The following is a 57,671-nucleotide window of genomic DNA, read 5'->3' as shown; positions in this document are numbered from 1 at the left end:
ACGGGAGGCAGCAGTGGGGAATATTGGACAATGGGGGCAACCCTGATCCAGCAATTCTGTGTGCACGATGAAGGTTTTCGGATTGTAAAGTGCTTTCAGCAGGGAAGAAAAAAATGACGGTACCTGCAGAAGAAGCGACGGCTAAATACGTGCCAGCAGCCGCGGTAATACGTATGTCGCAAGCGTTATCCGGAATTATTGGGCATAAAGGGCATCTAGGCGGCCAGATAAGTCTGGGGTGAAAACTTGCGGCTCAACCGCAAGCCTGCCCTGGAAACTATGTGGCTAGAGTACTGGAGAGGTGGACGGAACTGCACGAGTAGAGGTGAAATTCGTAGATATGTGCAGGAATGCCGATGATGAAGATAGTTCACTGGACGGTAACTGACGCTGAAGTGCGAAAGCTAGGGGAGCAAACAGGATTAGATACCCTGGTAGTCCTAGCTGTAAACGATGATTACTGGGTGTGGGCATGAAGAGTGTCCGTGCCGAAGCTAATGCGATAAGTAATCCGCCTGGGGAGTACGGCCGCAAGGCTGAAACTCAAAGGAATTGACGGGGACCCGCACAAGCGGTGGAGCATGTGGTTTAATTCGACGCAACGCGAGGAACCTTACCAGATCTTGACATCCTGCGAAGGCCTGCGAGAGCAGGCTGTGCCTCCGGGAACGCAGAGACAGGTGGTGCATGGCTGTCGACAGCTCGTGTCGTGAGATGTTGGGTTAAGTCCCGCAACGAGCGCAACCCCTATTGCTAGTTGCCATCATTAGGTTGGGAACTCTAGCAAGACTGCCTGCGAAGAGCAGGAGGAAGGCGGGGATGACGTCAAGTCATCATGCCCCTTATGATCTGGGCTACACACGTGCTACAATGGCCGGTACAGAGAGCCGCAAGGCGGCAACGCCAAGCCAATCTTTAAAGCCGGTCCAAGTTCGGATTGAAGTCTGCAACTCGACTTCATGAAGCTGGAATCGCTAGTAATCGCAGATCAGCAATGCTGCGGTGAATACGTTCTCGGGTCTTGTACACACCGCCCGTCACACCACGAGAGTTGTCTGCACCTGAAGCTGCCGGTCCAACCGCAAGGAGGAAAGCATCTAAGGTGTGGATAGTGATTGGGGTGAAGTCGTAACAAGGTATCCGTACCGGAAGGTGCGGATGGATCACCTCCTTTCTAAGGAGAAACAGGCACTGCTTCTTTATATATCTTTATAACTGTTAGGACAATGGGAAATGAATAGTAGGTAAAAGATTATAACTAAACTAGAGTAAAAAGTTATTCTGGATATAAAAGCTAATAAGGGCACACGGAGGATGCCTAGGCAGCAACAGCCGACGAAGGACGTGATAAGCTGCGATAAGCCGGGAGAAGATGCACATAATCATTGATCCCCGGATTTCCGAATGGGTAAACCTGCATGCCTGGAGGGCATGCGTGAAAACGGCAAGCCTGCGAACTGAAACATCTAAGTAGCAGGAGGAAAAGAAAGTAAAAACGATTCCCCAAGTAGCGGCGAGCGAACAGGGAAAAGCCTAAACCGTGCCAGTGTCAAGCGGACAGCGTTGCTGGCACGGGGTTGCGGGACTTCCATTAACGGATTGTCATAATGTTTAATCTGCATATGTGTAAGTGGAACCAGTTGGGAAGCTGGACCGAAGAAGGTGAAAGTCCTGTAGAACATAAAGCATATGTGGAGACTGGAAGCACCCGAGTAGCGTCAGGCACGAGGAATCTGGCGTGAATCAGCGTGGACCAAATCACGTAAGGCTAAATACTGTTGTTGACCGATAGTGAAGAGTACCGTGAGGGAAAGGTGAAAAGAACCCTGAGCAAGGGAGTGAAATAGAATTTGAAACCGTGTGCTTACAAACGGTAGGAGCACGTTATGTGTGACTGCGTGGATTTTGGTTAATCATCCTGCGAGTTATGGCTGGTGGCAAGGTTAATAGACGGAGCCGAAGGGAAACCAAGTCTTAATAGGGCGTCAAGTCGCCAGTCATAGACGCGAAACCTAGTGATCTAGGCCTGTCCAGGCTGAAGCTGAGGTAAGACTCAGTGGAGGGCCGAACTCACCGCCGTTGAAAAGTTGGGAGATGAGATAGGTCTAGGGGTGAAAAGCCAATCGAACTAGGAGATAGCTCGTTCTCTCCGAAATGCATTTAGGTGCAGCCTTGAACTGAGATATGTGGGGGTAGAGCTCTGTATGATCTAGGGGGCGTACTGCTTACCGAAATCAAGCAAACTTCGAATACCATATATTATGTTCAGGAGTGAGTCCGTGGATGACAAGGTCCTCGGACGAGAGGGGAACAGCCCAGACCGCCAGCTAAGGTCCCTAATTATGTCTAAGTGGGAAAGGAGGTGGACATTCATAGACAACCAGGAGGTTGGCTTAGAAGCAGCCATGCCTTGAAAGAGTGCGTAATAGCTCACTGGTCGAGAGTGCCTGCGCCGAAGATGTAACGGGGCTAAGACATAAACCGAAGCTGCGGAAGATACACTGTATCTTGGTAGGAGAGCGTTCTGTAGGCCGTCGAAGGGATGCCGTAAGGCCGTCCTGGAGGTATCAGAAGCGAGAATGCAGGAATGAGTAGCGAGAAGGCGGGCGAGAATCCCGCCGGCCGGAAGTCCAAGGTTTCCAGGGGAAGGCTTGTCCGCCCTGGGGAAGTCGGGACCTAAGCATAAGCAAAATTGTGATGGCGAATGGAAAACAGGTTAATATTCCTGTACCGCTGTTATCGCTTGAGAGACGGAGTGACGCAGGAAGGTATGCGAGAAGGCTGACGGTTTAGCCTTTCTAAGGGCCCAGCGTGGGCGTGCAGGTAAATCCGCACGCCTAAACGTGAGACCTGACGGGGAAGTGCATTTGCATAAGTCGCAGATCCTACACTGCCAAGAAAAACTTCTATCGATGAGAAGCAGCGCCCGTACTGTAAACCGACACAGGTGGACAGAGTGAGAAACTTAAGGCCGACAGGATAACTCTAGCTAAGGAACTCTGCAAAATAGCCCCGTAACTTCGGGAGAAGGGGTGCCTGACATACCTGAAGGAGAGAAGCGCTCCCAGGGAAACAGGCCGCAGTGAAGAGTCTCAAGCAACTGTTTACCAAAAACACAGGTCTATGCTAAGCTGAAAGGCGACGTATATGGGCTGACACCTGCCCAGTGCCGGAAGGTTAAGAGGAGGAGTGAGAGCTCCGATTTGAAGCCCGGTGAACGGCGGCCGTAACTATAACGGTCCTAAGGTAGCGAAATTCCTTGTCGGGTAAGTTCCGACCTGCACGAATGGTGAAATGATTTGAGAGCTGTCTTGGCTGGAGACCTGGTGAAGTTGTAATGCCGGTGAAGATACCGGCTACCTGCAGTAGGACGGAAAGACCCCGTGGAGCTTTACTGTAGCTTGGCATTGGGTTCTGGCAATGTGTGTATAGGATAGTTGGGAGACTGTGATGCAATGGCGTCAGCCATTGCTGAGTCGCTGTTGGAATACCAACCATATGCTGTCGGAATTCTAATCTGGCAACGGAGACAGTGCTAGGTGGGCAGTTTGACTGGGGCGGTCGCCTCCCAAAGAGTAACGGAGGCGTTCAAAGGTTCCCTCAGGCTGGATGGAAATCAGCCTAAGAGTGCAAACGCATAAGGGAGCTTGACTGCAAGACTGACGGGTCGAGCAGGTACGAAAGTAGGAGTTAGTGATCCGGCGGTTCCGTATGGAAGGACCGTCGCTCAACGGATAAAAGCTACCCCGGGGATAACAGGCTGATACTTCCCAAGAGTCCATATCGACGGAAGTGTTTGGCACCTCGATGTCGGCTCGTCTCATCCTGGGGCTGGAGAAGGTCCCAAGGGTTGGGCTGTTCGCCCATTAAAGAGGCACGCGAGCTGGGTTCAGAACGTCGTGAGACAGTTCGGTCCCTATCCACTGCAGGCGCTTGAATATTGAAAAGATCTGACCTTAGTACGAGAGGACCGGGTTGGACAGACCTCTGATGTATCAGTTGTCACGCCAGTGGCATGGCTGAGTAGTCACGTCTGGTACGGATAACCGCTGAAAGCATCTAAGCGGGAAGCCGGCTTTGAGATGAATATTCGTAGTATCCATAGAGAACATATGGTCGATAGGCTAGGGGTGCAAGTGCAGCAATGCATTTAGCTGACTAGTACTAATATTACATCTGCTTTTAAGATAATCTTTTGCTGCTGCTATTTATTTCTCATTGTCTTAATGGACAGTATATATATCTAGTTTGGTGATGATAACGACAGGGATACACCCGGAAACATTTCGAACCTGGCAGTTAAGTCTGTTAGTGCCTAAAATACTTGGATTCGTCCTGGGAAGATAGGTAGTTGCCAAACTTTTTTAAATATGTGTGTCTCCGTAGCTCAGCCGGTTAGAGCATCTGACTGTTAATCAGAGGGTCGTTGGTTCGAGTCCAACCGGGGACGCCATTTTTTTATTTGCAGAATTGAATTTATTTTTGTCATGTCATATTCTCCTTAGCGGAGTTTTTTTTATTTATAGTAAACTGTTTTAAAATTGAACTCAAAAGTTATGACTATTTTGAATCTATATGATTTTTAATAGTTTAATTTTAAATAGGTCTGAGTATAATAATAAAAATGGAGTTTAACAATATTGTTTTACTCCATTTTTTTGTATAAATTTGATTTTTTATAATTAATAAGATTTAGCTAATTCATAAAGTTTTTCATATTCTTTTGCAGATCTATCCCAAGAAAAATCTAAATCCATATTTCTTTTAACTAATTTTTCCCAAATATCAGGTCTATCATAATAAATTCCTTCTGCAACTTTTATTGTAAATAACATATCATCTGCATTAAAGTTTGTGAATGAGAAGCCATTTCCTTCATCTGTAAAGATATTATAAGGTTTGACAGAATCTTTTAATCCACCAGTTTCCCTTACGATTGGGATAGTTCCAAATCTCATTGCAATCATTTGACTAAGTCCACAAGGTTCATATCTTGAAGGCATTAAAAACATGTCACTTCCAGCATAAATTTCATTTGCAAGCTGTCCATTATAACCAAGATAAACTTTGAATTTATCAGGATACTTCCAAGCTAGATGGTTATAATAGTCTTCGTAAAATTTATCTCCACTTCCTAAAATTACAATTTGGACTGCATCATATTGCAGTAGATTTTCAAGAGCTGCAGATACTAGATCCAATCCCTTTCCTTCAACAAGTCTTGAAATTATTGAAATTAGAGCAACATCTGATTTTGGAAGTCCTAATTTTTCTTGTAATAAATATTTATTTTCTCGTTTTTTATCCAAAGATTCTTTATTAAAGTGAATTATCCCTTTTGTTGTTTCAGGGTTAAACACATCTGTATCTATTCCATTTAAAATACCATGAATATATTTTCTATTTGTAATCCATTCAAGCCCTTCACCAAAATATGCATATTTTATTTCTTCAGCATAAGTCGGACTTACTGTATTTACTACATCACCATATCCTATTCCAATTTCCATAAAGTTTAGATCATTTCTATCATCCATATAATATCCCATTCTTTCAAATGAATATTTAGAGAATCTACCTTGATACATTAGATTGTGAATTGAATAAACAGTTCTCATGTCCCAGTAAAACGGATCATAATTATATCTGACATTTAAAAAATATGGAACTGGACCAGTTTGCCAGTCATTACAGTGTAAAATATCAGCCTGTAAATTAATTTCCTTTAAGAATCTGAGTGCCAATTCTGAAAACATCGCATATTGAACATCTTGGTCAAAATCTCCATAAACATGTCCTCTTTCATATAATGCTTTATTTTCAATAAAATAATAATTTATTTTGTCATCAGGATATCTTACCAAATTAAATACATCTCCGTGACTCTCAAGTCTTGCAACCCATTCTAGTTTTTCAAGATACTTTAATGGTATTATGTCATATTTAGGCATTATTATAGAAACTTCATGTCCCAATTCCTGCATTTTTTTAGGCAATGCACCAAGAACATCGGCTAATCCACCAGATTTATAAAACGGAGCCACTTCAGATGCCAAATATACAATTTTCAAATTAATCACTCCTTATTAAAAAAATTTCTTATATTAAACAATTAGATTACCATTTAATAGTTTCTCCTGGTTCTATTAATCTATTGTCATCATGTACTTTTACTCCAGCAAAAATTCTTACATTTTTACCAACAATTGATCCATCAGGTATAACTACACCTTTTCCAATAACTGTAATTCCTGAAGATAATAAATCTGGACGTTCCTTATTTGGAATATTTGCATTTCCATTTCCTATAAATGAATTTTTACCAATATATGTCTTTTTATCGGCAATAATAGTATCTAAGTGAGAATTTTCATCTACATAAGTTCCAGAAAAAATTATACTATTTCTAACAGTTGCCCCTTTTCTAACAGTAACACCTGGTCCTAATACTGAATTTTCAACACTTCCTTCAATTTTACATCCATTACAGATTAATGAATTTTGAACACTTCCTGTAACTCCAATTCTTACTGGCGCTAAGTCTTCACTTCTTGTATAAATTTTCCATCCTTGGTCGTACAAGTTAATTCCAACTTCTTCAGATTTTTTGATTAAGTCTAAATTTGCTTCCAAGTATGAATCATAAGTTCCTACATCTTTCCAATAACTGTCATAAGTGTGAACATAAACTTTTCTATCTTCTTGAATCATTGAAGGAATAACATGTTTTCCAAAATCTAAATCGCTATTTTCTAATTTTTCAAGATATTCTAATAAAGAATCAGTGTTGAAAATATAAATTCCCATTGAAGCTAAATTACTTTTTGGTTCTGCAGGTTTTTCTTCAAAGTTTAATATTTTTTTATCTTTATCAACTTCAAAAATACCAAATCTGCTTGCTTCTTCAATAGGTACAGGTTGTACAGCTATTGTCAATTCAGCATCATTTTCTTCATGTTCCTTTAACATCCATCTGTAATCCATTTTGTAAATATGATCTCCAGATAAAATTAATACATATTTAGGATTTTTATTTTTAATAAAGTCAATATTTTGTCTAATCGCATCGGCAGTTCCTTGATACCAAGAATTGCCACCAAGTTTTTCATGTGGCTGTAACATTGTAATGCTAGAATCTCTTCTGTCAAAATCCCAAGGTTTTCCAGAACCAATATGTTCATTTAATGATAATGGCAAATATTGAGTAAGTAATGCAACATCGTAAATACCTGAATTTGAACAGTTACTAAGTGCAAAATCTATTATTCTAAATTTTCCAGCAAAAGGAACACTTGGTTTAACTCTTTTTTCTGATAGAATGTCAAGTCTTGAACCTCTTCCACCAGCTAAAATCATAGCTAAAACTTTCATATAAATACCTCCATTTTTATTCTTTACAATTAAAGTATACCCCTATTTTTAAAAAAATCAAATTATTTTTAAAAAAATTTTTATATCTGATTTTTACAAGATAAAATCTATCAAAACTGGAGATTATTTAAATAAAAATGATGTACTATGTTATTTTAAAATATTAAATTTCATAAAAAAATAAAAATTATATTTTATTTATTCTCTCACAAAAAATATTAAATACTTAAAAATGAGAGTGTAAATTTTTTGTGAAATTGTAGTAGTAAATCTACAGTTCTTGATAAATAAGAATTTCAAGAAATTTTATTTCTTTAATATTTTTTTACACTCTCAAAAAATAAATTTATTATATTTTATAAGTTTAACTCTTTTATTTTAATAACTCCCAAAATTTTCTCAATAAGTTCTTCAAAAATAATATTTTTTTCTTTTTCATTATTATGTAAAATTAGAAAATATAAATCAGTATAAAATTCCTTTTTTACTCCATTTATAGAAAAATGCCCGCATTTTATTTTCTTTTTATTTTTTAAAACAAGTATTCTTCCTTTATTATCATCAGCTTTAGAAAAATAAATTCCAAATGTCAGATTATCAAATTGAACTTTTTTAATATTCTTGTCTTTAATTTCTTCCTTTTTCAAATAAAAATTTTTACACATCTCATTGTTCAATTTTTCAATATTTTCATTATCTGTAAAATAAATAAAATCCTTCAATATTTTTTCCATAATTTAATCCCTCCATTTTTTAATTCTTTTTTATTAATTTAAATATTCAATTTTGAATCAATATTCAGTATTTCTCAGATCACCTCTCTTTTCTATAAATACCTAAATATTTTCTCAAATAATCTTAATTAAACAGATAAATTAATTTAAAGTATTGTATCATAATATATCAAAAAATATTAGAGTATATTTTATTTTTTATTAAATCCTGTTTAAAGCACTAATGACAAAGGATTCTTAACAACAATTAATATTAAAATAAAATTAAAGAAAAACTTAAAAAGTGGATTGAAGTCTTTAAACAAAGGAAATAATTGATCTTATATTATTAAAAAAACATAAAATTAATTTTTGATTAATTGTTTTAAAAAAATAAAACAATATAGTATCAATAGTGTATTGATAGTAATATAATAAGGAAAAAATGGGATTCAAAACTTGTATAACTAATATAATGCAAGAATAAAATTGAGAAAATTTGAAAAAAATTTCAAAAAAGTAGTTGACAAACATTTTCTTTTATGATAATATATATCTTGTCGATACGAAAATGTATCAACGGACAATAGAGATATTAATAACATAAAGAAGCAATTAAGTGTATAATCAATAAAGTCAAGTATCTTGAAAAAGATAACGTCAAGACTAATTAGGTGAAATTTAAATATATGTCTATATATTGAATGAAGAGTTTGATCCTGGCTCAGGATGAACGCTGACAGAATGCTTAACACATGCAAGTCTTTGGCGAAGCTGTGCTTGCACAGCCTAGCCAAGGCGGACGGGTGAGTAACGCGTAAGGAACTTGCCCTGCAGTCAGGGATAACAGACGGAAACGACTGATAAGACCTGGTAAAGTCAGGCGGACTCATGTCCAGCCTGATGAAAAGAGATGCTGCAGGAGAGCCTTGCGTCCTATTAGCTTGTTGGTGGGGTAACGGCCCACCAAGGCGATGATAGGTAGCCGGCCTGAGAGGGTGGACGGCCACAAGGGGACTGAGATACGGCCCTTACTCCTACGGGAGGCAGCAGTGGGGAATATTGGACAATGGGGGCAACCCTGATCCAGCAATTCTGTGTGCACGATGAAGGTTTTCGGATTGTAAAGTGCTTTCAGCAGGGAAGAAAAAAATGACGGTACCTGCAGAAGAAGCGACGGCTAAATACGTGCCAGCAGCCGCGGTAATACGTATGTCGCAAGCGTTATCCGGAATTATTGGGCATAAAGGGCATCTAGGCGGCCAGATAAGTCTGGGGTGAAAACTTGCGGCTCAACCGCAAGCCTGCCCTGGAAACTATGTGGCTAGAGTACTGGAGAGGTGGACGGAACTGCACGAGTAGAGGTGAAATTCGTAGATATGTGCAGGAATGCCGATGATGAAGATAGTTCACTGGACGGTAACTGACGCTGAAGTGCGAAAGCTAGGGGAGCAAACAGGATTAGATACCCTGGTAGTCCTAGCTGTAAACGATGATTACTGGGTGTGGGCATGAAGAGTGTCCGTGCCGAAGCTAATGCGATAAGTAATCCGCCTGGGGAGTACGGCCGCAAGGCTGAAACTCAAAGGAATTGACGGGGACCCGCACAAGCGGTGGAGCATGTGGTTTAATTCGACGCAACGCGAGGAACCTTACCAGATCTTGACATCCTGCGAAGGCCTGCGAGAGCAGGCTGTGCCTCCGGGAACGCAGAGACAGGTGGTGCATGGCTGTCGACAGCTCGTGTCGTGAGATGTTGGGTTAAGTCCCGCAACGAGCGCAACCCCTATTGCTAGTTGCCATCATTAGGTTGGGAACTCTAGCAAGACTGCCTGCGAAGAGTAGGAGGAAGGCGGGGATGACGTCAAGTCATCATGCCCCTTATGATCTGGGCTACACACGTGCTACAATGGCCGGTACAGAGAGCCGCAAGGCGGCAACGCCAAGCCAATCTTTAAAGCCGGTCCAAGTTCGGATTGAAGTCTGCAACTCGACTTCATGAAGCTGGAATCGCTAGTAATCGCAGATCAGCAATGCTGCGGTGAATACGTTCTCGGGTCTTGTACACACCGCCCGTCACACCACGAGAGTTGTCTGCACCTGAAGCTGCCGGTCCAACCGCAAGGAGGAAAGCATCTAAGGTGTGGATAGTGATTGGGGTGAAGTCGTAACAAGGTATCCGTACCGGAAGGTGCGGATGGATCACCTCCTTTCTAAGGAGAAACAAGCACTGCTTCTTTATATATCTTTATAACTGTTAGGACAATGGGAAATGAATAGTAGGTAAAAGATTATAACTAAACTAGAGTAAAAGTTATTCTGGATATAAAGCTAATAAGGGCACACGGAGGATGCCTAGGCAGCAACAGCCGACGAAGGACGTGATAAGCTGCGATAAGCCGGGAGAAGATGCACATAATCATTGATCCCCGGATTTCCGAATGGTAAACCTGCATGCCTGGAGGGCATGCGTGAAAACGGCAAGCCTGCGAACTGAAACATCTAAGTAGCAGGAGGAAAAGAAAGTAAAACGATTCCCCAAGTAGCGGCGAGCGAACAGGGAAAAGCCTAAACCGTGCCAGTGTCAAGCGGACAGCGTTGCTGGCACGGGGTTGCGGGACTTCCATTAACGGATTGTCATAATGTTTAATCTGCATATGTGTAAGTGGAACCAGTTGGGAAGCTGGACCGAAGAAGGTGAAAGTCCTGTAGAACATAAAGCATATGTGGAGACTGGAAGCACCCGAGTAGCGTCAGGCACGAGGAATCTGGCGTGAATCAGCGTGGACCAAATCACGTAAGGCTAAATACTGTTGTTGACCGATAGTGAAGAGTACCGTGAGGGAAAGGTGAAAAGAACCCTGAGCAAGGGAGTGAAACAGAATTTGAAACCGTGTGCTTACAAACGGTAGGAGCACATTATGTGTGACTGCGTGGATTTTGGTTAATCATCCTGCGAGTTATGGCTGGTGGCAAGGTTAATAGACGGAGCCGAAGGGAAACCAAGTCTTAATAGGGCGTCAAGTCGCCAGTCATAGACGCGAAACCTAGTGATCTAGGCCTGTCCAGGCTGAAGCTGAGGTAAGACTCAGTGGAGGGCCGAACTCACCGCCGTTGAAAAGTTGGGAGATGAGACAGGTCTAGGGGTGAAAAGCCAATCGAACTAGGAGATAGCTCGTTCTCTCCGAAATGCATTTAGGTGCAGCCTTGAACTGAGATATGTGGGGGTAGAGCTCTGTATGATCTAGGGGGCGTACTGCTTACCGAAATCAAGCAAACTGCGAATACCATATATTATGTTCAGGAGTGAGTCCGTGGATGACAAGGTCCTCGGACGAGAGGGGAACAGCCCAGACCGCCAGCTAAGGTCCCTAATTATGTCTAAGTGGGAAAGGAGGTGGACATTCATAGACAACCAGGAGGTTGGCTTAGAAGCAGCCATGCCTTGAAAGAGTGCGTAATAGCTCACTGGTCGAGAGTGCCTGCGCCGAAGATGTAACGGGGCTAAGACATAAACCGAAGCTGCGGAAGATACACCGTATCTTGGTAGGAGAGCGTTCTGTAGGCCGTCGAAGGGATGCCGCAAGGCCGTCCTGGAGGTATCAGAAGCGAGAATGCAGGAATGAGTAGCGAGAAGGCGGGCGAGAATCCCGCCGGCCGGAAGTCCAAGGTTTCCAGGGGAAGGCTTGTCCGCCCTGGGGAAGTCGGGACCTAAGCATAAGCAAAATTGTGATGGCGAATGGAAAACAGGTTAATATTCCTGTACCGCTGTTATCGCTTGAGAGACGGAGTGACGCAGGAAGGTATGCGAGAAGGCTGACGGTTTAGCCTTTCTAAGGGCTCAGCGTGGGCGTGCAGGTAAATCCGCACGCCTAAACGTGAGACCTGACGGGGAAGTGCATTTGCATAAGTCGCAGATCCTACACTGCCAAGAAAAACTTCTATCGATGAGAAGCAGCGCCCGTACTGTAAACCGACACAGGTGGACAGAGTGAGAAACTTAAGGCCGACAGGATAACTCTAGCTAAGGAACTCTGCAAAATAGCCCCGTAACTTCGGGAGAAGGGGTGCCTGACATACCTGAAGGAGAGAAGCGCTCCCAGGGGAAACAGGCCGCAGTGAAGAGTCTCAAGCAACTGTTTACCAAAAACACAGGTCTATGCTAAGCTGAAAGGCGACGTATATGGGCTGACACCTGCCCAGTGCCGGAAGGTTAAGAGGAGGAGTGAGAGCTCCGATTTGAAGCCCCGGTGAACGGCGGCCGTAACTATAACGGTCCTAAGGTAGCGAAATTCCTTGTCGGGTAAGTTCCGACCTGCACGAATGGTGAAATGATTTGAGAGCTGTCTTGGCTGGAGACCTGGTGAAGTTGTAATGCCGGTGAAGATACCGGCTACCTGCAGTAGGACGGAAAGACCCCGTGGAGCTTTACTGTAGCTTGGCATTGGGTTCTGGCAATGTGTGTATAGGATAGTTGGGAGACTGTGATGTGATGGCGTCAGCCATTGCTGAGTCGCTGTTGGAATACCAACCATATGCTGTCGGAATTCTAATCTGGCAACGGAGACAGTGCTAGGTGGGCAGTTTGACTGGGGCGGTCGCCTCCCAAAGAGTAACGGAGGCGTTCAAAGGTTCCCTCAGGCTGGATGGAAATCAGCCTAAGAGTGCAAACGCATAAGGGAGCTTGACTGCAAGACTGACGGGTCGAGCAGGTACGAAAGTAGGAGTTAGTGATCCGGCGGTTCCGCATGGAAGGACCGTCGCTCAACGGATAAAAGCTACCCCGGGGATAACAGGCTGATACTTCCCAAGAGTCCATATCGACGGAAGTGTTTGGCACCTCGATGTCGGCTCGTCTCATCCTGGGGCTGGAGAAGGTCCCAAGGGTTGGGCTGTTCGCCCATTAAAGAGGCACGCGAGCTGGGTTCAGAACGTCGTGAGACAGTTCGGTCCCTATCCACTGCAGGCGCCTGAATATTGAAAAGATCTGACCTTAGTACGAGAGGACCGGGTTGGACAGACCTCTGATGTATCAGTTGTCACGCCAGTGGCATGGCTGAGTAGTCACGTCTGGTACGGATAACCGCTGAAAGCATCTAAGCGGGAAGCCGGCTTTGAGATGAATATTCGTAGTATCCATAGAGAACATATGGTCGATAGGCTAGGGGTGTAAGTGCAGCAATGCATTTAGCTGACTAGTACTAATATTACGTCTGCTTTTAAGATAATCTTTTGCTGCTGCTATTTATTTCTCATTGTCTTAATGGACAGTATATATATCTAGTTTGGTGATGATAACGACAGGGATACACCCGGAAACATTTCGAACCCGGCAGTTAAGTCTGTTAGTGCCTAAAATACTTGGATTCGTCCTGGGAAGATAGGTAGTTGCCAAACTTTTTTAAATATGTGTGTCTCCGTAGCTCAGCCGGTTAGAGCATCTGACTGTTAATCAGAGGGTCGTTGGTTCGAGTCCAACCGGGGACGCCATTTTTTTATTTGCAGAATTGAATTTATTTTTGTCATGTCGTATTCTCCTTAGCGGAGTTTTTTTTATCTATTATTATATTTTTTTGTGTATTTTTTTGATTGAAGATAAAATAAAATATTTTTTTTATTATACTCGAATCCATTTAAAATTAATACTAAACCCCATTTGAATAACGAATATTTTATAAATCTTTTTAGCAGATTAAACCTGATATTTATTTTCAAATAATTAAAATAAATATTCGCTTTTTAAACGGAGAATAGTATAAACTATAGATCTAGGTTTTAAGCAAATAGTCATAATCATAGTTTTTGAGTTCGGTTTTAAGATAGTTTTACTATATATTTAAATTTATGAAATTAATTATTATATTTTATAGAAAGTTAAATTATTTAAAAATATAATTTTTTTAATCATTCTCCAAAATTTTTACTCTTTCCTAAAGGAAAAAAATTAGATTTATTTAAAAAATTATGATATTATAAATAATATTGATATGGTGAGGTTAATACTATTTTTTATTTAGATAGTTAATTTGTTATAAATTTTTTACAAAAGATTGAAAGAAAAATAAATAGAATGTAATTTTTGGCTTTTAAATGGGGATGAATATAATAGTTAAATAAAAAAAGTGGTTAATATTGAATTGTTGATAAGTTATTTCAAAAAAATGGAGTTGTCGAGAACATTTGTTAAAGGGATTTGAATATATAGTAAAATTGTCTTAAAACTGAACTTAAAAACTGTGACTATTTTAGTTAACTCTTAAATTCATATAATTTTTAGCAGTTTAATTTAAAATAAATTTGAATATAAAATAAAAAAATTTAAAAAGAGGGAAATTATAAATGACTGGGAAAGAAAAGGAAGTAAAAGAAAATAGGATTCAGGAATTGCTTGTGAAAAGGGAAGAGTATTTGAATAGCGGGGAAATTGAGAAAGAAATTGAGGTTTTGAGGGAATTGAGGGTATTGTTTAGAAGAATTTTTGGGCAGGAGAGTGAAGAAAATGCGAAAATTTTGACGGAATTGGGGAATGCGTTGAAATATGTGGGGAAATTTGATGAGTCGGTAAGATTATTGACGAAGGCGGAAAATATTATTTTGGAGATTTATGGTGAAAACAGTCTTCCGTATGTGACTTGTAATGCTAATCTTGCTGAGGTTTACAGAGTTATGAAGAATTATGAAAAAGTTGAGGAAAAATATCATAAGGCGATAAAAATTTATAAAAAGAATAATTTTCAAAATGGATATATATTTGCTGGAATTTGTAATAATTTGGGGCTTTTTTATGAGGAAAATGGTCGGTATCAGGATTCGGTGAAATGGCAAAAAAAAAGTTTGATAATATTGCAGGATCTGGAAGATAGTGAAATTCAGGGAGCAATTATATTGAGCAATATGGTAAAGCCTTATTTGAAACTTGATGAAAAAAAAATGGCAGAAAATATAGTAGATGAAGTGTTGAAAATATTAAAGAGACGAGTTGGAGAAGGCAGTAATCTCTATTTAAATATTTTGAATAATTTTATAAATGCTTATTTTGAAAATAAAAGTTATAAAAAGACGTTGGAATTGCTAGAAAAATGTGAAAAAATTTCTAAGGATGTTTTTGGAATTGAAAATGAAAATTATAAAGCAATTTTAGAAAAAATAAAAATTGTGAAAAATAAAATTGATAAAAATAAAATGGAAAAGTATGTATGGAAAAAACAAATTGTAAAAAAAGTAAAAAAATAAAGGGAGTTTGAAAATATATGGATAAATTAGATGATTTTTTAAAATATTCTGTATTATTTTCCTATTATAGCGAACTTTTTCCAAAGAAAAAGAGAGAATATTTAGAACTTTATCTGGAGGAAAACAGTTCTCTTTCAGAAATTGCAGAACAATGTGGAGTTACAAGACAAGCAGTTTTTGACAATATAAAAAAAGGAGTTCAGAAACTGGATGAATATGAAAATAAACTTGGAATATTTAAAAAGGAAAAGGAACTGAAGAGAAAATTGGAATATTTGAAAAAAAATTTTACTATGGGGAATCTGGAAAAAATAATAGAAGATTTTGATTATGCAGAATAAAGATATACTACAGATTTTAAAGTTAGAAGTATTAGTGAACTACTCCCGCTTTTAGAAGCGGGAGCTTCTTGGGAAGTATCTGCTTTTGCTAGCCAAATATATTTACCAAGCTCTTCGGGCAGTTCCTACCCTGTTTTTTTATTTCCTAATATTTCAACATTTCTTTTCCAATATCTTTTATATTCAGTGCCGCATTATAATCCCTATCAATCTCAATTCCACAGCACTCACATTTATAACTTCTTTCTGATAATTTCAGTTTCTCTTTAACGTTTCCACATCTACTACAAGTTTTCGATGACGGAAACCACTTATCTATCTTCAAAAATTGTTTCCCTAAAAACATCAGTTTATACTCAACCATCCTCAAAAACATTCCCCACCCATTATCTCCTATACTTTTCCCAAAATTTAATGCCTGGCTCATCCCTTTCATATTCAAATCCTCAACAACCACGGCATTGTATTCTTCAGACAATTTTTTCGATAATTTATGCAAAAAATCCTTTCGGCAATTTTTGATATACTCATGCAATCTTGATATTTTCATTTTTTGTTTATACCAATTTTTAGAAAATTTCACTTTTCTTGATAACGATTTCTGTAATTTCTTCAATTTTTTCTCCAACATCCTAAAATATCTTGGATAATCAGCCCTTTGGTTTTCAGAACTGACAAATAATTCAGACATCGAAAAATCAAGTCCAATCACTTTATCATTACTTGACATTTTTTGAATTTCTTTTTCAAATTCTGTCAAAACAGAAACATAGTAATTTCCATTGCTATTTGTCAATGTTACTGACTTTATCTTGTAATCCTTCGGTATTTCTCTATGATATTTTAATTTAACTTTTTTCAATTTTGGCAAAACCAAATATTTGTTTTCCTCAATTCGTATTGAATTATTCACACAATTTGTCGTGTAACTTTTAATACTATTCTTTTTAGATTTGAACTTTGGAAACTTCGCTCTCTTTTGAAAAAAATTCGTAAACGATCGTTTTACATTCAATTGAGCATTTGAAAGTGCTAGACTGTCTACTTCTTTTAGAAATTGATTTTCACTTTTCAAACTGGCAGGTGTGATTATTTTATTTTTTCCAGTTTCTCCATAAAATTTATTCGCAGCATACAAAATCGTATTGTAAACAAAACGAACACATCCAAAAGTCTTATTTATCAACAATTCTTGTTCCTTATTTGGATAAATCCTGTATTTGAATGCTAAATTATATTTCATAAAATTACACCTCCTTTTGATTTTTAATATATTTTTTAATTATTTCTCTTCGATATTTTATACAAAAATTGTATCATGGATGTATCCTTTTTTCAATTTTTTTTACAAAAAAAGCAATTCATTTCCCACTTGTAGAAGTTGGAGACTTCTTGCTATCTTTTTGTTAAAATTTTTTCTTTATGGAAATCCTTAATTTATGAAGTAAAATAAATAAATTGATAAAAATTTTTGATATTAATTTGAGTCTTTTAAAAAATCAGTTTTTTAGATTTTTCAAGTTTTTTGTGATTGTTCTGTTTTACGAATATAATAAATTTTAGGAAATAAATTTGTAAAAAATAGATAAATATAAAAACTAAATTTCTATTGACAAATGAAAAAGTTAGGGTATAATTACTATGTAAAGAATATGTGAAATTATAAACTTGTAAATTTTAGATTATTGCTATTTGGATTAGACAAAACTGAAATGGCGGGGAATGGCTCTTAATGAATATTTTCCCCTTTTAGTTTTGTTTTTTTGTTTATTTTATAGTTTTTATTTTAAGATTAATTATATACTGGAGATATTTCTAATTTTGCTTTTGATTTTAAATAACTAAAAATATGAAAATTATTAAGGAGGAAATAGAGATGGGATTTAGAAAAGACTTTTTGTGGGGTGGAGCTACTGCTGCAAATCAGCTTGAAGGTGCTTATGATGTGGATGGAAGAGGACTTGCCAATGTGGATTTGTCACCAGTTGGGGAAGATAGGCTTGCTGTGATTACTGGGAAGCGAAAAATGCTGGAATTTGATGATGAACATTTTTATCCTGCTAAAGGAGCGATTGATTTTTATCATAGATATAAGGAAGATATTGCATTGTTTGCTGAGATGGGATTTAAGACTTATAGAATGTCGATTGCGTGGACTCGGATTTTTCCGAATGGAGATGAAGAAACTCCGAATGAAAAAGGTCTTGAATTTTATGAAAATGTATTTAAGGAATGTAGAAAATATGGGATTGAACCATTAGTTACAATAACTCACTTTGATTTTCCAATTCATTTAATCAAGGAATACGGTGGATGGAGAAACAGAAAAGTTATTGATTTTTACAAGAGATTGTGTACTGTAATTTTCACTAGATATAAAGGACTTGTAAAATACTGGCTTACATTTAATGAAATTAATATTTTGTTGCACGCACCGTTTATGGGAGCTGGAATTGTATTTGAAGAAGGGGAAAATAAAAATCAAGTTTTATACACAGCGGCACACAATGAATTGGTGGCAAGTGCTTGGGCTACAAAAATTGGGCATGAAATTGATCCTGAAAATAAAATTGGATGTATGCTTGCGGCTGGAAAATTTTATCCATTAACTTCTAAGCCTGAAGATGTCTGGGTTGCGCTTGAAAAAGACAGGGAAAACTATTTCTTTATTGATGTTCAGGCTCGTGGATATTATCCTGATTATGCTAAGAAATTTTTTGAAAGAGAAAATATAAATGTTGGAATTACAAGTGAAGATGAAGAAATTTTAAGGGAAAATACAGTTGATTTTGTAAGTTTTTCATATTATACAACTCGTTGTATTTCTGCCGAAGCTGATAAGCTTGGAGAAGGAAACTTGTTAAAAACAATGAGAAATCCGTACATTGAAGTGACAGATTGGGGATGGGGATTAGATCCGTTAGGATTTAGAACAACAATAAATGAAATTTATGACAGATACCAAAAGCCGCTGTTTGTTGTGGAAAATGGACTTGGAGCTGTTGATGTTCCAGATGAAAATGGGTATGTGGAAGATGACTACAGAATAGATTATTTAAGAGATCATATAAAGGCAATGAAGGAAGCAGTTGAACTGGATGGAGTGGAACTTCTAGGATATACAACTTGGGGACCTATCGACTTGGTAAGTGCGGGAACTGGAGAAATGAAAAAACGTTACGGATTTATCTATGTAGATAGAGATAACGATGGAAATGGAACGTTAAAGAGAAGCAAGAAAAAATCATTTGACTGGTATAAAAAAGTTATTGCAAGCAATGGAGAAGATTTGGATTAGTGTTCAAAATTAAAATTTTTACAAGTAATTTAGATATAAAAGTTAAGTAATAATAAAAATATTTATTTACAAATGTATAAAAAATTACAAGTATGAAAAATGTTTTGTAAAAAGATAAAAAAATGCTTCGATCTTAATTGATTGGGGTATATTTTTTTATTCAATTAAAGAAAATGATTTGGGAAATAAAAGAAAAGCGTGATAAAATGAGAGTAGAAATAGAAAAAAGATAGAAAGTTCAGGAAGGGAGAGCAGATGACAGAAAAAGAAAAAATGATAGCAGGAATGATTTATGATGCTAAGTAAAGTTGTAAAAAAAATAACAGATTAAAAAAATAAGAAATTTTATTATTTGTAAATTTTTAAAAATTATAATTATTTAAAAAGGGAGGTAAGTAAAATTGTGATTGAAAATTTAAAATTAAAAAAAGTAAATGCTCCAAAAGATTTACCATTATTAGCAAGTTTATCAATGGCAGTACCGATATTAATTGGATTATTGTCAAATAATTTAAAATTAGGAATGACAGCTTCATTAGCAGCAATTTTAGTTGTATATTTTCCGTTAAAAGGTTCGTTTTCTGAAAAAATCTTAATGCTAATGGGGTGTTCATTTGGATTCATATCAGTTTATACGATTGGATTAGTTTTTAGCTTTAACACGGTAGTTTCAGTTATAGTATTTGGAATAACAGCAGGAATTATTCACTGGATGGTTTCACATTTTAAATTAAAACCTCCAAAAGATTTCTTTTTTGTAATGATATGCTCAAATGCTATTTCAATTCCACATCAACCGATTCAAAAAATTGCAGAAAATATAGGTTATATGACTTTTGGAACATTGTCAACATGTTTAGTAGTATTTTTGTATTGTTTCATAGTGAAAAAAAAATTAAATCTAGAAAAAACATTGAATATTCCTCATACTCCGCAAGAAATAAGAAAAAGTATTATTGAAGCAATCATATTTGGAATATTTTTGAGTATAGCTTTAGGAGTGGGATATTTTTTAAATTTGACAAATCCGTATTGGGTAGCAGTAGCTTGTATCGCCGTAATGCAAGGAAATTCAACTCAACATGTTTTTAAAAGAAGTGTTCAAAGAATAGTTGGGACTTTAATAGGAGTTGTTTTTTGCTGGGGAATACTTTTATTTGCAAAAAATCCATGGGAAATATGTATGCTAATAATAATCCTCCAATTTATTGTCGAATATTTAGTTCCAAGAAATTATGGAATAGCAATGATTTTTATAACACCACTTACAATTTTTTTGTCAGAAGCAGGTACATTATTTACAAAAAGTCCTTTTTTATTTGCCGAAGGGAGACTTTTTAACACGATAATAGGTTCTTTAATAGGGATTATAGGTGGATATGTCGTATATCATGAAAAATTTAGAGAATAATTTAATTTTTTCTAAAAAATATCTTAAAATAATTAATTCTATAAATTTGGATATAATAAAAAATACTCTAATCTTAATTGATAGGAGTATTTTTTTGTTATAATACTGTGAGATTTTACCGCCTCACAATTTAAAATATGAAAGGAAGACACCAAATTATGATTAACAGGGACTTTCTAGTATTTATTATTCTAGTTGTAATTTTAACTTTCTGGTTTAATAGAGCTAAATAGAAGCTGTTAATTCCTCCTTGAATATTTCAGCCTCACAAGTTAGTGCTGTTTTTTTATATAAGGGAAAAAATTGGGAAATAAAGATAAATGTGGTAAAATTATGATAGAAATAAATATTTGTAAATAATGGACTTTTCAATAAATTGGTATAAATAATAATAAAAAAATTATTAGGAGGATTGTAAAAAAATGAAAAATTATAAAGAGTTAGAAAAAATATTATTTTCAATGGATGGAAAAAGTTATTCAGCGTATAAGTCCCTAAAGGGAGAATATAAATTTCTAAAGTATGTTCTTGCAATTGACCATGTCCAATCAGATCCTTACGCTCCACCTTCAAGAATGCGAATTATAATGGATAGAAAAATTTCAGGAATTCCTTATGAATTAACAGATACAAAGGAGAAAAATATTGCAGTTTCAGATTTTCTTACAAGAAATTTTTACAAGGAAATTCAGAAAAATGGAAATGATAGTTCAGGAACAGGAGGAAGTGGAAGAATTTTTATTGATAGATGTGGACAAGAAATTTTAGAAAGAACATCAGTTTTGATAAAGGAAAATAAAATAGAAGTTAGATTTGAAATGGGAATGCCAGCAAGAGGTAGACGAATAATGGGAAAAGCTGCACAAAAAATTATTTTTGAACAGTTACCTAAAATTGTTGAGAAATCTATTATATATGATAATTTGAACAAAGAAGCCTTAAAAGAGCAAATAATTTTAGTATTAGACCAAGAATATATACGAAAAGTATTGAAAGAAAAAGAATTAGTCGCATTTGTAGCTAACGATTCAATACTTCCACGTGAAAACGGAATTTCAGATAAACCAATGAAAAATGCGGTCAAATTCAAAAGTCCAGAAAAATTTGAAATTACGTTAAATCTTCCAAGTGGAAAAGAAGTATCTGGAATGGGGATTCCAAAAGGAATTACACTAATTGTAGGGGGAGGTTATCACGGAAAATCAACTTTACTAGCATCTCTTGAACGAGGAATTTACAATCACGTTGCTCAAGATGGACGTGAATTCATAATTTCTGAAACAGATGCAGTAAAAATACGTGCAGAAGATGGAAGAAATGTAGAAAAAGTAAATATCAGTGGATTTATCAACAATTTGCCAGGAAATAAAGACACCAGAATTTTTTCAACTGAAAATGCAAGTGGAAGCACTTCACAAGCAGCAAATGTAGCCGAAGCCCTAGAATATGGAACATCTTTACTTTTAATAGATGAAGACACCTCTGCCACAAATTTCATGATTCGTGATGGAAGAATGCAAAAACTTGTTGCAAAGGAAAAAGAGCCTATAACACCATTTATTGACAGAGTAAAAGAACTTTATGATAATTTTGGAGTTTCCACTATACTAATTATCGGTGGTTCTGGAGATTATTTTGATGTAGCAAATCATGTTATAATGATGGATGAGTATGTACCAAAAGATGTAACGAAAAAGGCAAAGGAGATTGCAAAATCAGATGAAAATAAGCGAGAATTTTCTTCAAATGATAAATTTCAAGGAATTACACAGCGAATTCCACTCAAAAAAAGTTTTTCGCAATCTGGAAAACTAGATAAAACAAAAGCCAAAGGGAAATACAGCATTCTATATGGAAAGGAATTAATCGACATTTCTGGGCTGGAGCAGCTTGTGGATGACAGCCAGACAAACTGCATTGCTGTAATGGTTGACTATTTTAAAAATAAAGTGCTGGATGAAAAACTCACGCTTTCGCAAGCGGCTGACAGGATCTATGAAAAAATTGAAAAGGAAGGGCTTGACTCGATTTCTTTATACACAGGGCATCCAGGAAATTTGGCATTGCCTAGAAAGCAGGAATTTTGTGCGGCAGTGAATAGATATAGAAAATTGAAAATAAAATAGTAATTAAATTTGAAATAAAAAAATATTGTAAAAGAAGTGGTTGGTATGAAAACTAAAGTATTGGTGTTTGTAGGTTTGTTTTTGGTGAGTGTGTTGGGAATTTCTAGTGAATTACCCTTTCCAACTATTCCAATTATTTCGTATTCGTTAAATGCGAAAGTATTTGATTATGGGCAGAATATTGTTTCCATTGAGATTGATACAAAAGGGCAAGGGAAAAATATTCAAAATAAACAAATTGATAAAGATACATTTAAAGTTTTTGCTAAAGGAACTTTGCCAAAAGATGCTGGAATTGTGCTAGATGATAAGACTAAATCATTGGGGACATTTGAAGTTGAGAGGGAAATTGAGAATATTTATGTGAATGACAAGGGAAATATTGTTATTAATTTGAAATATGGAAAAGATGTGGTTGGAGCAAATACTTTGAGTTATGTTACAGGGGATGTTTCTCGAAATGTATTGATGGATTTAGAGTATGGAGTGGATCAAAAAAAGAAAATAAAGGATTATAAAACAGGATTTCATATACAAGGGAAAATTGTTGATGAGGAAGCTGATAAGTTTGTAGCGGCGAAGTCTAAAAGTGGAGTGAATTATCAATATTTTAAACCTGTTAATAAAGATGATGGGAAGAAACATCCGCTTATAATCTGGTTTCATGGGAATGGTGAAGGCGGATACAAGGATTATCGGAATAATGTTTCACAAAAATTGGCAAATCGTGGGGCAGTGGCTTTTGCAGAAGATAAAGCACAAAAGATATTTGGCGGGGCTTATGTTGTGGCACCGCAGGCTGATGACACTTGGTATAACAATTATAGTAAAGGATACATAAAATCAGTAAAGGCTATGATTGATGAATTTGCTTCTGAAAATAATGTTGATAAAAATAGAATTTATATTTTTGGAGCTTCTGCTGGTGGATATATGTCATTTAGAATGATAATCGAGTATCCAGATTATTTTGCGGCATTTAGTACAAGTGCGGCTGCTCTTGATAAAGCGGCTATTTCTGGCGGAGTTGCAACTACTGCACAGGATTTGATGAAAATAAGAAATAAACCGCTTTGGATGGTTCACGCACAAAATGATCCGACTATTTCCTACGAAAATACAAGTAAAAGAGTTTATGACGTTCTTTCAAAATATGGAGCAATACTTTCCTCTTATCCAAATGTAAAAATTGGTGAAACTGAGTACAATGGACACTGGAGCTGGATTTACAGCCTTAGAAATATGCCTGTGAATGATAAAGGTGAGCATTTATTTGAATGGATGGCAAGACAGAATTTGAAAACTAGATATTATTAGTTTAAAATGAAAACAGAAAAAAGGCTTGCTTATAATAGTAAATTTTAAGTTTAGTTTTTTTTGTTCATATATTCTAATCCATTTAAAATTGAACTGTTAAAAATCATATAAACTTAAGATTTGAAAAAAATAATTATAGTTTTTGCCAGCTTAGTTTTAAATCAGGTAGAACATAAGGTAAATTCTTTTAGAAAAATTTGGAAAAAAAATAAAAATATATTGAAAAAATGCTTTCTAAATGATATAATTTTATAATGTGAACTATTATAAAAAAAGTATTAAAATAGATAGGATTTGGAGAAATTTTATGAATAAAAGTGAAGTATTTCAAAGGCTTTTTAACAAAGAAAAAACATTAGATCTTGAAATAAAAAATGTTTCAATCAATTCAAGGGAGCTTGAAAAAAATGATGTTTTTGTTGCCATTAGAGGCGGGAATAATTTTGTTAATGAAGCATTGGAAAAGGGAGCTGTTGCTGTTTACGATAGCGAAGCTGTGAAAATTGATGAAAAATATGCTGATCGTGCATTTTTTGTAAAGGATAGTGTTGAATTTTTGCAAAATTTTGCTAGGGAATGGCGAAAAAATTTAGATATAAAAGTAATTGGAATTACAGGGAGCAATGGGAAAACGACTGTAAAGGACATGATTTACCATTTGCTTTCACAAAAATATAAAGGGAAAAAGACTGAAGGGAATTACAATAATCATATTGGACTGCCCTTCACTTTGTTGCGTGCTGAAAAGGATGATGAGTTTATCATTTTGGAAATGGGAATGAGCGGCTTTGGAGAAATCGATTTGCTGGGGCAAATTGCATTGCCTGATATTAATGTAATTACAAATATTGGGGAGTCGCATCTGGAATTTTTGAAAACGAAGGAAAATGTATTTTTGGCAAAAACGGAAATTATTCCATACATTAAAGACATGCTTGTAATTAATGGCGATGATGAGTATTTAAAAAATGTGAAGGCTGAAAATATTGAAGTTGTAAGGGCTTTAAGTTTGGAAAATAATAAGTTCAAGGAGAAAACATCTGATTTTTATTATGGAGATGTTCATTTTAACGAAAGTGGAACTGAATTTTTTCTGAAATATTTTGGGAAAATTTGTCAAAGTACAGTTGAAAGAAATTATAAGACGAATGTTCTGGGAGAACATAACGTGCTAAATTTAGTTATGGCGATTGCTGTGGCTAAGCAATTCGGGATGGAAGATAAAATAATCGGTGAAGCTGTAAAAAATATTGGCTTGACTGGAATGCGGTTTCAAATAATTGAAAACGGCAACACAACATATATTAATGATGCCTATAATGCAAGTCCAATGTCTATGGAGAAATCACTTGAAACATTTTCCCAAATATATAATGATAGATTAAAAGTTGTAGTTTTGGGGGATATGCTGGAACTAGGGGAAAATGAACTGGAGCTTCATAGCAATCTTTTTAATACAATAAAAAATACAAAATTTGATAAACTTTATTTATTTGGAAATAGAATGAAAAGTTTATTTGAAAAAATAAAAGAAAATGTTGAAAATAAAAATATGGACAATGGGAATTTTGAAATCAATGAAGCCTTGAAAAATGGAGAATTTGAGCATTTTGATGAAAAGGAAAAAATAAAAGAAAAAATAAGACAGATTTCAGCGGAAAAGGTAGTGCTGTTAAAGGCATCACGAGGAATGAAACTGGAAGAAATCATAGAAAAATAAATATTTAAAATTGGAAAGGAGAAGAATTTTTTTATTAAAATAAGAAGATTCTATAAAAGATAATGTTATATTTATTACAAGATTTATTTATAAACAGCTGGGGAGTTTTACGTATTTTTAAATCAATAATGTTAAGAGCCTCTGTAGCATTTATGATAGCATTTTTATTTATGCTGATTTTTGGAAAACCGTTTATTGCTTGGCTGAAAAAGAAAAAATATGGAGATACAGCGAGAGAAGAAGGGCCTAAATCGCATTTTGACAAGTCTGGAACACCTACAATGGGAGGAATTTTAATAATCGGAGCAATTTTATTTGCAACTGCCATTGCTGGAAATTTTAAAAATAAATTTATTGTGTTTTTGTTTATAATTACAATTTTATTTACGACAATAGGATTTTACGATGATTATTTAAAATTAACAAGACATAAGAATGGGCTTTCTGGAAAGAAAAAAATATTGGGACAAATGATAATTACAGCATTGACATTTTGGTTTGTTTATAAATATGGACTTGTTAATAAAACAATTGATTTTTCAATAGTTAATCCAATAATAAAAAATTCTTATTTTTATATAACACCGATTTTATTCTTTGTATTTATAGCTTTTGTAATAATCGGATCTTCAAATGCTGTAAATTTAACAGATGGATTGGATGGACTTGTAAGCGGACCTACAATTGTAGTAAGTATCACACTTTTAATCATAACTTATTTGACTGGAAATGTAAAATATGCAAAATACCTAAATCTTTACTATGTTCCGCAAGCTGCTGAAATAATAGTTTATCTTGCGGCGGTAATTGGAGCATTAATTGGATTTTTATGGTATAATTTTTACCCAGCTCAAGTATTTATGGGAGATACAGGTTCTTTGACATTGGGAGGAATTTTAGGAATTATAGTTATTTTTATAAAGCAGGAATTGTTGCTTCCAATAGCAGGTTTCATATTTATTATGGAAGCATTGTCGGTTATGATTCAAGTCTGGCACTTTAAAACTTTTGGAAAAAGAGTATTTAAAATGGCGCCAATTCATCATCACTTTGAATTATTGGGATTGCCTGAAACGAAAGTTACAATAAGATTCTGGATTGTTTCAATAATGACATGTTTATTGACATTTGTAATTTTGAAATTAAGATAAATAAAGCAGGGGGGGATTTTCCCCTGCAATCTAATTTTAAATTTTGAAAAATTATGTTTTTATTTATTATTTCATGAAAAGTGAAATTGTAAATAAGAATATAATAAATTTATTCTTTAAGTATTTATTTTAGTTGAATATTTAGGGATTTTAAATTTGGAAATATAGAAATGAATAGAGAGGAAGAAATCACATGGATAAAAAAGGGATTGTATTCGGTGCTGGGTTAAGTGGGCTTGGTGCGAAGGAATTACTGGAAAAAAATGGATATGAAGTGTATTTGATAGATGATAAGGTTGCATTGCCGTCAGAGGAAGGGATTAGACTTTTGAATGAAGGAGGAATTGAGTTTGTTGTGAAAAGTCCTGGAATTCCTTGGAAGGCGGAACTTTTGAAGGTTGCAAAGGAAAAGAACGTTAAAGTTATTTCAGAAATAGATTTGGCTTATAAGTATGTGGATAAAAATATAAAAATTATTTCATTTACTGGAACAAATGGAAAAACTACGACATCGACAAAAATGGCAGAACTTTTAAATTTTGCTGGATTTCGTGCCAGACTTGCTGGAAATGCCGGATTTTCATTTGCAAAGCTGGTGGCTGATGAGGAAGAGCTGGATTATGTTGTGCTGGAACTTAGCAGTTATCAATTGGAGAATAATCCGCAAATTCATTCAAATATCGCTGGAATAATAAATTTGACGCCAGATCATCTGACAAGATATAATTCAGTAGAAGATTATTATATTACAAAGTTTGCAATTTTTGATAAGCAGACTGAAGATGACTTTGCATTGATTAATTTAGATGATAAGGTTTTTGATGAATTGTATAAAAGAAGTGAAATAAATGAAAGAGTAAAGGCTCAAAAAGTATATTTGAGTACACAGGCAAAGGGAACAGTTTTTGTTTATGAAAATAATATCCGTGTAATGAAGAATTTAAATAGCCGTATTGATGAAATTCAAAATTTTGAAGAAAAAATTGATGAAGTTTCAGAAATTTTGATGAAAACGGATGAATTGTCGTTAAAAGGGAAACATAATTTGGAAAATATGCTGTTTTTAATAAGTTCGGCAAAAATATTGAATGTGGAAAATGAAAAATTAGTTGAATTTTTGAAAACGACAACTGCATTGGAGCATAGGCTTGAAAACTTCTTTGTAAAAGGAAATACAACGTTTATTAATGATTCTAAAGGAACAAATGTGGAATCGACATTGAAGGCTATTGATTCGTTTAATAATGCAATTATTATGATTTTAGGTGGAGATGATAAGAAAATTGATAATATGCCTTTAATTAAAAGAGTTAAGGAAAAAGTTGATTTTGTTTATTTGATTGGAGATAATGCTCAGATTTTGATTGATGATATGGAAAAAGTTGGATATAAGAATTATAAAAATTTAGAGACAGTTGAAAATGTGCTGAATTATTTAAAGGAAAATGTGGATTTTTCAAAGGATCAGACAGTGCTGTTTTCACCTGCGACTTCTAGTTTTTGCCAATTCAAGAGTTTTGAACATAGGGGAAAAGTATTTAAGGAACTGACAGAAAAAATTATTGGGAAATAGTTTTTCTTTTGGAAAAATGGAATTTAGGAGAAAAAATTGAATAGGAAAAAAATATTAGGGACAGGATTTATAATAGTAATTTTAATACTTTCAGCACTTAGCATCATAACGATGGCAAGCCTTAGTGCTCCAAGGGCACAAAATGAAAATAAAGTAAGCTATTATTATTTAATGCGGCAAATGATATGGTTAATTTTTGGATGGCTAGGCTTTTTGGTTACTGCTAATCTTAATTATAAAAAATACAGGGAAATAACAAAATATTTATATGTTATAGGTGCTTTTTCACTTGTGATGGTCTTAGTGATAGGAACAACTAAAAATGGAGCTAAACGTTGGATTGACCTTGGAATGGGAATGCGTATTCAGCCTTCGGAATTTGTAAAGCTGATATTGATTGTAGTTCTTTCAACACTTGTGTATAATCTTAAAATACGGAATAAGATAAGTAAGCATCCATGGTTGTCAAGTATAGTTATAATGGGAACTACAGGAGTCTATATGTTTCTTATTTTATTTGAAAAATCATTTAGTAATACAGTTCAGATTGCAATAATTGGAATGACTTATTTACTTGTTTCAGAATTAAAATTTTCAATAATTGCACTTTATACGGGACTAGGCGGGATTTTAGGATGGTTTGGAGTAATGAAAGTTGGGTATAGGGCAAGCAGAATTGCGGAGCATACTTCTAAAGAAATTGGATTCCAGACAACGCAGTCGTTAATTGCAATATCTAACGGTAAGATTTTTGGAAAATTTTATGGAAATGGATTCCAGAAATATGGATTTTTGCCAGAAATACATACAGATTATATCTTTTCGGGATATGCTGAAGAAAATGGATTTTTAGGAATATTATTTCTGCTTGGGTTATATGCGGCTTTATTAATTATAATTGGAATTACTTTAAAAAAAGTAAAAGACTTGTATGCAAAATATCTTTTAGCTGGAATTTTTATAATAATTGCAACACAGGTAATTGGAAATGTGGCAGTTACAAGTAAAATAATCCCTTCTACAGGAATCCCGCTTCCAATGATGAGCTACGGTGGAAGTACAATGGTTGCGATGATGTTGATGCTGGGCATTGTCTATAATATAATAAGAACAGTCTATAAGCAGGAAATGGGAAATCAGCTGGATGAGTTAAATGAAATTGACTATATGATGTAATAAATCAAATAAAACGAGAGGAAGAATAAGCGATGGAAAAAGTAGTATTTACTACAGGTGGAACAGGTGGACACATTTATCCTGCCTTATCAATTGCAAAAAAAGTAAGGGAAAAGGGAATAGATACTTTATTTATTGGGACGAAGCATAGAATGGAAAAGGACATTGTGCCAAAGGAAAATTTTAGATTTATAGGACTTGATGTATTGCCGTTAAGAAGTATAAAATCTGTATTTAAAATGATGAAAGCAACAATGGATACGATAAAGCTGCTAAAAAAGGAAAAACCTACAAAAATAATAGCATTTGGAAATTATATAACAATACCAGCATTGGTAGCGGCTAATGTGCTACGAATACCATATTACCTTCAGGAGCAGAATCACACAATGGGTCAAGCAAATAAGTGGTTTTACAAAGGAGCAAAAAAAGTATTTGTCGCTTTTGAAAATACGCTTGAAAGTGTTAAGGAAAAATATAAAGACAAATTTGTTGTGACTGGAAATCCATTGAGGGAAGAATTTTATGGGAAAAATAAAGCTGAAGAAAGAAAAAAACTGAATATAAAGGATGATGAAAAAGTAATTCTTGTAATTGGTGGAAGCTTGGGAGCTAAAAATATAAATGAGGCTATCTTGAAAAAGTGGAAAACACTTTCATCAGATGGAGAAATAAGATTATTTTGGGCAACTGGGAAGGATAATTACGAGGCTTCGACTTACAGAATAAGAGATTTTGGAACAGCGGTAGTTGAGCCGTATTTTGAAAATGTGCCGGAACTGATGGCAGCTTCTGATATTGTAATTTGCCGTGCTGGAGCTTCAACTATTTCTGAGCTTATCCAGCTGGAAAAGCCATCGGTATTGATTCCATACGATTTTGTCGGACAAAAGGAAAATGCAGATGTGCTGGAATATGTAAATGGTGCAAAAATATTTACAAATGAAACTGCAGAAGAGGCGATAGATGAGGCTCTGTCAATAGTGGGACAGGCTTCAATGCTGGAATTTATGAGTGAAAATGTAAGAACCTTGAAAAAGGGAAATTCAGCGGAAATAATAGTAAATGAAATGGGACTTTAAACAGAGAACATAGAAATAAATTATAAAACAGGAAAGAGAAAATTTGGAGGAAATTATGCTAACAAAAGTAAATAACGTGTATTTTAGCGGAATAAATGGAATTGGAATGAGTGGACTTGCAAAAATTTTAGCAGCAGATGGATTTAATGTGGCAGGTTCAGATTTAGAAAGAAAAGCTGTGACAAAAGATATGGAAGATATGGGAATAAAAGTTTACATTGGGCAAGTTGAAGAAAATGTAAAAGATAAGGGAATAGACTTATTTGTATATTCAACAGCAATTAAAGAAACAAATCCGGAATATAAATATATTGTTGACAATAATATAAAAAAAATAAAAAGAGGACAGCTGCTTGCGGAAATAATGAACAGATTTGATGGAATCGCTGTAGCGGGAACTCACGGAAAAACTACTACAAGTTCAATGATGAGCGTGGCACTTTTGGAAAAAGAGCCATTTATCGTAGTTGGAGGAATAATTCCTGAAATTCAAAGTAACAGTAAAATTGGAAATTCAGAATATTTTATTGCTGAAGCTGATGAAAGTGACAATTCATTTTTGTATATAAAACCAAAATATTCTGTTGTAACAAATGTAGAAGCCGATCACTTGGATCATCACGGAACATTTGAAAATATAAAGAAATCATTTGAGCAATTTATTGACAGTACAGAAAGAATTGCAGTTCTTTGTAAAGATACTGTCGGAAAAGTTGGGCTTAATTTGAAGAATAAAAATATAGCATGGTATAGCATAAAGGATGAAACTGCTGATATTTATGCAAAAAATATAAGAGTGGAAAATGGAATAACAAGTTTTGAAGTTGTGAAAAAAGGTGAAGATTTGGGAACATTCAGCTTGAGCATTCCTGGAGAGCACAATGTTGCAAATTCGCTTCCAGTAATTTATTTTGCCCATGAATTTAATTGTAATATGAAAAAAGTAAAGGAAAGAATTTTAAAATTTAAAGGGGCAAAGAGAAGATACCAAGTTATTTATGATAATAATTTAAGAATAATTGATGATTATGCACATCATCCAACGGAAGTAAAAGTTACAATAACTGCGGCACATAAGACTGAAAAGGGAAAAGTAACTGTAATTTTTCAGCCGCACCGATATAGCCGTACAAAATTCTTCTTTGATGACTTTGTAACTTCATTAAAGGAAGCCGATGATTTAATTCTGCTTCCAATATATGCAGCAAGTGAAGACAATACTTATGGAGTATCTTCAGAATTGCTTGCTGAGAAAATCGGAGGAAATGTGAGGGTGCAAACTCAGGAGGAAATTGAAAATATTATAAAAAATGATAGAAATAGCGGAAATACTTACGTATTTATGGGAGCTGGAAGTGTATCAGGAGTAGCTCATGCAATTGCAGATGATTTGAAAAAGATGGAAAAATAAATATAATTAAAAAGTAGAAATCCAAAAAAGGAGAAGTAAAATAGAAAATGGAAATAATAAAAAATGCCAAAATGAAGGAATATTCAAATATGAAAGTTGGCGGAACTGCAAAAGAGCTTATTTTCATAGATGATAAAAATGAATTAAAGGAAATTTTACAAACTAGAAGCAATATTTTCCTTTTGGGAAATGGAACAAATACTCTTATTAACGATGGAAATTTAGATATAAGTTTTTTGTCGTTAAAAAGACTGAAAAATATAACAGTTGAAAAAAAAGTTAGAAATGAAGAAAAAGCTGGAGATGAAAATAAAGAGAATAACTACGATCTTGTAAGGGTAGAAGCTGGACTGGACTTAGATGATCTGATAGAATTTATGGAAAAAAATAATTATTCAGGACTGGAAAATATTACTGGAATTCCAGGATCTGTTGGCGGGCTTGTCAATATGAACGGTGGAGCTTATGGAACAGAGATTTTTGACTGTATTGAGGAAGTTGAAGTTTGTAAAAATGATGGAGAAATTGTAAAAATTAAGACAACAGATTTGAATTTTAAATATAGAACTACTGAAATAAAGGAAAATAAGTGGATTGTAGTTTCTGCTCTTTTTAAATTTGGATTTGGGTTTGACAAGGCTGCTTCAGAGGATAAAAGGGAACAAAGAAAAGTGAAACATCCATTGGATTTGCCAAATTTAGGAAGCACATTTAAAAATCCAGAAGGAAAATTTGCAGCAAGATTAATTTCTGATGCTGATTTGAAGGGATATAGAGTTGGAGATGCGGCAGTTTCCACAAAACATCCAAATTTTGTTACAAATTTAGGTAATGCTACTTTTAATGATGTTATTTCAGTTATTGAACATGTTAAGGAAGTTGTCTTTGAAAAGTTTGGAATAAAATTAGAAACAGAGATTATAATTCTAAAAAGTTAATAAAAATTTAAATTAAAAATTTTAAAATGTGGGTTCTAAAATAAAGAATTATAGTCTTTTAGTTCTGTTTTGGAGCGGTTTTATTAATAAATTTAAATAAATTTATTTAAGATATTGAATAAAATTCAAAAAAAGTGTATAATAATATAAAAAACGGAGTTAAAAATGAAAAAACCGGTTAAAGTATTGATTTTACTGTTTTTATTGGCAGGGATAATGTTTTTGGGTAAAATGTTTATTGAGACTGATTATTTTAAAGTTCAGGAAGTTCTGGTGGAAGGTAAGTCTGATCTGCTTAGACAGGATATAGTAGCTCAGCTTGAACAAATGAAGGGGAAAAATATCGTATATTTAAATACGAATGATATTGAAAATCATATAAAAAGCGATGTGCGAGTAAAAAAAGTATCAGTAAAAAAACTTTTTCCAAGTAAAATTAAAGTTGTTCTGGAGGAAAGAGAGCCATATGTTTATATAAAAAAGGGAAATGAAACACTTTTAGCAGACAAGGATTTAAATATATACGGTGATATTCTGGAAGAACCTGCAAAAAATATTCCTATAATAGATTACACAGATGATGAAAGTCTAAATGCAATGAAGACTATACTTTCAAGAATAAAAAACAAAGACTTTTATGCTATGATTTCAGAAATAAGGCAATCTGAAAAAAATTACGAAATACTTCTTACAAATAATGTAAGAATAATAACAGAAACAACAGTAACAGAAAAAAAATATGAAGAAGCATATAGATTATACGAAAAAATAAGAAAAAAAGGACCAGTAATTTCTATGGATTTGAGATTTATAGATAAAATTATTGTGAAATGATATTTTACGTGAAATTAAGAGAAAGGAGAAGCTACTTTAAAAGTTATTAAGTTAATTTGAGTAGCAAGGAAAAAATGGATAACTTTAGCAATGCAGCGAAACTGAAGGTAGTGGGAGTAGGTGGAGCAGGTGGAAATGCAATAAACGATATGATAGAGAGCAACATAACAACTGTTGATTTTATAGCGATAAATACAGATCAGCAAGATTTAGATAGATCAAAGGCATCTATAAAAGTACTTTTAGGAAAAGGAATGGGAGCCGGTGCAGATCCTGAGAAAGGGAGAATTGCTGCAAAGGAATCAGAAGAAAAAATAAAAGACGTTCTGGAAGGTACAGATATGTTATTCATAACTGCCGGAATGGGTGGTGGAACTGGAACAGGAGCTTCTCCAATTATTGCCGAAGTGGCAAAAGCAATGGGAATTTTAACTGTAGCTATTGTAACTAAGCCTTTTAGTTTTGAAGGGCCGTTAAAGAAAAATAACGCTGCACTTGGAATTGACAATTTAAGAGAAAATGTAGATACTTTAATTGCTATTCCAAATGACAGGCTGTTTGAAATACCTGGAATGAATATCTCTTTAATGAATGCATTTAAAGAGGCAAATGGAGTTTTAAAAATGGGAATAAAAGGTATTTCTGACTTGATTACAAAACAAGGAATTGTAAATTTAGATTTTGCAGATATAAAATCTATTATGCAAAATTCTGGAATTGCAATGCTAGGATTTGGGGAAGCAAATGGTGATGAAAAAGCTAAGAGTGCAACAGCTCAGGCATTAAACAGCCCGCTATTGGAAAAATCTATCGAAGGTGCAAGAAAAATCTTGATAAACGTTACAGCTGGTCCAGATATTGGATTACAGGAAATACAGGAAGTTGCTCAAACAATCTCAGAAAAAGCAGGACATGATAAGGCTAATTTATTATGGGGTTACATTATGGAACCTGAATTGGAAGGTACAATAAGCGTATCATTAGTGGCGACAGATTTTGAAGAAGAATCTTTTTCAAATAATGCAAAATCTTCACAAACAATAAGATTTGCGCCATCGGAAGAAAAAGTTAAAGAAGAAGAAAATAACGAAAAAATTAATTATAAAAATGAAGAAAATGATTATGAAGAAGAAGAAGAAAAAGTGGAAGATCCAGGAGATTTTGTATTACCGCCATTTTTTGAAGAGTAATTAAATTTAAAAGTCTAATATTGTCAAAGTAAAATACAAAATTTTGATGACTTTGTAAAGTAGAATTACTTTAATACATAAGTCAATCTCAATAATAAACTTAAAAGAAAGAATTTCTTGAAATTTTTGTTTTTTAAGAATATATTTTGATATAATATCAAAAGAATTTAAATAAATTTTGAAAATAACTTGATTTTATTAGGCTTTTTTGGTATAATTATAGAACCTGCTCTATTTTAGAAGTAGGGCTAAAAAGCCATAGGAAAGGAGAAAGAAAATGAGAAATTATGAAATTATGTTTATTTTATCTACACAATTAACAGATGAAGAAAAACAAGCTGGAGTTGCATTTGTAGAAGAAACATTAAAAGTTGCAGGAGCAGCTGAAGTTAAGACAGAAGTTTGGGGAGATAGAAAATTAGCTTATCCAATTAAGAAAAAAGAAAATGGATACTATGTTTTAACAACATTCCAAGCAGATGGAACTAAATTTACTGAAATTGAATCAAAATTAAATATTAATGAATCAATTTTAAAATATATGATTGTTAAAAACGACTAATTTAAAGTATTATAATTGATAAATACAAAAATTTGAGGTTAAAAAAATATTATAATTAGGGGGAAATTATGAACGTAGTAATATTAATGGGAAGAATGACAAGAGATCCTGAATTAAAGTATACTTCAGGAGGTAAAGCATATACTAGTTTTACGCTGGCTGTGCAAAAAATGAAAGATGATGCTGAGTTTATTGACTGTATTGCCTGGGAAAAGACAGCAGAAACCATTGCTGAATATTTTAGAAAAGGTAGAAAAATTCTTGTGCAAGGACGTTTGAATGTAAGCAGTTACGAACAAAACGGCGAAAAAAGAAAATCTACAAAAGTTGTTGTAAGTAGTTTTGAGTTTGTTGAAAGTTCAGGAACTAGCAATAATAATGGCGGGTATCAGCAAAATCAGCCTTATAATGGAAATGGCGGAAATAGCGGAAGTAAACCAGTTCATAATAATACATATGAAAATGATGACGATACGGATGATAATGAAGATTTTCCGTTTTAGTAACTAGGCAAGTTTTATAAAAAAATTGCTATAAAAGTTTTTAGGAGGTGCAAATTAATGAGAGCTAAACCAGTTACAGAATTTAAAAGAAGAAAAAGAAGACCAAAAGTTAAATTTAAAGTAGAAGATATTAACTATAAAAATGTTGAATTATTAAAAAACTTTATGAATGATAAGGGAAAAATCTCTCCTGCGAGAGTAACAGGATTAGAAGCTAAAGTTCAAAGAAAAATTGCAAAAGCAATTAAAAGAGCTAGACAAATCGCTTTAATGCCTTATACAAGAATTGAAAAATAATAATAAATTTTTCTTTTAATTGAAAATTACGGTTATATATTTATAATTTTAGCCGTAATTTAGTTAAAAATCCAAGACTATTTAAAATAAGTTTGGCTTGTTTATAAATAGTCTTTTTTTATGAAAAAATGTGGAAAAATTAAGATTAATATTGTATAATGTATCAAATATACATAATCCCTTTAATATTGAACTGAAAATTAATATTGTTTCTCATTTAAGCAGTGAATTTATACTATTTTCCATTTAAACAGCGGATTAGTTATAAGTTTGACTTAATATAACTTCTATTTTTATGGAATTTGAGATTACTTTAAAGAAAAAAAATTACTTGCTATAGATAACTATTTTTTCCAATAGCAATAGTTAAAAAAGTAATGGGAATACAATATTTAAGTTTAGTTTTAAAGTGGTTTTGCTGTATAAAAAAAAATAGGTGGTAATAAAAATGCTGAATAAAAAAATGAATATAATTTTACTTTTTTTATTTATTTTTATGGCAGGATGTGATAAAAAAGGGAGTGAAGCGAAAGAAAAAAGAGATAATCCTGAGAATATACAAAGTAAAACTGCAAAGGAAAACATTTTTTCAAATAATTCAATAGAAAAAATAATAGAAATATTTTCAAAAAAATCTAAAAGTAATAAAGTAAGTATTGAAAATTTTGAAAAATTAACTTATGAAAATAAAAATTATTATTATGCTAAAATACATTCAAGAGGAAATGCCGTTTATGCCCTTGATTATAGTGGACTAAGTGCAACTAGCATATTTTTAAAGGTTAATAATGTAAATGGGGCAAATTTGGGAATTATTGAAAATATGGTTGTAAATTTGATACAAGTGTCTGATGAAAATATTAAGGATTCAGAAGCTAGAGCAATTTATACAAAAATTTTGTCAAATTTGGGAGAAAAGGAATTATCAAGCCTTTTAACCTATACAAATGGCATAATTTATGGAATAAGAATAGATCCTGCAACAGGAGAACTTATATTTTTTGCTAGGGAATCGGAAGATGAAAAGGCAGTAACAAGTATTCCAAAATTAAATTTTATTGATAAGAAAAAAGTTAGTGAAAAAGCATTAACAAAATTGGGAGAAAGTAAATAATTTAAGAAAAAATGGAGGTAAAATGAATTTAGAAGCATTATTAGGACTTTTACAAGGACAAGATTTAGGGAAATTAGCTGAGCAAGTTGGAGGAAGCAGCACAGAAGCGAGAAATGGAGTAGCAGCGGCTCTACCAGCAATTTTGGCGGCAGTTAATAAAAACGCAAATAATAGCGAAAAAGCACAAGGATTGAATAAAGCGTTGGAACAGCACGATGGCTCAGTATTAAATAATCTTGGAAGTTATTTGCAAAATCCAGATTTAAAAGATGGAGCAGGAATTTTGAACCATTTATTTGGTGGAAATACGCAAAATGTGGCAAATGCAGTTTCTCAGTCGAGCGGTTTAGATGCACAAGGAAGTTTGAAGATGTTAGAAACTTTAGCACCATTGGTTTTGGGAGCGTTGGGACAACAGAAAAAGGAAAATAATTTAGACGCACAAGGAATTAGTAATTTAACTTCAAATCTTGCAGCGAATTTTGCTGGAGAAGGTGGAATTATGAGTATGATTACAAATTTATTAGATGCGAATAAAGATGGAAATGTGATGGATGATTTAACTGGAATGATTGGTAAATTATTTGGTGGAAAATAAAAATAAAAATTTAAAAATAATTAGTTTTAGCAAGTTGTAAAAATTCTTGCTATAAAATATAATTTAGTAAATAAAAGGAATTACTTGAAATCTTGAGTAGTTCTTTTTATTTATTGAATAAATTTATTTTCAAAAAATTAAATGTTTTAAATACAGCAATTAATACATTTCCTGTTTAATACTATTCCCCGTTTAAAAAGCGAATATTTATTGTAACAAGAGGTCTTAACTTCTCGTTACAAAAAAATAAATAAAATATAGTTTCTATTTTTCAAATAGGATTTAGAATAAAATATGATATAATAAATATTATTTGTTAATTTTTTATAGTTGTCAGTGGAGGATTTTATGAGAGAAATAACAATTATTTATATAATTGCGATTATAATTTTACTGATTTACTGCTTTTGGACAGTAAAATTTTGGGGCAAAAATTTTTTTAAAAAAGATGTCATTCCAAATTTGAAAGTTCCGAAAAGCATTTCTGCAATGGGAGTTGGAATTTTGAATAATTCTAGGCCGGAGAAAAATTTTCATATTGGGATATTTTCTTTGGTTGAGAAAAATTTTATAACTGCGAAAAGAGAAAAACTTTTTGAAAATATGGATTTTCAAACGGATATTTTGTATAAGAAAAATTTGGAAAAATCTAAAAGTAATTATTACAGACAAGATGAGCTTTTTGCAGAAGAGCGATGGGTTTTAGATAGCTTGGCGGATTCTGAAAATGGGATTTTAAGTGATTATCAAAGTTTTGGAAATAGAGAGAAATTGCCGAAAATGGATGAAAAGAATGTTGATAGGAGAAAAGAGATTTTTAGAGAAGTCTTGCAAGTGCTAATAACTTTTTTAGTAGCTTTTTTGATAAATGTAATTTTAAAGGGTTCTTCGGATAATTCGAGTAACGGCTCTTCGAGTAGTTCATATAATCAAAAATCTTTAGATCCTTTTTTTGAAAAAATGTTTGAAATTTATAAAAGGACGAAGAAAAAGTTTTTAGGTTCATTTTGGTCGCCTGAAAAATTGGAAGAATTTATAATTTACAAGAAAAATTCAGGATTTTATATCTTTTATTTTGGAGTTATTTTAGCTTCAATTATAATGACAAGTAAAGATGTAAAATTTGGAAGTGGGGAAGGAAATTTTGGACTTATAGTTTTAGCTGCAATAATCGTTTTTTTCTTGGAAAGTCTTTGGCTAAGAATATTATTTTTACCGATATTTTCTAAGTATATCCCAAAAATAGCAAAAATTTTTATTGCATTGGCATTTTTATTTTCATTGTATAGTTTTATGTTGCCAAATATTGCGTTCATATTTGGACTAAGATTTTATATTTTAATTCCACTGACATTTGTAATTTTATTTTTTATTTACAAGAAATTAATCGTGCGATATACTGAAAATGGACTTTTGGCCATGAATGAAATTGAATCATTCAGAAAATACATTTTAAATTTTGAAAAATTGGAAATTCCCACTTTTTCAAGTGAAGATGAATTAATCGAAAATTTTCAGCAAATGTATATTTATGCTTTTGCTTTGGGAATTGAAAAAAGATTTTTGAATTTTTTGGATGTTACTTTGGAGAAAAATAATTTTGCTGGGCGAAAAGAAGTTATTTATGAAAAACTTTTGATTTCGACTGTTTTTTGTGATAAAAAATTGTTGGGAGAATTGAAACTTAATGTTATGGGAAGATGATTTTTAAGGGAGGTAATTTTATGAAAAAATTTTTAGAAAAAACTGGGAAAGATGAGTTGTTGGAATATTGGCGTTTGTCTAAAGGGAGATTTGATGCTGGGAATTTTGTAGGAATTAATGGTGAATTTGCTATTTTTACATCAATCAGTCCGTATGGGAAAAATGGCGGATTTAGATTTATAAAGATAGATGATTTGAAAAAATTTGGGAAAAATACAGAATATTTGGAATTAATGAAGGAAAAAATAGAAGAAAGAAAATCTAGTGACAGAAAAATTATTGAACTTGAAAAAAATAAATTTTTTAAGGAATTGTTTAAATATTTCAAAAAGAATAAAATTAAATTAAGATTATTTTATGAAGATGACTATCAGAGAGAAGGATATTTAGTAAAAGAATCAAAAGAAATTTTACACTTTCAATGGTGTGATGAGGGCGATAGGGAATCAGAAGAATTTATAAGAAAAAGTGAAATGAAAAGTATAGAGATAGGGAAAAATGTTGTTAGAGATATTGTCGTTAAAGATGATAAAATTCAGAAAAATAAAATTGTAATAGCGAGAAATGATATTCAAGGAAGTGTTATTTTTCAAGATGAAAATTATACGTTAATTTATGAAAATGATTTGTTCTGGGCAGATTGCAAGTTTATAATAATAAAAACATCAGACATTTGGGAAATTACAGAAAAAGTTTATCATATAGAAACAGAGAATGTATCTTTAGAAGAAATTTTGCCTGATATTTCAAATATGGAAATAAAGGAAATCTTGAAAAAATGTTTTGAAAATAAAATATTAGTACATTTTGAGTATGAAAAATCATATTTTGAGAAATTTGGGATAATTGAAAGATTTGATAATGAGAAAATAATTTTAAAAGAAATAGATAAAATGACGGGAATTTTTGTTTCTAAATCAGAAATATTGATTAAAGATATTTCGTTTTTATTTGTGAGAAATTGTAGAGTTTTGAGAGTAGTAGAGTAAAACTATGGCTTTGTTTGATATAGTAAAAAAAGAGAACTGATTCGGTTAGTTCTCTTTCATTTTTGTATATTATTTTGAAAATTTTTGGATAAAATTTTTTATATTCATGATGTCATTGTATTATAAAAATCAGTAAAATAAAATATTTTAAAATAAAAATTTTTACTATAATTCCAAAATCATAAATCCAGCAAAAAATCTATAATCTTTTTCCGTTGAATTCCATTTATATTATATTCATCTAAATTATCCATAGAAAGAACATATTTTGGATAGTTGTCTTCAATGTTTTTTAATGGAGAAAATTCTCGTTCAATGGTGTTTTCTGAGGCTAAAAGATAAGTTGCTTGAATATATAATTTTTTATCTTCTTTTTGTGCGATGAAATCAATTTCTTTTGTTTTTAATTTTCCGATATTCACATTGTATTTTCTTCTTAACAGTTCTAAATAGATGATGTTTTCAAGATGACCAGCGATGTCGTTTGCTTTGTAGCCTAATTGAGAATGTTTTAAGCCTAAGTCAAGAAGATAAAATTTTTCTTGTGTTTCTAAAATGGATTTTCCTTTTATGTCATATCTTTGAACTTTTGAAATAATATACGCATTTTCAAGTGCCTTTAAATAATTGTAAACGGTTTCAACACTTAATTTTCTACCTTGATTTTTCAAAAAATCTGAAATTTTTTTGGCAGAAAAAATGTTTCCAATATTGTCAAAAATATATAAAATTATTCGTTCTAAAAGTTCAATATCCCTTATATTATTTCTCGCAACAACATCTTTTAGCAAGACAGAATTATAAATATCAGTCAAATACTGATAAATTGAAGTTTTATCTTGATTGAAATTGTGGATGGCAGGTAAACCTCCAAATTGCAAATATTTTTCAAAATATTCTTCATTGCTGTAAATTTTTTCTGGATTTTGAATTTTGGAAAAATCTATAAATTCTTTAAAAGATAAAGGAAAAACCTTTATTTCAACATATCTTCCTGCAATGTAGGTAGCCAACTCTGAAGACAATAAATTAGCATTCGAACCAGTGATATAAATATCACAATCTAAGTCAACTAGCAATGAATTTATCATTTTTTCCCAAGAAGCAACTTCTTGAATTTCATCGAGTAAAATATAAATTTTACCAGCTAAATTTTTTGATTTTTCAATAATATAGCTATATAATTTTTGAAAATTTGCAAATTCAGCGAACATTAAAGATTCAAAATTAATAAAAATAATATTCTCTTTATTAATTCCCTTTTCTTCAAGTTCTTTAGATATTAATTTTAAAATCATAGATTTCCCGCTTCTACGCATACCAGTAATAACTTTTATTATCGGCTTATCCATAAATTTTCTAATTTCTTTTAAATATTGCTCTCTTTTTATCATTTTATCACCACCTATATTAATATATACAAGAAATTATATACTAAATTAAAAAGTTTTTCAACTTATACTAGAAAAACTTTTCGAAATAACATATTTTTTGCTTATATACTAGAAAAAATAAATAAAAATTTCTGATAAAATAAAAAAAGAGGCATAAAACCTCTTTTTGTTTTTAAATAAAAGTATAATAAAAATATTTAATAGTAAATTTCATTTTTTATAAATAAAAATTTATAAAGCTGTAATAAAAGTTAAAAATCCTAATATCACTCCAGCTAAATTTGGAACGATAAGAATAAAATCTTTTTTAGGTTCTTTAGTCCATCCGTAAATAACCCAAATTAGACAAGAAATCGAAGCCGTAAGAGGTTGCCAAGGCTGAGCTTTTTCTCCTCCTAAATTAGCAATAATTTGAGGAATATAGGTTATAAACACAAAAACTCCAATAAATGCTCCAATTGAACCAACAACCGTGTTAATTTTCTTTTTGTTCATAAAATTACCTCCTTTTTAAAAAGTACATATATAAATTATATCAAAGTTTAATATTATTGTCAAATTTAAAAGAAAAATTTCTTTAATGAGAAATTCCCAAACATTGTAAACAAATATCAAAAATGATATAATTTAACGAATAAAATTAAAATATAAGATATAAAAAAATAATTTGATAAAAATAGAGAAAAGGAAGGGAATTTGATGAGTTTAGTGCAATTTAATAGGGTGTATAAGCAGTTTGCTGGGGAATATATATTGAAGGATATTAATTTTACGATTGAGGAGAAGGATAAGATTGGGCTTGTTGGGGTGAATGGAGCTGGGAAATCGACGATTATTCGGATGTTACTTGATAGAGAGCGAATTGATGGGGCGGAAGATAATTTGAATGAAGTTGGGAATATTGTGAAAATTGCTTCGATGAAAATTGGATATTTGTCGCAAAATCATGAGTTTTCGGATGAAAAAAATACGATTTATGAAGAGATGATGTCGGTTTTTGCAGAAGAGAGGGAAATTTGGCATGAACTTCAGAAGGTTAATTTGCTTTTGGGAACGGCTGAAAATGATGAGCTGGAAAAATTGATTAATAAGTCTGCGGAGTTGTCGTCGCTTTATGAGGCGAAGGGCGGATATGATATTGAGTATAAGATAAAGCAGATTTTGACTGGGCTGGAGCTGACTGAGGAATATTACAATTTGGTGCTGAAAGATTTGAGCGGTGGAGAGCAAACTAGGGTTTCACTTGCAAAATTGCTGTTGTCTGAGCCAGATTTGCTAATTTTAGATGAGCCGACAAACCATTTAGATTTGGTTTCAATTGAGTGGCTGGAAGACTATTTGAAACGGTATGCGAAGGCGTTTTTGCTTGTTTCACATGATAGAATTTTCTTGGATAATGTTTGTAACAAAATTTTTGAAATTGAGAATAAGAAATTGCATAAATATGATGGGAATTTTTCTGCATTTATCATTCAAAAAGAGATGATTTTAAAAGGGGAAATGAAGCGTTACGAAAAAGAGCAGGAAAAAATTAAGAAAATGGAAGAATACATTGACAGATTCCGTGCTGGAATAAAGGCTAGACAGGCAAAAGGTCGACAAAAAATTCTAGATAGAATCGAGCGAATGGACGACCCTGTTTTTAATCCGCAAAGAATGAAATTGAAATTTGAAACAGATACAATTACTGGTGACAATGTTTTAAAAGTGAATGGAATTTCAAAAAGTTTTGACAACAAAAAAGTGTTGAATAATGTGAGTTTTCAGTTATTTCGTGGAGAAAGAGTCGGAATTATTGGAAAAAATGGGATTGGGAAATCGACTTTGCTAAAAATTTTGGTAAATAAATTGAAGCAGGATTCAGGAACTGTCGAGTTTGGTTCTCGTGTAAAAGTCGGTTATTACGACCAAAATCACATGGATTTAACTCCAGCAAACAATATTTTGCAGGAAATTAATAATTCTCTAAATTTGACGGAAGAATATTTACGAACACTTGCGGGAGCTTTCTTGTTTTCAGGCGATGATGTTTTGAAAAAAGTAGAAAAATTGAGCGGTGGAGAAAAAGTTAGAGTTTCATTCTTAAAATTGTATATGCAAAGAGCGAATTTCCTAATTTTAGATGAGCCTACAAACCATCTGGATATTTACTCAATTGAAGTTTTGGAAGATGCATTAGAAGATTTTGACGGAACAATACTTGTCGTATCGCATAATCGTCACTTTTTAGACACAGTTTGTAATACAATCTACTATCTTGATGAAAATGGTCTTACGAAATTTAAGGGAAATTACGAAGATTACAAGGAAAGTTTGAAAAACAATAAATCGAATCCGACTGCAACTGACATTGAAACAAAAGAAGAGCAAAAATTGTCATATCAGGAGCAAAAAGAACTTTCTAAAAAAATCTCGAAATTGAAAAGAGATATTGCAAAATTGGAAGAAAAAATGGAGAAAATCTCAGAAAAACGGGAAGAATTGAATAAAGATTATGAAGAAGCCGGGCGAAAAAATGATGTTGGAAAATTGATGGAAATTCAGGAGGAATTTGACAGATTGGATAGTGACGAGATGGAAATGATGGAAGAGTGGGATTCGAAGAGTGAGGAATTGAAGGGATTGGAATAAAGGAGGGAAAAAGGTGTTAGAACAAGATATTAGATTTTTAGCTGAAGAATTAGAAAAAGGAAAATTAGTAGTTTTTGTTGGAGCAGGAGTTTCTAAAAATAGTGGATTGCCAGAATGGGAAGAATTAATAAAAGATTATGCCGATTATAGAGGAATAAAAGAATTTACATCAAAACAATTTTTAACTATACCAGAAGAAGTTTTTGAAAGATATGGTAGTTTGAAATATTATGAAATTGCAGAAAAAAGATTTTTAGGGAAATATGTTCCCAATTCTATTCATAGAATTTTAAAAAAAATGAAATTGACTTATATAATTACAACAAATTATGATACATTAATTGAAGATGAAATAAAAAATTTACAAATTGTAAGTAAAGATGAAGATTTACCGTACACTAATTCTAACAGAATGCTTATAAAAATGCATGGTGATTTTGAAAATAAAAATATAGTTTTGAAGAAAAGTGATTATGATAATTATGAAAAAAATTTTCAATTAATTTCAACTCTTGTAAAAGGTTTATTTACAACAAATACAGTACTATTTATAGGTTATTCATACAGTGATACAAATGTGCAACAAATTATGAATTGGATAAAAGAAATTTTGAAAGAGAAAACTAGAAAGGCATTTCTTGTTGAATTTACAAACGAGGATAATAAAGAGGAAGAAAATGGTGAACAGATAAATAAAATTTCATTAAAACTTTTGAATGATACTAATGATGAAGTACTATATGAAAATAAAAAAGAAAGATTTAATAATAATTACGAGAAAACTTTAACTAAGTTTTTATCGAATATTTATAATGAAAAAGAGAATGTGAGGCAAGAAAAAATTTTTGAAATATATATAAATTTAAATTATTTAACAAAGCACAATTGGAATAAACTTAATAAATATTCTGAAATTCGTATAGATGAAGACTGGAAAAGAATTTTATATACAAGATTAGAGTTTAAAGATATAGAAAAATATGAAGAGATACTTTTTAAATCAAGGATAAAAAAAATTCTTCAGAGGATAAATAGAAATGAAAAAGAAATATTAATTCCTTTTTCTGAAAAAGGAATTACTCCTAAGAGAAAAGAACAAAAAAATATTTTAGAAGAAAAAATAGAAGTAGAAGAAAAATGTTTAAAAATAATTTGTGATTATGATTATAAAAATTTTCAGAATTTAGTAGAAGAATACAAAGAAAATAACAATATTAACAAATATGTAATTGTATATGGATATTTATTTTTTAAAAAAATAAATAAAGCAAAAGAAACAATAAAAAGTATGATAGAAGAAAAAGAAAATGTTAATAGTAAAAATGAAAAATTAGTTTGGGATAACTTTATATTGAGTATTATTGAATTTATGGAAATAACACATGCAGAAGAAAATTTAAATAAAACTTTTGAAAGTATAGAAGAAAGTTTGGAAGATAAGTATTTTGAATATTTTAAATATGAAACAGAACTTTTTAATGAAATATTTAAATATTCAACTTTAGAAGCTTTAAATAAGGAAATGAACAAATTATTTGATAAAGTAAGAAAAGGGAAAAGTACTTCATATGTAATGGGAACACCTCCGTCATACAAAGCTATAATTTTGTCAAGAGATTTATTTTATTTTTGTTCTTTAAATGGAATATTTGGAAATTCATTTTCTGATTATTCAGAATTTATGAAAAAGTACATTGAAATTTTACTCATGTCGTATACTAATAAGAATATTGAGGTCAAAAATCAGATGTTTAAAAACAGAAACCTTATAGAAGAATTTGAATATTTTGATTTTTTTATGATGTTAGAATTAAGTTACAGTGATTTGAAAAAATTATTTAATGAATATGAGATAAAAGATTTAAAATGTGAGAAAGAAATTTTCGATAAATTAATTGTATTACTCAAAAATATACTTGATTGGATAATAGAGAATGATAACGAATTTATGGAAAAAATAGATACTTTAGAAAGTATTTTACTAATAATCTCGAAATTAAATTTAATAGAAACTCAGTTTGAAAAATTAGTTGACATAATATTAAATGATAAAAATAGCAATGTCTTTTTTGAAAATAATTATGCTTTGGATGTAGCAGATAACTTTATAGTTATAATTTATAAAAATTTTAAAAATTTAAACAAAGAGTTTTTTGATAAGATATTGGAAAAGATTTTTTTAATTGATAGGAAAAGAATAGATGAAAATTTATTGGATCACATTACATACTATTTTAATAAAAAAGAAATGCCAAAAATTTCAAAAAATGATAAAATAAAAAACTTTATTAATAAAAATAATTTAAAAATAAAATGTTATTTTTTAAGAATAATAGATGAAATATATTTTGAAGAGTTAAAAATGAAATACTAAAAGAAATAAAAGATACACTAAATATAGAAGTTTATAGTTTTTTATTAAATCAAAAATTTATAGATTTTATTCCAGAAACAGAAGATAAAATAATAAAAGAATTAGATAGAATTTTTCAAAAAAAAGATACAGATATAAATAATTTAATAAGTTATACATCTGAAAAAGAAAAGATTTTAGATTTTTTATTAGTATCGGGTTTAAATAATAAATTACCGATTTCTTTTATAGAAAAATTAAAAAAATATAAAAATAAGGAATTTTTTAAATCGTTGGAACAATATGAGTCAGAGATATTATGGAAATACATATTAAATCAAGAAAATTTTGATTATTCTGAATTTACAGAAAATGAGTTAGAGAAATTTTCAAAAATAAGAATAAAAAATCTTTTAGAAAAAAATAATAAAAAATTAATAAAATTAGTGAGAGAATATATTTTTTCTAAAATTAAGAATAATGATAATATTTCAAATAATAGTATTGTAGAAGCTTATTTTGAATGGGAGAGTGAAAAAAATGAAGCTACAGAATAAAGATTCTGTAATGAATTTAGGAGATACAAGTTTTAGAAGAAAAAATTTATTAGATGATTATAAAGTAATATTGCAAGGAATTACGGAACAATTGGAAGAATGGAATATAAATAATAGTTCGCAAATGACTTTTTATCAATATGTTGCTAAAAGTGGATTGATAAATGATACATTTTATGGAGATTACTATTCTTTTATATCTGATAAATTTAAAGAAAGTATTTTTGAAAAATATAAAGATAAGAGATATAAAAAGAATAAAATAGTTAAAGATTATAAAAGTTTGCTAGAATGTTTTGTTTTGGAACAGAAAAAAAGAGGAAGAACTTATACGAATGCACTTGTAAAAATAGGACTTGTAGATGAAAAAAGAAAAATAACAGCAGTTGGAGAATCGTTGTTAGATGGAGATACAAAACAGGATGATATTGAAAAAATGAATATTTTAAAGAACTTAAACAAAAGTATGATCAAACTTGTTCTAAGTTGAAAGTTCCAAATAATAGATATTCTGCATTAAAAAATGTATTTTTGATTGAATTGGAGAAAATAAAAGATAATAAAGAAATGTTTGAAGAAAATTTTTTAAAATTTATAGAAGAGACACCAAAGTTTGTAAATACAGATTTATTTGTTACGAAATATTCTGGAAGATCAAAACAGTTTAATATTAAAAATTTTAATAGAAAAAGAGCAAATAATTTTTTAAGAACAGGGTTTGGTTATGCTTTTGATAAATCATATAATTTTAAAAAAGTGTGATGGATAGATAAATAAGAGGAGGAGAACATGGAAAAATTAGTAAGAAGAGGTGGTGGCGGACATTCTCACGGTGGAGGACACAGCCATTCTCATGGAAGTGGCGGAAGTCATCATTATGGTGGTCACTATGGTGGAGAACATAGTAGCGGAGAGCATTCGAGAGGACATTCGGATGGAGAAGGAGATGGAAAATCTAAAAAATCTGGTGATGATGAGCAAGAAAATTCGTCATCTTTTTGGAGAAGTCGTGGTTCTCATTCAAGCAGTTCAAGTCGAAAAAATTGTGAAAATATTGTTGATATTAAGAAAAGACAGGATTGTATTGAAAGTAATAGTAATGCTAATAATCTTGAAATATTTTTTATCTTTTGTGCTGTGATAGTTTTTATTTTTTTAAAAATAAAAGATTTTGGGAAAAAATATTAAAATAAAAGATTGAAATTACAAATATTATAAATATTGCTTGGCAAATTATAAAAAAAGTAAAAAAATAGGAGAAATTATGATAGAAGGAATAATAAATATAATAAAAAAGATGTTATCAATATTAACATTAAGTACAACAGCAGTTGCTCCAATAAATACTGAAAATACAAACCATATTGCAAATGTTGGAAAAAAAGAATTAATTTGTATTGATCCTGGACATCAAATAAAAGGAGATCCAGGCTTAGAAGAAGTTGCACCAGGCTCATTAGAAAAAAAGCCAAAAGTTTCATCTGGAGCAATGGGAGTAGCAACGAAAAAATATGAATATCAGCTTGTGCTTGAAGTAGGATTGAAATTAAGAGATGAATTACAAGGTAAGGGTTATAAAGTGTTTATGGTACGTGAAACAAATGATGTAAATATCAGTAATAAAGAACGTGCAATTAAAACAAACGAAGCAGGATGCTCGTTGTATGTAAGACTTCATGCAGATGGAGTAGATAATTCTTCTGTAAATGGAGCTTCAGTATTAACTTCTTCACAAAAAAATCGCTACACACAAAGTGTTCAAAAATCCAGTGATAAATTTTCACATGATGTTCTATCTGAATACATAAAATCAACAGGAGCAAAAAATCGCGGGGCTTCCTATAGAGATGACCTTACAGGTACAAATTGGTCGAAAGTAACTAATACATTAATTGAATTAGGATTTATGTCAAATCCCGCAGAAGATAAAAAAATGTCAACATCAGAATATCAGAATAAAATGGTATTAGGAATAGTGAATGGTATAGAAAAATATTTGAAAGAAAAGTAGAAAAGAGATAAAGTGTTTGAAGAAATAATGAGTATACATTTTTGGTTACACTTTACTTGAGAATACACCGTTGAGAAAATTTGAAAAAAATTTCAAAAAAGTAGTTGACAAACATTTTCTTTTATGATAATATATATCTTGTCGATACGAAAATGTATCAACGGACAATAGAGATATTAATAATGTAAAGAAGCAATTAAGTGTATAATCAATAAAGTCAAGTATCTTGAAAAAGATAACGTCAAGACTAATTAGGTGAAATTTAAATATATGTGAATATATATTGAATGAAGAGTTTGATCCTGGCTCAGGATGAACGCTGACAGAATGCTTAACACATGCAAGTCTTTGGCGAAGCTGTGCTTGCACAGCCTAGCCAAGGCGGACGGGTGAGTAACGCGTAAGGAACTTGCCCTGCAGTCAGGGATAACAGACGGAAACGACTGATAAGACCTGGTAAAGTCAGGCGGACTCATGTCCAGCCTGATGAAAAGAGATGCTGCAGGAGAGCCTTGCGTCCTATTAGCTTGTTGGTGGGGTAACGGCCCACCAAGGCGATGATAGGTAGCCGGCCTGAGAGGGTGGACGGCCACAAGGGGACTGAGATACGGCCCTTACTCCTACGGGAGGCAGCAGTGGGGAATATTGGACAATGGGGGCAACCCTGATCCAGCAATTCTGTGTGCACGATGAAGGTTTTCGGATTGTAAAGTGCTTTCAGCAGGGAAGAAAAAAATGACGGTACCTGCAGAAGAAGCGACGGCTAAATACGTGCCAGCAGCCGCGGTAATACGTATGTCGCAAGCGTTATCCGGAATTATTGGGCATAAAGGGCATCTAGGCGGCCAGATAAGTCTGGGGTGAAAACTTGCGGCTCAACCGCAAGCCTGCCCTGGAAACTATGTGGCTAGAGTACTGGAGAGGTGGACGGAACTGCACGAGTAGAGGTGAAATTCGTAGATATGTGCAGGAATGCCGATGATGAAGATAGTTCACTGGACGGTAACTGACGCTGAAGTGCGAAAGCTAGGGGAGCAAACAGGATTAGATACCCTGGTAGTCCTAGCTGTAAACGATGATTACTGGGTGTGGGCATGAAGAGTGTCCGTGCCGAAGCTAATGCGATAAGTAATCCGCCTGGGGAGTACGGCCGCAAGGCTGAAACTCAAAGGAATTGACGGGGACCCGCACAAGCGGTGGAGCATGTGGTTTAATTCGACGCAACGCGAGGAACCTTACCAGATCTTGACATCCTGCGAAGGCCTGCGAGAGCAGGCTGTGCCTCCGGGAACGCAGAGACAGGTGGTGCATGGCTGTCGACAGCTCGTGTCGTGAGATGTTGGGTTAAGTCCCGCAACGAGCGCAACCCCTATTGCTAGTTGCCATCATTAGGTTGGGAACTCTAGCAAGACTGCCTGCGAAGAGCAGGAGGAAGGCGGGGATGACGTCAAGTCATCATGCCCCTTATGATCTGGGCTACACACGTGCTACAATGGCCGGTACAGAGAGCCGCAAGGCGGCAACGCCAAGCCAATCTTTAAAGCCGGTCCAAGTTCGGATTGAAGTCTGCAACTCGACTTCATGAAGCTGGAATCGCTAGTAATCGCAGATCAGCAATGCTGCGGTGAATACGTTCTCGGGTCTTGTACACACCGCCCGTCACACCACGAGAGTTGTCTGCACCTGAAGCTGCCGGTCCAACCGCAAGGAGGAAAGCATCTAAGGTGTGGATAGTGATTGGGGTGAAGTCGTAACAAGGTATCCGTACCGGAAGGTGCGGATGGATCACCTCCTTTCTAAGGAGAAACAAGCACTGCTTCTTTATATATCTTTATAACTGTTAGGACAATGGGAAATGAATAGTAGGTAAAAGATTATAACTAAACTAGAGTAAAAAGTTATTCTGGATATAAAAGCTAATAAGGGCACACGGAGGATGCCTAGGCAGCAACAGCCGACGAAGGACGTGATAAGCTGCGATAAGCCGGGAGAAGATGCACATAATCATTGATCCCCGGATTTCCGAATGGGTAAACCTGCATGCCTGGAGGGCATGCGTGAAAACGGCAAGCCTGCGAACTGAAACATCTAAGTAGCAGGAGGAAAAGAAAGTAAAAACGATTCCCCAAGTAGCGGCGAGCGAACAGGGAAAAGCCTAAACCGTGCCAGTGTCAAGCGGACAGCGTTGCTGGCACGGGGTTGCGGACTTCCATTAACGGATTGTCATAATGTTTAATCTGCATATGTGTAAGTGGAACCAGTTGGGAAGCTGGACCGAAGAAGGTGAAAGTCCTGTAGAACATAAAGCATATGTGGAGACTGGAAGCACCCGAGTAGCGTCAGGCACGAGGAATCTGGCGTGAATCAGCGTGGACCAAATCACGTAAGGCTAAATACTGTTGTTGACCGATAGTGAAGAGTACCGTGAGGGAAAGGTGAAAAGAACCCTGAGCAAGGGAGTGAAACAGAATTTGAAACCGTGTGCTTACAAACGGTAGGAGCACATTATGTGTGACTGCGTGGATTTTGGTTAATCATCCTGCGAGTTATGGCTGGTGGCAAGGTTAATAGACGGAGCCGAAGGAAACCAAGTCTTAATAGGGCGTCAAGTCGCCAGTCATAGACGCGAAACCTAGTGATCTAGGCCTGTCCAGGCTGAAGCTGAGGTAAGACTCAGTGGAGGGCCGAACTCACCGCCGTTGAAAAGTTGGGAGATGAGACAGGTCTAGGGGTGAAAAGCCAATCGAACTAGGAGATAGCTCGTTCTCTCCGAAATGCATTTAGGTGCAGCCTTGAACTGAGATATGTGGGGGTAGAGCTCTGTATGATCTAGGGGGCGTACTGCTTACCGAAATCAAGCAAACTGCGAATACCATATATTATGTTCAGGAGTGAGTCCGTGGATGACAAGGTCCTCGGACGAGAGGGGAACAGCCCAGACCGCCAGCTAAGGTCCCTAATTATGTCTAAGTGGGAAAGGAGGTGGACATTCATAGACAACCAGGAGGTTGGCTTAGAAGCAGCCATGCCTTGAAAGAGTGCGTAATAGCTCACTGGTCGAGAGTGCCTGCGCCGAAGATGTAACGGGGCTAAGACATAAACCGAAGCTGCGGAAGATACACCGTATCTTGGTAGGAGAGCGTTCTGTAGGCCGTCGAAGGGATGCCGCAAGGCCGTCCTGGAGGTATCAGAAGCGAGAATGCAGGAATGAGTAGCGAGAAGGCGGGCGAGAATCCCGCCGGCCGGAAGTCCAAGGTTTCCAGGGGAAGGCTTGTCCGCCCTGGGGAAGTCGGGACCTAAGCATAAGCAAAATTGTGATGGCGAATGGAAAACAGGTTAATATTCCTGTACCGCTGTTATCGCTTGAGAGACGGAGTGACGCAGGAAGGTATGCGAGAAGGCTGACGGTTTAGCCTTTCTAAGGGCCCAGCGTGGGCGTGCAGGCAAATCCGCACGCCTAAACGTGAGACCTGACGGGGAAGTGCATTTGCATAAGTCGCAGATCCTACACTGCCAGGAAAAACTTCTATCGATGAGAAGCAGCGCCCGTACTGTAAACCGACACAGGTGGACAGAGTGAGAAACTTAAGGCCGACAGGATAACTCTAGCTAAGGAACTCTGCAAAATAGCCCCGTAACTTCGGGAGAAGGGGTGCCTGACATACCTGAAGGAGAGAAGCGCTCCCAGGGGAAACAGGCCGCAGTGAAGAGTCTCAAGCAACTGTTTACCAAAAACACAGGTCTATGCTAAGCTGAAAGGCGACGTATATGGGCTGACACCTGCCCAGTGCCGGAAGGTTAAGAGGAGGAGTGAGAGCTCCGATTTGAAGCCCGGTGAACGGCGGCCGTAACTATAACGGTCCTAAGGTAGCGAAATTCCTTGTCGGGTAAGTTCCGACCTGCACGAATGGTGAAATGATTTGAGAGCTGTCTTGGCTGGAGACCTGGTGAAGTTGTAATGCCGGTGAAGATACCGGCTACCTGCAGTAGGACGGAAAGACCCCGTGGAGCTTTACTGTAGCTTGGCATTGGGTTCTGGCAATGTGTGTATAGGATAGTTGGGAGACTGTGATGTGATGGCGTCAGCCATTGCTGAGTCGCTGTTGGAATACCAACCATATGCTGTCGGAATTCTAATCTGGCAACGGAGACAGTGCTAGGTGGGCAGTTTGACTGGGGCGGTCGCCTCCCAAAGAGTAACGGAGGCGTTCAAAGGTTCCCTCAGGCTGGATGGAAATCAGCCTAAGAGTGCAAACGCATAAGGGAGCTTGACTGCAAGACTGACGGGTCGAGCAGGTACGAAAGTAGGAGTTAGTGATCCGGCGGTTCCGCATGGAAGGACCGTCGCTCAACGGATAAAAGCTACCCCGGGGATAACAGGCTGATACTTCCCAAGAGTCCATATCGACGGAAGTGTTTGGCACCTCGATGTCGGCTCGTCTCATCCTGGGGCTGGAGAAGGTCCCAAGGGTTGGGCTGTTCGCCCATTAAAGAGGCACGCGAGCTGGGTTCAGAACGTCGTGAGACAGTTCGGTCCCTATCCACTGCAGGCGCCTGAATATTGAAAAGATCTGACCTTAGTACGAGAGGACCGGGTTGGACAGACCTCTGATGTATCAGTTGTCACGCCAGTGGCATGGCTGAGTAGTCACGTCTGGTACGGATAACCGCTGAAAGCATCTAAGCGGGAAGCCGGCTTTGAGATGAATATTCGTAGTATCCATAGAGAACATATGGTCGATAGGCTAGGGGTGCAAGTGCAGCAATGCATTTAGCTGACTAGTACTAATATTACGTCTGCTTTTAAGATAATCTTTTGCTGCTGCTATTTATTTCTCATTGTCTTAATGGACAGTATATATATCTAGTTTGGTGATGATAACGACAGGGATACACCCGGAAACATTTCGAACCCGGCAGTTAAGTCTGTTAGTGCCTAAAATACTTGGATTCGTCCTGGGAAGATAGGTAGTTGCCAAACTTTTTTAAATATGTGTGTCTCCGTAGCTCAGCCGGTTAGAGCATCTGACTGTTAATCAGAGGGTCGTTGGTTCGAGTCCAACCGGGGACGCCATTTTTTGTTTTATGAGGAATTTTATAAATAAAGATAAACGAGGTTATTTATGTATGATTTTACAGCCTGTATTGTAACATATAATACACCAGCAAGCGATTTAGAAAGGATAATTAAGTGTTTTCAAAAGATTAAGTTGAATTTTAAGTTGTGGATATCAGATAATTCAGAAACAGATAATTTGAAGTTTTTTTTTGAAAAGACTGATGATGCTAGAATAGAATATATTTTTAATAATTCTAATAAAGGATTTGGAGCTGGACATAATGTAGTTATTAATAAATTAATCAGTAATTCTAAAATATCAGAATTTCATTTGATTATTAATGCGGATATTTATTTCGAGGAGAATATAATTGAAAAAATTGTTGAATATATGAAAAATCATAATGAAATTGGGCAAATAGGGCCAAGAATTAGAGATTTTGAAGGGAAATTCAGTTTGTGTCGAAGAATTGGACAGAAATACAAAGTTATTTATTTTCCGGAAGCTGAAATATTTCATGAGCATGGAAAAGCTTCGTATAAATCAAGAAAATTAATGATGTTTCACGTAAAATCGGCAATTAAGTATTTTAATAAGTGGGGATGGTTTTTTGATAAGGAGAGAAAAGTAAAAAATAGAAATTGTATGAGTAAATATAAAAAACAGAAATTGTAGTTTCTTTTATTATTAATAAAAAACAATTTACTTTGCTAGAAGGAATTTATAATTAATACAAAACCTTATTTGAATAACGGATATGCTATAAATCTTTTCAGTAGATTAAACCTAATATTTATTTTCAAATAATTAAAATAAATATTTGCTTTTTAAATGGGGAATAGTATAAATTTGACTGAAATGTTGAAATTCTTATTATTAAAGTGCTATAACAGAGTGTAATATATATTCAAATTCATCTAAATTTAACTGTTAAAAGTGTATAAACTTAGAGTTTGAGTAAAATAGTCATAGCTTTTTGAGTTCGATTCATAAATTAAAAAAGGAGATACAGAATATGAAAAAAAATATTTTTTTTAGAGTAGTTTTGCTTATGCTAATGGGAAATATGGCATTTGCTGCGGGAGATAGCCAAAATACAATGAGTTCTCAGCAAGTTGAAGCAAGTGTAGTTCAGGCAAAAGAAAAAATTGAAGGGAATTTAAATAAAGTTGAAAATAGTGTAAAAACTAAAAAAGGAAAGTTAGATAAATTCATTTCTAAAGTAAAAGGTAAAAGTTGGAAATTAGTTTGGGATGATGAGTTTAATGGAGATCATTTAGACAGTACAAAGTGGGCTTACTGGGAAAATGGAAATCCTTGGAATGCTGGTAATTATGTTGATGAAAATGGGAAATTGGTAAACCAGTATGGATTTGATGCAAAACAGTATTATTTGAGAGATAATGTTAAAGTTGAAAATGGTAATATGGTTATAACATTGAAAAAGGAAAATGATAAAAAAGTAAATGTGGATGGAGTTGAAAGAAAAATTCTTTATAGTTCAGGAGCAATTCACACAAGAAATCTTTATAATGTTAAATATGGTAAAATCGAAATGAGAGCGGCTATGCCTAAGGGGATTGGAACTTGGCCTGCATTTTGGCTATGGCCTGAAGGATATTCTCAGGCTGCTGGAAAACTAGCGAACGGTGAAATTGACATAGTGGAAACTGATGGCGGTGAAATGAACCGTGTTACAGGTACAGCTCATGTTCTAAGAAGTGACAATACTTATGAATCATTTGAAGGCAGTGACTATAAAATAGGTAAATGGTCTAAAGAAAAGTTGACAAATTTTAATACTTATGCTGTAGAATGGGATGACAAAGAAATAAAATGGTTATTTAACAATAAAGTATATAAAAGATTTACCTACAAGGAATTAGAGAAAAAAGGATTGCAAAATCCATTTAACCAACCATATTTTATAATGATAAATGTGGCTTTGAGTAAAAAGACTGGAGAAGATGGAGATGTTGACTTTCCAACAGAGATGAAAGTTGATTATGTAAGAGTTTATCAGAAAAAATAAATTAGTTCCAGTTTGATTAATATAAATAATTTAGACAGAAAGACTTTTGATTTAGTGAAGGAAGTTTTTCTGTCTTTTTTTAAAGAAGGAGCATCTCTCACTTATGAGATGGCTCCTTGCTAAACAATTATATCAAATTTTAATGGTAAAAATCAGAAACTCAATTTAAATCCAAGTCCGCCTCTGATATTTTTGCCCTTCGTATCATACCCTAAATTTGCTGTCACACCAAATCCTGTATTTCCCACTCCAATATTTAAGTCAAATTTTCCATTTCCTTTTCTATCTTCCTTTTCATTTCTCAAATTATACCAATCTGCCGTAGTATAACGAACTCTAGCCTGATTTAATCTATTAAGTTTTCCAAGTTCGCTTTCATACGCAGCCGAAAGTCCCACTGAAAGTTGAGTTCCCGCAGTTAGTGGCTGAATATATTTAAACTCTGCTCCAATTTCAGGCTTAACTGAAAAATAATCATTTCCTTTAACTTCCAAATTCATTTGACCATTATCTTCTTTTATGTCTGTAAATCGTCCATATTCCATTTTTAAAGCTCCATAAGGTCTCAAATGAGTTTTTTCAGACAATCTTATATCATAGCCTAATTCATTTTTTACAGCTGCTCCATAAGTGTAATAATTAGCCTTTGATTCAAATGTATCATCTACAACCCAGAATTTACGATGCATACTATTTATTCCACCAAATACATCTCCTGAAATTGTCCATCTTAATGAACCATTTTGATCACTTTTTGGCGATATTGTTTTAAATATTCCAGCTTTAATCATTGTATCTTGTTCAGTCGATTTTCCTAAATCTTTAAATTTAAATTGATTTGTAACAGCTCCAGCATACCATCCGGAAGAATCTCCCATTTTAAGCGCTTCACCTTCATAAACATAGGCTACTCCATAAGCATTGCTGTCATAGTCTACAACTCCAGCTGTATCTGTTTTATACTCATCTTTTGTTCCAAAT

General features: G+C 33.7%; 37 protein-coding genes, 3 tRNA genes and 9 rRNA genes (2 of these 49 running past the window's edge). 42 read left to right on the top strand and 7 right to left on the bottom strand.

Going from position 1 to position 57,671, the window contains the following annotated elements; translation table 11 throughout:
• From FVE74_RS10830 to FVE74_RS10815, 4 genes are all read left to right on the top strand, one after another.
• Nucleotides 1-1,174, top strand: a 16S ribosomal RNA gene (locus tag FVE74_RS10830) (it extends 338 nt beyond the left edge of the window).
• 113 nt (nt 1,175-1,287) lie between these two features.
• Nucleotides 1,288-4,188, top strand: a 23S ribosomal RNA gene (locus FVE74_RS10825).
• Nucleotides 4,189-4,247: 59 nt separating this feature from the next.
• A 5S ribosomal RNA gene (gene rrf / locus FVE74_RS10820) occupies nt 4,248-4,360 on the top strand.
• Together the 16S, 23S and 5S rRNA genes with 1 tRNA gene alongside form the textbook arrangement of a ribosomal RNA operon.
• Before the next feature lie 16 nt (nt 4,361-4,376).
• Nucleotides 4,377-4,453, top strand: a tRNA-Asn gene (locus tag FVE74_RS10815).
• Nucleotides 4,454-4,682: 229 nt separating this feature from the next.
• Here the strand turns inward: FVE74_RS10815 and FVE74_RS10810 are convergent.
• From FVE74_RS10810 to FVE74_RS10800, 3 genes are all read right to left on the bottom strand, one after another.
• Nucleotides 4,683-6,071, bottom strand: coding sequence for a glycogen synthase (locus tag FVE74_RS10810; protein WP_018499469.1), 1,389 nt, complete (start codon nt 6,069-6,071; stop codon nt 4,683-4,685).
• Nucleotides 6,072-6,117: 46 nt separating this feature from the next.
• Nucleotides 6,118-7,371: a glucose-1-phosphate adenylyltransferase gene (locus FVE74_RS10805; RefSeq protein WP_147004507.1), complete on the bottom strand. Its 1,254-nt coding sequence runs from the start codon at nt 7,369-7,371 to the stop codon at nt 6,118-6,120.
• A gap of 356 nt (nt 7,372-7,727) precedes the next feature.
• On the bottom strand, nt 7,728-8,105 hold the full coding sequence (locus FVE74_RS10800) for a hypothetical protein (RefSeq protein WP_147004506.1): 378 nt from the start codon (nt 8,103-8,105) through the stop codon (nt 7,728-7,730).
• Between the two features lie 680 nt (nt 8,106-8,785).
• On the opposite strand from FVE74_RS10800, the gene FVE74_RS10795 reads away from it, so the two are divergent.
• The 6 genes from FVE74_RS10795 (at nt 8,786) to FVE74_RS10770 (ending at nt 15,658) form a co-directional block, all read left to right on the top strand.
• Nucleotides 8,786-10,297 (top strand): 16S ribosomal RNA (locus FVE74_RS10795).
• 111 nt (nt 10,298-10,408) lie between these two features.
• Nucleotides 10,409-13,309 (top strand): 23S ribosomal RNA (locus FVE74_RS10790).
• 59 nt (nt 13,310-13,368) lie between these two features.
• Nucleotides 13,369-13,481: ribosomal RNA gene (gene rrf / locus FVE74_RS10785) — 5S ribosomal RNA — on the top strand.
• A gap of 16 nt (nt 13,482-13,497) precedes the next feature.
• Nucleotides 13,498-13,574, top strand: a tRNA-Asn gene (locus FVE74_RS10780).
• 849 nt (nt 13,575-14,423) lie between these two features.
• Complete coding sequence (locus tag FVE74_RS10775) at nt 14,424-15,317, top strand: tetratricopeptide repeat protein (RefSeq protein ID WP_147004505.1); 894 nt, start codon at nt 14,424-14,426, stop codon at nt 15,315-15,317.
• A gap of 17 nt (nt 15,318-15,334) precedes the next feature.
• On the top strand, nt 15,335-15,658 hold the full coding sequence (locus FVE74_RS10770; protein WP_010129954.1) for a Signal recognition particle associated protein: 324 nt from the start codon (nt 15,335-15,337) through the stop codon (nt 15,656-15,658).
• 145 nt (nt 15,659-15,803) lie between these two features.
• Here FVE74_RS10770 and FVE74_RS10765 read toward each other — a convergent pair whose 3' ends face one another.
• On the bottom strand, nt 15,804-16,901 hold the full coding sequence (locus FVE74_RS10765) for an RNA-guided endonuclease TnpB family protein (protein WP_147004504.1): 1,098 nt from the start codon (nt 16,899-16,901) through the stop codon (nt 15,804-15,806).
• A 633-nt stretch (nt 16,902-17,534) separates the two neighbouring features.
• Between FVE74_RS10765 and FVE74_RS10760 the strand changes: the two genes are divergently transcribed.
• The 20 genes from FVE74_RS10760 (at nt 17,535) to FVE74_RS10665 (ending at nt 40,652) form a co-directional block, all read left to right on the top strand.
• Complete coding sequence (locus FVE74_RS10760) at nt 17,535-18,956, top strand: 6-phospho-beta-glucosidase (protein ID WP_147004503.1); 1,422 nt, start codon at nt 17,535-17,537, stop codon at nt 18,954-18,956.
• A 403-nt stretch (nt 18,957-19,359) separates the two neighbouring features.
• Nucleotides 19,360-20,367 carry an FUSC family protein gene (locus tag FVE74_RS10755; RefSeq protein WP_147004502.1) on the top strand — a complete coding sequence of 336 codons (1,008 nt, stop codon included), beginning with the start codon at nt 19,360-19,362 and terminating at the stop codon, nt 20,365-20,367.
• A gap of 422 nt (nt 20,368-20,789) precedes the next feature.
• Nucleotides 20,790-22,493: an ABC-ATPase domain-containing protein gene (locus FVE74_RS10750; RefSeq protein ID WP_147004501.1), complete on the top strand. Its 1,704-nt coding sequence runs from the start codon at nt 20,790-20,792 to the stop codon at nt 22,491-22,493.
• A 45-nt stretch (nt 22,494-22,538) separates the two neighbouring features.
• The gene (locus FVE74_RS10745) at nt 22,539-23,810 is read left to right on the top strand and encodes a prolyl oligopeptidase family serine peptidase (protein ID WP_147004500.1); all 1,272 of its coding nucleotides are present in this window, start codon (nt 22,539-22,541) and stop codon (nt 23,808-23,810) included.
• Nucleotides 23,811-24,117: 307 nt separating this feature from the next.
• On the top strand, nt 24,118-25,530 hold the full coding sequence (locus FVE74_RS10740) for a UDP-N-acetylmuramoyl-tripeptide--D-alanyl-D-alanine ligase (protein WP_147004499.1): 1,413 nt from the start codon (nt 24,118-24,120) through the stop codon (nt 25,528-25,530).
• A gap of 62 nt (nt 25,531-25,592) precedes the next feature.
• Nucleotides 25,593-26,681: a phospho-N-acetylmuramoyl-pentapeptide-transferase gene (gene mraY, locus FVE74_RS10735; RefSeq protein WP_147004498.1), complete on the top strand. Its 1,089-nt coding sequence runs from the start codon at nt 25,593-25,595 to the stop codon at nt 26,679-26,681.
• Between the two features lie 193 nt (nt 26,682-26,874).
• The gene (murD, locus tag FVE74_RS10730; protein ID WP_147004497.1) at nt 26,875-28,254 is read left to right on the top strand and encodes a UDP-N-acetylmuramoyl-L-alanine--D-glutamate ligase; all 1,380 of its coding nucleotides are present in this window, start codon (nt 26,875-26,877) and stop codon (nt 28,252-28,254) included.
• 36 nt (nt 28,255-28,290) lie between these two features.
• Nucleotides 28,291-29,430, top strand: coding sequence for an FtsW/RodA/SpoVE family cell cycle protein (locus FVE74_RS10725; protein ID WP_147004496.1), 1,140 nt, complete (start codon nt 28,291-28,293; stop codon nt 29,428-29,430).
• Between the two features lie 32 nt (nt 29,431-29,462).
• Entirely contained in the window at nt 29,463-30,512 is a 1,050-nt protein-coding gene (gene murG / locus FVE74_RS10720; RefSeq protein WP_147004495.1) for an undecaprenyldiphospho-muramoylpentapeptide beta-N-acetylglucosaminyltransferase, read from the top strand.
• Nucleotides 30,513-30,567: 55 nt separating this feature from the next.
• Complete coding sequence (gene murC / locus FVE74_RS10715) at nt 30,568-31,923, top strand: UDP-N-acetylmuramate--L-alanine ligase (RefSeq protein WP_147004494.1); 1,356 nt, start codon at nt 30,568-30,570, stop codon at nt 31,921-31,923.
• Between the two features lie 47 nt (nt 31,924-31,970).
• Nucleotides 31,971-32,861 carry a UDP-N-acetylmuramate dehydrogenase gene (gene murB / locus FVE74_RS10710; RefSeq protein ID WP_147004493.1) on the top strand — a complete coding sequence of 297 codons (891 nt, stop codon included), beginning with the start codon at nt 31,971-31,973 and terminating at the stop codon, nt 32,859-32,861.
• Nucleotides 32,862-33,026: 165 nt separating this feature from the next.
• Complete coding sequence (locus FVE74_RS10705) at nt 33,027-33,695, top strand: cell division protein FtsQ/DivIB (protein ID WP_147004492.1); 669 nt, start codon at nt 33,027-33,029, stop codon at nt 33,693-33,695.
• A gap of 74 nt (nt 33,696-33,769) precedes the next feature.
• Entirely contained in the window at nt 33,770-34,885 is a 1,116-nt protein-coding gene (ftsZ, locus tag FVE74_RS10700; RefSeq protein WP_147004491.1) for a cell division protein FtsZ, read from the top strand.
• 277 nt (nt 34,886-35,162) lie between these two features.
• Complete coding sequence (gene rpsF / locus FVE74_RS10695; RefSeq protein ID WP_147004490.1) at nt 35,163-35,447, top strand: 30S ribosomal protein S6; 285 nt, start codon at nt 35,163-35,165, stop codon at nt 35,445-35,447.
• A gap of 68 nt (nt 35,448-35,515) precedes the next feature.
• Nucleotides 35,516-35,950: a single-stranded DNA-binding protein gene (locus FVE74_RS10690; RefSeq protein ID WP_147004489.1), complete on the top strand. Its 435-nt coding sequence runs from the start codon at nt 35,516-35,518 to the stop codon at nt 35,948-35,950.
• Nucleotides 35,951-36,007: 57 nt separating this feature from the next.
• A complete protein-coding gene (rpsR, locus tag FVE74_RS10685) occupies nt 36,008-36,247 on the top strand; it encodes a 30S ribosomal protein S18 (RefSeq protein WP_018498449.1) in 240 nt (79 codons plus the stop codon).
• A 448-nt stretch (nt 36,248-36,695) separates the two neighbouring features.
• Nucleotides 36,696-37,361 carry a lipoprotein gene (locus FVE74_RS10680; RefSeq protein ID WP_147004488.1) on the top strand — a complete coding sequence of 222 codons (666 nt, stop codon included), beginning with the start codon at nt 36,696-36,698 and terminating at the stop codon, nt 37,359-37,361.
• 22 nt (nt 37,362-37,383) lie between these two features.
• Nucleotides 37,384-37,959 (top strand): DUF937 domain-containing protein, encoded by a 576-nt coding sequence (locus tag FVE74_RS10675; protein ID WP_147004487.1) that lies wholly within the window; start codon nt 37,384-37,386, stop codon nt 37,957-37,959.
• Nucleotides 37,960-38,307: 348 nt separating this feature from the next.
• A complete protein-coding gene (locus FVE74_RS10670; RefSeq protein WP_147004486.1) occupies nt 38,308-39,663 on the top strand; it encodes a DUF2207 domain-containing protein in 1,356 nt (451 codons plus the stop codon).
• A gap of 20 nt (nt 39,664-39,683) precedes the next feature.
• A complete protein-coding gene (locus tag FVE74_RS10665; protein WP_147004485.1) occupies nt 39,684-40,652 on the top strand; it encodes a transposase in 969 nt (322 codons plus the stop codon).
• A 179-nt stretch (nt 40,653-40,831) separates the two neighbouring features.
• On the opposite strand, the gene FVE74_RS10660 is transcribed toward FVE74_RS10665, so the two are convergent.
• A complete protein-coding gene (locus tag FVE74_RS10660; RefSeq protein ID WP_147004484.1) occupies nt 40,832-42,046 on the bottom strand; it encodes an ATP-binding protein in 1,215 nt (404 codons plus the stop codon).
• 231 nt (nt 42,047-42,277) lie between these two features.
• Nucleotides 42,278-42,541, bottom strand: a complete 264-nt coding sequence (locus FVE74_RS10655; RefSeq protein WP_146962156.1) for a SemiSWEET family transporter — start codon at nt 42,539-42,541, stop codon at nt 42,278-42,280.
• Nucleotides 42,542-42,745: 204 nt separating this feature from the next.
• Here FVE74_RS10655 and FVE74_RS10650 point away from each other — a divergent pair, with 204 nt between their 5' ends.
• The 12 genes from FVE74_RS10650 (at nt 42,746) to FVE74_RS10595 (ending at nt 56,690) form a co-directional block, all read left to right on the top strand.
• Complete coding sequence (locus FVE74_RS10650; protein ID WP_147004483.1) at nt 42,746-44,677, top strand: ABC-F family ATP-binding cassette domain-containing protein; 1,932 nt, start codon at nt 42,746-42,748, stop codon at nt 44,675-44,677.
• Nucleotides 44,678-44,690: 13 nt separating this feature from the next.
• Nucleotides 44,691-47,051: an SIR2 family protein gene (locus FVE74_RS10645; RefSeq protein WP_147004482.1), complete on the top strand. Its 2,361-nt coding sequence runs from the start codon at nt 44,691-44,693 to the stop codon at nt 47,049-47,051.
• A gap of 272 nt (nt 47,052-47,323) precedes the next feature.
• The gene (locus FVE74_RS10640) at nt 47,324-47,587 is read left to right on the top strand and encodes a hypothetical protein (protein ID WP_147004481.1); all 264 of its coding nucleotides are present in this window, start codon (nt 47,324-47,326) and stop codon (nt 47,585-47,587) included.
• On the top strand, nt 47,571-48,077 hold the full coding sequence (locus FVE74_RS10635; protein WP_147004480.1) for a hypothetical protein: 507 nt from the start codon (nt 47,571-47,573) through the stop codon (nt 48,075-48,077). Before FVE74_RS10640 ends, FVE74_RS10635 begins: the two co-directional genes overlap by 17 nt.
• A 299-nt stretch (nt 48,078-48,376) precedes the next feature.
• A complete protein-coding gene (locus FVE74_RS10630; protein ID WP_147004479.1) occupies nt 48,377-48,775 on the top strand; it encodes a zinc transporter 7-A in 399 nt (132 codons plus the stop codon).
• A gap of 76 nt (nt 48,776-48,851) precedes the next feature.
• Nucleotides 48,852-49,598, top strand: a complete 747-nt coding sequence (locus FVE74_RS10625) for an N-acetylmuramoyl-L-alanine amidase family protein (protein ID WP_147004478.1) — start codon at nt 48,852-48,854, stop codon at nt 49,596-49,598.
• Nucleotides 49,599-49,882: 284 nt separating this feature from the next.
• Nucleotides 49,883-51,394 (top strand): 16S ribosomal RNA (locus FVE74_RS10620).
• Nucleotides 51,395-51,507: 113 nt separating this feature from the next.
• Nucleotides 51,508-54,407, top strand: a 23S ribosomal RNA gene (locus FVE74_RS10615).
• 59 nt (nt 54,408-54,466) lie between these two features.
• Nucleotides 54,467-54,579, top strand: a 5S ribosomal RNA gene (gene rrf, locus FVE74_RS10610).
• A 16-nt stretch (nt 54,580-54,595) separates the two neighbouring features.
• Nucleotides 54,596-54,672: transfer RNA gene (locus FVE74_RS10605), tRNA-Asn, on the top strand.
• A gap of 49 nt (nt 54,673-54,721) precedes the next feature.
• Nucleotides 54,722-55,333, top strand: a complete 612-nt coding sequence (locus FVE74_RS10600) for a glycosyltransferase (protein WP_147004477.1) — start codon at nt 54,722-54,724, stop codon at nt 55,331-55,333.
• Nucleotides 55,334-55,673: 340 nt separating this feature from the next.
• Nucleotides 55,674-56,690, top strand: a complete 1,017-nt coding sequence (locus tag FVE74_RS10595) for a glycoside hydrolase family 16 protein (protein WP_147004476.1) — start codon at nt 55,674-55,676, stop codon at nt 56,688-56,690.
• A gap of 152 nt (nt 56,691-56,842) precedes the next feature.
• Here the strand turns inward: FVE74_RS10595 and FVE74_RS10590 are convergent, their stop codons facing one another.
• Nucleotides 56,843-57,671, bottom strand: partial view of an autotransporter-associated N-terminal domain-containing protein gene (locus tag FVE74_RS10590; protein WP_147004475.1) — the 3' portion only. It continues 5,555 nt past the right edge of the window; the window shows 829 of its 6,384 coding nt (coding positions 5,556-6,384); its start codon lies off the right edge, out of view; it ends in the stop codon at nt 56,843-56,845.

Origin of the sequence: Leptotrichia wadei (genome assembly GCF_007990445.1) — a bacterium.
GTDB lineage: Bacteria > Fusobacteriota > Fusobacteriia > Fusobacteriales > Leptotrichiaceae > Leptotrichia > Leptotrichia wadei_A.
Note: the sequence above shows the minus strand (reverse complement) of the source record. Positions and strands in the feature narration are given on the sequence as shown.

What these genes read in the sequence shown, in the direction of transcription:
- FVE74_RS10680 (WP_147004488.1), top strand. Translation starts at nt 36,696, where the DNA reads ATGCTGAATAAAAAAATGAATATAATTTTACTTTTTTTATTTATTTTT.
- FVE74_RS10675 (WP_147004487.1), top strand. Translation starts at nt 37,384, where the DNA reads ATGAATTTAGAAGCATTATTAGGACTTTTACAAGGACAAGATTTAGGG.
- FVE74_RS10765 (WP_147004504.1), bottom strand. Translation starts at nt 16,901, where the DNA reads ATGAAATATAATTTAGCATTCAAATACAGGATTTATCCAAATAAGGAA.
- ftsZ (WP_147004491.1), top strand. Translation starts at nt 33,770, where the DNA reads ATGGATAACTTTAGCAATGCAGCGAAACTGAAGGTAGTGGGAGTAGGT.
- FVE74_RS10750 (WP_147004501.1), top strand. Translation starts at nt 20,790, where the DNA reads ATGAAAAATTATAAAGAGTTAGAAAAAATATTATTTTCAATGGATGGA.
- FVE74_RS10805 (WP_147004507.1), bottom strand. Translation starts at nt 7,371, where the DNA reads ATGAAAGTTTTAGCTATGATTTTAGCTGGTGGAAGAGGTTCAAGACTT.
- FVE74_RS10660 (WP_147004484.1), bottom strand. Translation starts at nt 42,046, where the DNA reads ATGATAAAAAGAGAGCAATATTTAAAAGAAATTAGAAAATTTATGGAT.
- FVE74_RS10655 (WP_146962156.1), bottom strand. Translation starts at nt 42,541, where the DNA reads ATGAACAAAAAGAAAATTAACACGGTTGTTGGTTCAATTGGAGCATTT.
- FVE74_RS10775 (WP_147004505.1), top strand. Translation starts at nt 14,424, where the DNA reads ATGACTGGGAAAGAAAAGGAAGTAAAAGAAAATAGGATTCAGGAATTG.
- FVE74_RS10760 (WP_147004503.1), top strand. Translation starts at nt 17,535, where the DNA reads ATGGGATTTAGAAAAGACTTTTTGTGGGGTGGAGCTACTGCTGCAAAT.
- murC (WP_147004494.1), top strand. Translation starts at nt 30,568, where the DNA reads ATGCTAACAAAAGTAAATAACGTGTATTTTAGCGGAATAAATGGAATT.
- FVE74_RS10630 (WP_147004479.1), top strand. Translation starts at nt 48,377, where the DNA reads ATGGAAAAATTAGTAAGAAGAGGTGGTGGCGGACATTCTCACGGTGGA.
- mraY (WP_147004498.1), top strand. Translation starts at nt 25,593, where the DNA reads ATGTTATATTTATTACAAGATTTATTTATAAACAGCTGGGGAGTTTTA.
- rpsF (WP_147004490.1), top strand. Translation starts at nt 35,163, where the DNA reads ATGAGAAATTATGAAATTATGTTTATTTTATCTACACAATTAACAGAT.
- murD (WP_147004497.1), top strand. Translation starts at nt 26,875, where the DNA reads ATGGATAAAAAAGGGATTGTATTCGGTGCTGGGTTAAGTGGGCTTGGT.
- FVE74_RS10625 (WP_147004478.1), top strand. Translation starts at nt 48,852, where the DNA reads ATGATAGAAGGAATAATAAATATAATAAAAAAGATGTTATCAATATTA.
- FVE74_RS10665 (WP_147004485.1), top strand. Translation starts at nt 39,684, where the DNA reads ATGAAAAAATTTTTAGAAAAAACTGGGAAAGATGAGTTGTTGGAATAT.
- murB (WP_147004493.1), top strand. Translation starts at nt 31,971, where the DNA reads ATGGAAATAATAAAAAATGCCAAAATGAAGGAATATTCAAATATGAAA.
- FVE74_RS10745 (WP_147004500.1), top strand. Translation starts at nt 22,539, where the DNA reads ATGAAAACTAAAGTATTGGTGTTTGTAGGTTTGTTTTTGGTGAGTGTG.
- FVE74_RS10650 (WP_147004483.1), top strand. Translation starts at nt 42,746, where the DNA reads ATGAGTTTAGTGCAATTTAATAGGGTGTATAAGCAGTTTGCTGGGGAA.
- FVE74_RS10705 (WP_147004492.1), top strand. Translation starts at nt 33,027, where the DNA reads ATGAAAAAACCGGTTAAAGTATTGATTTTACTGTTTTTATTGGCAGGG.
- FVE74_RS10690 (WP_147004489.1), top strand. Translation starts at nt 35,516, where the DNA reads ATGAACGTAGTAATATTAATGGGAAGAATGACAAGAGATCCTGAATTA.
- rpsR (WP_018498449.1), top strand. Translation starts at nt 36,008, where the DNA reads ATGAGAGCTAAACCAGTTACAGAATTTAAAAGAAGAAAAAGAAGACCA.
- FVE74_RS10595 (WP_147004476.1), top strand. Translation starts at nt 55,674, where the DNA reads ATGAAAAAAAATATTTTTTTTAGAGTAGTTTTGCTTATGCTAATGGGA.
- FVE74_RS10800 (WP_147004506.1), bottom strand. Translation starts at nt 8,105, where the DNA reads ATGGAAAAAATATTGAAGGATTTTATTTATTTTACAGATAATGAAAAT.
- FVE74_RS10740 (WP_147004499.1), top strand. Translation starts at nt 24,118, where the DNA reads ATGAATAAAAGTGAAGTATTTCAAAGGCTTTTTAACAAAGAAAAAACA.
- FVE74_RS10635 (WP_147004480.1), top strand. Translation starts at nt 47,571, where the DNA reads ATGAAGCTACAGAATAAAGATTCTGTAATGAATTTAGGAGATACAAGT.
- FVE74_RS10770 (WP_010129954.1), top strand. Translation starts at nt 15,335, where the DNA reads ATGGATAAATTAGATGATTTTTTAAAATATTCTGTATTATTTTCCTAT.
- FVE74_RS10670 (WP_147004486.1), top strand. Translation starts at nt 38,308, where the DNA reads ATGAGAGAAATAACAATTATTTATATAATTGCGATTATAATTTTACTG.
- FVE74_RS10600 (WP_147004477.1), top strand. Translation starts at nt 54,722, where the DNA reads ATGTATGATTTTACAGCCTGTATTGTAACATATAATACACCAGCAAGC.
- murG (WP_147004495.1), top strand. Translation starts at nt 29,463, where the DNA reads ATGGAAAAAGTAGTATTTACTACAGGTGGAACAGGTGGACACATTTAT.